General features: G+C 46.0%; 62 protein-coding genes, 3 tRNA genes and 2 pseudogenes (1 of these 67 cut by a window edge). 42 read left to right on the top strand and 25 right to left on the bottom strand.

Annotation, left to right across the window (positions count from 1 at the left end; all coding sequences use genetic code 11):
- Window positions 1-122: 122 nt before the first annotated feature.
- Window positions 123-515: pseudogene (locus ACP2WE_RS22160) on the bottom strand (helix-turn-helix domain-containing protein); the annotation flags it as partial.
- Between the two features lie 270 nt (window positions 516-785).
- On the opposite strand from ACP2WE_RS22160, the gene ACP2WE_RS22165 reads away from it, so the two are divergent.
- Window positions 786-1,016, top strand: a complete 231-nt coding sequence (locus tag ACP2WE_RS22165) for a hypothetical protein (RefSeq protein WP_425217708.1) — start codon at window positions 786-788, stop codon at window positions 1,014-1,016.
- Window positions 1,017-1,054: 38 nt separating this feature from the next.
- A complete protein-coding gene (locus ACP2WE_RS22170) occupies window positions 1,055-1,312 on the top strand; it encodes a cell filamentation protein Fic (protein ID WP_425217709.1) in 258 nt (85 codons plus the stop codon).
- Here the strand turns inward: ACP2WE_RS22170 and ACP2WE_RS22175 are convergent.
- The 3 genes from ACP2WE_RS22175 to ACP2WE_RS22185 all read right to left on the bottom strand — a co-directional run bounded on the left by ACP2WE_RS22175 (window position 1,296) and on the right by ACP2WE_RS22185 (window position 2,292).
- Window positions 1,296-1,463, bottom strand: a complete 168-nt coding sequence (locus ACP2WE_RS22175; protein ID WP_425217710.1) for a hypothetical protein — start codon at window positions 1,461-1,463, stop codon at window positions 1,296-1,298. The two genes, ACP2WE_RS22170 and ACP2WE_RS22175, sit on opposite strands and share 17 nt — an antisense overlap.
- 107 nt (window positions 1,464-1,570) lie before the next feature.
- Window positions 1,571-1,780, bottom strand: coding sequence for a hypothetical protein (locus ACP2WE_RS22180; RefSeq protein WP_425217711.1), 210 nt, complete (start codon window positions 1,778-1,780; stop codon window positions 1,571-1,573).
- Window positions 1,781-1,839: 59 nt separating this feature from the next.
- Complete coding sequence (locus tag ACP2WE_RS22185; RefSeq protein ID WP_425217712.1) at window positions 1,840-2,292, bottom strand: J domain-containing protein; 453 nt, start codon at window positions 2,290-2,292, stop codon at window positions 1,840-1,842.
- A 363-nt stretch (window positions 2,293-2,655) separates the two neighbouring features.
- Between ACP2WE_RS22185 and ACP2WE_RS22190 the strand changes: the two genes are divergently transcribed.
- On the top strand, window positions 2,656-2,799 hold the full coding sequence (locus ACP2WE_RS22190; protein ID WP_425217713.1) for a hypothetical protein: 144 nt from the start codon (window positions 2,656-2,658) through the stop codon (window positions 2,797-2,799).
- Window positions 2,800-2,821: 22 nt separating this feature from the next.
- Here ACP2WE_RS22190 and ACP2WE_RS22195 read toward each other — a convergent pair whose 3' ends face one another.
- Complete coding sequence (locus ACP2WE_RS22195; protein WP_425217714.1) at window positions 2,822-3,277, bottom strand: DUF29 domain-containing protein; 456 nt, start codon at window positions 3,275-3,277, stop codon at window positions 2,822-2,824.
- Between the two features lie 145 nt (window positions 3,278-3,422).
- Between ACP2WE_RS22195 and ACP2WE_RS22200 the strand changes: the two genes are divergently transcribed.
- The 3 genes from ACP2WE_RS22200 (at window position 3,423) to ACP2WE_RS22210 (ending at window position 7,557) form a co-directional block, all read left to right on the top strand.
- Entirely contained in the window at window positions 3,423-5,291 is a 1,869-nt protein-coding gene (locus tag ACP2WE_RS22200; RefSeq protein ID WP_425217715.1) for an NAD(P)H-quinone oxidoreductase subunit F, read from the top strand.
- 59 nt (window positions 5,292-5,350) lie between these two features.
- Window positions 5,351-6,880 carry an NADH-quinone oxidoreductase subunit M gene (locus ACP2WE_RS22205; protein WP_425217716.1) on the top strand — a complete coding sequence of 510 codons (1,530 nt, stop codon included), beginning with the start codon at window positions 5,351-5,353 and terminating at the stop codon, window positions 6,878-6,880.
- Window positions 6,881-6,942: 62 nt separating this feature from the next.
- Window positions 6,943-7,557: a cadmium resistance transporter gene (locus ACP2WE_RS22210; RefSeq protein ID WP_442778038.1), complete on the top strand. Its 615-nt coding sequence runs from the start codon at window positions 6,943-6,945 to the stop codon at window positions 7,555-7,557.
- Window positions 7,558-7,593: 36 nt separating this feature from the next.
- Here the strand turns inward: ACP2WE_RS22210 and ACP2WE_RS22215 are convergent, their stop codons facing one another.
- Both ACP2WE_RS22215 and ACP2WE_RS22220 read right to left on the bottom strand, forming a co-directional pair.
- Window positions 7,594-8,403 carry a TrmH family RNA methyltransferase gene (locus ACP2WE_RS22215; RefSeq protein ID WP_425217718.1) on the bottom strand — a complete coding sequence of 270 codons (810 nt, stop codon included), beginning with the start codon at window positions 8,401-8,403 and terminating at the stop codon, window positions 7,594-7,596.
- 61 nt (window positions 8,404-8,464) lie between these two features.
- Window positions 8,465-8,546 (bottom strand) — tRNA-Leu (locus ACP2WE_RS22220).
- Between the two features lie 288 nt (window positions 8,547-8,834).
- Here ACP2WE_RS22220 and ACP2WE_RS22225 point away from each other — a divergent pair.
- Together ACP2WE_RS22225 and ACP2WE_RS22230 are read left to right on the top strand one after the other, a co-directional pair.
- Complete coding sequence (locus ACP2WE_RS22225) at window positions 8,835-10,244, top strand: sugar transferase (protein ID WP_425217766.1); 1,410 nt, start codon at window positions 8,835-8,837, stop codon at window positions 10,242-10,244.
- A 134-nt stretch (window positions 10,245-10,378) separates the two neighbouring features.
- A tRNA-Met gene (locus tag ACP2WE_RS22230) sits at window positions 10,379-10,452 on the top strand.
- 143 nt (window positions 10,453-10,595) lie between these two features.
- On the opposite strand, the gene surE is transcribed toward ACP2WE_RS22230, so the two are convergent.
- Window positions 10,596-11,315 (bottom strand): 5'/3'-nucleotidase SurE, encoded by a 720-nt coding sequence (surE, locus tag ACP2WE_RS22235; protein WP_425217719.1) that lies wholly within the window; start codon window positions 11,313-11,315, stop codon window positions 10,596-10,598.
- Window positions 11,315-11,530, bottom strand: coding sequence for an NAD(P)H-quinone oxidoreductase subunit O (gene ndhO / locus ACP2WE_RS22240; RefSeq protein ID WP_330484934.1), 216 nt, complete (start codon window positions 11,528-11,530; stop codon window positions 11,315-11,317). Before ndhO ends, surE begins: the two co-directional genes overlap by 1 nt.
- 146 nt (window positions 11,531-11,676) lie before the next feature.
- Between ndhO and ACP2WE_RS22245 the strand changes: the two genes are divergently transcribed.
- The 5 genes from ACP2WE_RS22245 to malQ all read left to right on the top strand — a co-directional run bounded on the left by ACP2WE_RS22245 (window position 11,677) and on the right by malQ (window position 15,875).
- Window positions 11,677-11,925 (top strand): Ycf34 family protein, encoded by a 249-nt coding sequence (locus ACP2WE_RS22245; protein ID WP_425217720.1) that lies wholly within the window; start codon window positions 11,677-11,679, stop codon window positions 11,923-11,925.
- A gap of 12 nt (window positions 11,926-11,937) precedes the next feature.
- Entirely contained in the window at window positions 11,938-12,822 is an 885-nt protein-coding gene (locus tag ACP2WE_RS22250; RefSeq protein ID WP_425217721.1) for an NAD(P)-dependent oxidoreductase, read from the top strand.
- A 51-nt stretch (window positions 12,823-12,873) separates the two neighbouring features.
- Window positions 12,874-13,494: a trimeric intracellular cation channel family protein gene (locus ACP2WE_RS22255; RefSeq protein WP_425217722.1), complete on the top strand. Its 621-nt coding sequence runs from the start codon at window positions 12,874-12,876 to the stop codon at window positions 13,492-13,494.
- A gap of 181 nt (window positions 13,495-13,675) precedes the next feature.
- Complete coding sequence (locus tag ACP2WE_RS22260) at window positions 13,676-14,287, top strand: type IV pilin-like G/H family protein (protein ID WP_425217723.1); 612 nt, start codon at window positions 13,676-13,678, stop codon at window positions 14,285-14,287.
- 88 nt (window positions 14,288-14,375) lie between these two features.
- Window positions 14,376-15,875: a 4-alpha-glucanotransferase gene (gene malQ / locus ACP2WE_RS22265; protein WP_425217724.1), complete on the top strand. Its 1,500-nt coding sequence runs from the start codon at window positions 14,376-14,378 to the stop codon at window positions 15,873-15,875.
- 114 nt (window positions 15,876-15,989) lie between these two features.
- On the opposite strand, the gene ACP2WE_RS22270 is transcribed toward malQ, so the two are convergent.
- Together ACP2WE_RS22270 and ACP2WE_RS22275 are read right to left on the bottom strand one after the other, a co-directional pair.
- Entirely contained in the window at window positions 15,990-16,487 is a 498-nt protein-coding gene (locus tag ACP2WE_RS22270; protein WP_425217725.1) for a Dps family protein, read from the bottom strand.
- 269 nt (window positions 16,488-16,756) lie between these two features.
- Complete coding sequence (locus ACP2WE_RS22275; RefSeq protein WP_425217726.1) at window positions 16,757-17,020, bottom strand: ParB N-terminal domain-containing protein; 264 nt, start codon at window positions 17,018-17,020, stop codon at window positions 16,757-16,759.
- A gap of 163 nt (window positions 17,021-17,183) precedes the next feature.
- Between ACP2WE_RS22275 and ACP2WE_RS22280 the strand changes: the two genes are divergently transcribed.
- Window positions 17,184-17,480, top strand: coding sequence for a hypothetical protein (locus tag ACP2WE_RS22280; RefSeq protein ID WP_425217727.1), 297 nt, complete (start codon window positions 17,184-17,186; stop codon window positions 17,478-17,480).
- Window positions 17,481-17,595: 115 nt separating this feature from the next.
- On the opposite strand, the gene ACP2WE_RS22285 is transcribed toward ACP2WE_RS22280, so the two are convergent.
- The gene (locus tag ACP2WE_RS22285) at window positions 17,596-18,312 is read right to left on the bottom strand and encodes a hypothetical protein (RefSeq protein ID WP_425217728.1); all 717 of its coding nucleotides are present in this window, start codon (window positions 18,310-18,312) and stop codon (window positions 17,596-17,598) included.
- A 118-nt stretch (window positions 18,313-18,430) separates the two neighbouring features.
- Complete coding sequence (locus ACP2WE_RS22290; RefSeq protein WP_425217767.1) at window positions 18,431-19,279, bottom strand: thiazole synthase; 849 nt, start codon at window positions 19,277-19,279, stop codon at window positions 18,431-18,433.
- A gap of 122 nt (window positions 19,280-19,401) precedes the next feature.
- Between ACP2WE_RS22290 and ACP2WE_RS22295 the strand changes: the two genes are divergently transcribed.
- On the top strand, window positions 19,402-20,343 hold the full coding sequence (locus ACP2WE_RS22295) for a F0F1 ATP synthase subunit gamma (protein ID WP_425217729.1): 942 nt from the start codon (window positions 19,402-19,404) through the stop codon (window positions 20,341-20,343).
- A gap of 68 nt (window positions 20,344-20,411) precedes the next feature.
- Here the strand turns inward: ACP2WE_RS22295 and ACP2WE_RS22300 are convergent, their stop codons facing one another.
- Window positions 20,412-20,885: a TspO/MBR family protein gene (locus tag ACP2WE_RS22300; protein ID WP_425217730.1), complete on the bottom strand. Its 474-nt coding sequence runs from the start codon at window positions 20,883-20,885 to the stop codon at window positions 20,412-20,414.
- A gap of 5 nt (window positions 20,886-20,890) precedes the next feature.
- Complete coding sequence (gene purM, locus ACP2WE_RS22305) at window positions 20,891-21,925, bottom strand: phosphoribosylformylglycinamidine cyclo-ligase (RefSeq protein WP_425217731.1); 1,035 nt, start codon at window positions 21,923-21,925, stop codon at window positions 20,891-20,893.
- Between the two features lie 208 nt (window positions 21,926-22,133).
- Here purM and ACP2WE_RS22310 point away from each other — a divergent pair, with 208 nt between their 5' ends.
- From ACP2WE_RS22310 to ACP2WE_RS22320, 3 genes are all read left to right on the top strand, one after another.
- A complete protein-coding gene (locus tag ACP2WE_RS22310; protein ID WP_425217768.1) occupies window positions 22,134-22,322 on the top strand; it encodes a DUF6888 family protein in 189 nt (62 codons plus the stop codon).
- Window positions 22,309-22,512: a DUF6887 family protein gene (locus tag ACP2WE_RS22315; RefSeq protein WP_425217732.1), complete on the top strand. Its 204-nt coding sequence runs from the start codon at window positions 22,309-22,311 to the stop codon at window positions 22,510-22,512. The genes ACP2WE_RS22310 and ACP2WE_RS22315 overlap by 14 nt, the downstream gene beginning before the upstream one ends.
- Window positions 22,513-22,724: 212 nt before the next feature.
- Window positions 22,725-23,276 (top strand): hypothetical protein, encoded by a 552-nt coding sequence (locus tag ACP2WE_RS22320; RefSeq protein WP_425217733.1) that lies wholly within the window; start codon window positions 22,725-22,727, stop codon window positions 23,274-23,276.
- 374 nt (window positions 23,277-23,650) lie between these two features.
- Here the strand turns inward: ACP2WE_RS22320 and proC are convergent, their stop codons facing one another.
- The 3 genes from proC to ACP2WE_RS22335 form a co-directional block, all read right to left on the bottom strand.
- Window positions 23,651-24,445: a pyrroline-5-carboxylate reductase gene (proC, locus tag ACP2WE_RS22325; protein WP_425217734.1), complete on the bottom strand. Its 795-nt coding sequence runs from the start codon at window positions 24,443-24,445 to the stop codon at window positions 23,651-23,653.
- A 358-nt stretch (window positions 24,446-24,803) separates the two neighbouring features.
- The gene (locus ACP2WE_RS22330; RefSeq protein WP_330485547.1) at window positions 24,804-25,379 is read right to left on the bottom strand and encodes a cell division protein SepF; all 576 of its coding nucleotides are present in this window, start codon (window positions 25,377-25,379) and stop codon (window positions 24,804-24,806) included.
- A 758-nt stretch (window positions 25,380-26,137) separates the two neighbouring features.
- On the bottom strand, window positions 26,138-26,848 hold the full coding sequence (locus tag ACP2WE_RS22335) for a YggS family pyridoxal phosphate-dependent enzyme (protein ID WP_425217735.1): 711 nt from the start codon (window positions 26,846-26,848) through the stop codon (window positions 26,138-26,140).
- Window positions 26,849-26,997: 149 nt separating this feature from the next.
- Between ACP2WE_RS22335 and pheT the strand changes: the two genes are divergently transcribed.
- Window positions 26,998-29,448, top strand: coding sequence for a phenylalanine--tRNA ligase subunit beta (pheT, locus tag ACP2WE_RS22340; RefSeq protein ID WP_425217736.1), 2,451 nt, complete (start codon window positions 26,998-27,000; stop codon window positions 29,446-29,448).
- A gap of 50 nt (window positions 29,449-29,498) precedes the next feature.
- On the opposite strand, the gene ACP2WE_RS22345 is transcribed toward pheT, so the two are convergent.
- On the bottom strand, window positions 29,499-29,933 hold the full coding sequence (locus tag ACP2WE_RS22345) for a hypothetical protein (RefSeq protein ID WP_425217737.1): 435 nt from the start codon (window positions 29,931-29,933) through the stop codon (window positions 29,499-29,501).
- Between the two features lie 222 nt (window positions 29,934-30,155).
- Here ACP2WE_RS22345 and ACP2WE_RS22350 point away from each other — a divergent pair.
- Window positions 30,156-30,227 (top strand) — tRNA-Val (locus tag ACP2WE_RS22350).
- Window positions 30,228-30,316: 89 nt separating this feature from the next.
- Here ACP2WE_RS22350 and ACP2WE_RS22355 read toward each other — a convergent pair.
- The 3 genes from ACP2WE_RS22355 to ACP2WE_RS22365 form a co-directional block, all read right to left on the bottom strand.
- Complete coding sequence (locus ACP2WE_RS22355) at window positions 30,317-30,925, bottom strand: Uma2 family endonuclease (RefSeq protein ID WP_425217738.1); 609 nt, start codon at window positions 30,923-30,925, stop codon at window positions 30,317-30,319.
- A gap of 90 nt (window positions 30,926-31,015) precedes the next feature.
- Window positions 31,016-32,275: an RNA polymerase sigma factor gene (locus tag ACP2WE_RS22360; protein ID WP_425217739.1), complete on the bottom strand. Its 1,260-nt coding sequence runs from the start codon at window positions 32,273-32,275 to the stop codon at window positions 31,016-31,018.
- Window positions 32,276-32,331: 56 nt separating this feature from the next.
- The gene (locus ACP2WE_RS22365) at window positions 32,332-32,523 is read right to left on the bottom strand and encodes a hypothetical protein (RefSeq protein WP_425217740.1); all 192 of its coding nucleotides are present in this window, start codon (window positions 32,521-32,523) and stop codon (window positions 32,332-32,334) included.
- Here ACP2WE_RS22365 and ACP2WE_RS22370 point away from each other — a divergent pair.
- From ACP2WE_RS22370 to ACP2WE_RS22390, 5 genes are all read left to right on the top strand, one after another.
- Window positions 32,513-32,872 carry a YciI family protein gene (locus ACP2WE_RS22370; RefSeq protein WP_425217741.1) on the top strand — a complete coding sequence of 120 codons (360 nt, stop codon included), beginning with the start codon at window positions 32,513-32,515 and terminating at the stop codon, window positions 32,870-32,872. The two genes, ACP2WE_RS22365 and ACP2WE_RS22370, sit on opposite strands and share 11 nt — an antisense overlap.
- A gap of 132 nt (window positions 32,873-33,004) precedes the next feature.
- Window positions 33,005-33,418 (top strand): YciI family protein, encoded by a 414-nt coding sequence (locus tag ACP2WE_RS22375; RefSeq protein ID WP_425217742.1) that lies wholly within the window; start codon window positions 33,005-33,007, stop codon window positions 33,416-33,418.
- Between the two features lie 53 nt (window positions 33,419-33,471).
- On the top strand, window positions 33,472-33,882 hold the full coding sequence (locus tag ACP2WE_RS22380; protein ID WP_425217743.1) for a VOC family protein: 411 nt from the start codon (window positions 33,472-33,474) through the stop codon (window positions 33,880-33,882).
- Between the two features lie 136 nt (window positions 33,883-34,018).
- The gene (locus ACP2WE_RS22385; RefSeq protein ID WP_425217744.1) at window positions 34,019-34,492 is read left to right on the top strand and encodes a VOC family protein; all 474 of its coding nucleotides are present in this window, start codon (window positions 34,019-34,021) and stop codon (window positions 34,490-34,492) included.
- Between the two features lie 107 nt (window positions 34,493-34,599).
- A complete protein-coding gene (locus tag ACP2WE_RS22390; protein WP_425217745.1) occupies window positions 34,600-35,037 on the top strand; it encodes a VOC family protein in 438 nt (145 codons plus the stop codon).
- A gap of 90 nt (window positions 35,038-35,127) precedes the next feature.
- Here ACP2WE_RS22390 and ACP2WE_RS22395 read toward each other — a convergent pair whose 3' ends face one another.
- A complete protein-coding gene (locus tag ACP2WE_RS22395) occupies window positions 35,128-35,961 on the bottom strand; it encodes a hypothetical protein (RefSeq protein ID WP_425217746.1) in 834 nt (277 codons plus the stop codon).
- A gap of 191 nt (window positions 35,962-36,152) precedes the next feature.
- On the opposite strand from ACP2WE_RS22395, the pseudogene ACP2WE_RS22400 reads away from it, so the two are divergent.
- Both ACP2WE_RS22400 and ACP2WE_RS22405 read left to right on the top strand, forming a co-directional pair.
- A pseudogene (locus tag ACP2WE_RS22400) lies at window positions 36,153-36,437 on the top strand (hypothetical protein); the annotation flags it as partial.
- A gap of 91 nt (window positions 36,438-36,528) precedes the next feature.
- On the top strand, window positions 36,529-37,743 hold the full coding sequence (locus tag ACP2WE_RS22405; RefSeq protein ID WP_425217747.1) for a WD40 repeat domain-containing protein: 1,215 nt from the start codon (window positions 36,529-36,531) through the stop codon (window positions 37,741-37,743).
- 62 nt (window positions 37,744-37,805) lie between these two features.
- Here ACP2WE_RS22405 and mdh read toward each other — a convergent pair whose 3' ends face one another.
- Entirely contained in the window at window positions 37,806-38,777 is a 972-nt protein-coding gene (gene mdh, locus ACP2WE_RS22410) for a malate dehydrogenase (protein ID WP_425217748.1), read from the bottom strand.
- 14 nt (window positions 38,778-38,791) lie between these two features.
- Window positions 38,792-39,694 (bottom strand): tetratricopeptide repeat protein, encoded by a 903-nt coding sequence (locus ACP2WE_RS22415; RefSeq protein WP_425217749.1) that lies wholly within the window; start codon window positions 39,692-39,694, stop codon window positions 38,792-38,794.
- Window positions 39,695-39,950: 256 nt separating this feature from the next.
- On the opposite strand from ACP2WE_RS22415, the gene ACP2WE_RS22420 reads away from it, so the two are divergent.
- From ACP2WE_RS22420 to ACP2WE_RS22490, 15 genes are all read left to right on the top strand, one after another.
- A complete protein-coding gene (locus ACP2WE_RS22420) occupies window positions 39,951-40,136 on the top strand; it encodes a hypothetical protein (protein ID WP_330484352.1) in 186 nt (61 codons plus the stop codon).
- A 12-nt stretch (window positions 40,137-40,148) separates the two neighbouring features.
- Window positions 40,149-40,538, top strand: coding sequence for a phasin family protein (locus tag ACP2WE_RS22425; RefSeq protein ID WP_425217750.1), 390 nt, complete (start codon window positions 40,149-40,151; stop codon window positions 40,536-40,538).
- A gap of 317 nt (window positions 40,539-40,855) precedes the next feature.
- Window positions 40,856-42,133: an AAA family ATPase gene (locus tag ACP2WE_RS22430; RefSeq protein ID WP_425217751.1), complete on the top strand. Its 1,278-nt coding sequence runs from the start codon at window positions 40,856-40,858 to the stop codon at window positions 42,131-42,133.
- A complete protein-coding gene (locus ACP2WE_RS22435) occupies window positions 42,130-42,771 on the top strand; it encodes a retron system putative HNH endonuclease (RefSeq protein WP_425217752.1) in 642 nt (213 codons plus the stop codon). Before ACP2WE_RS22430 ends, ACP2WE_RS22435 begins: the two co-directional genes overlap by 4 nt.
- Before the next feature lie 121 nt (window positions 42,772-42,892).
- Window positions 42,893-43,831, top strand: coding sequence for a bestrophin family protein (locus ACP2WE_RS22440; RefSeq protein ID WP_425217753.1), 939 nt, complete (start codon window positions 42,893-42,895; stop codon window positions 43,829-43,831).
- Window positions 43,832-43,985: 154 nt separating this feature from the next.
- A complete protein-coding gene (locus ACP2WE_RS22445) occupies window positions 43,986-45,980 on the top strand; it encodes a protein kinase domain-containing protein (RefSeq protein WP_425217754.1) in 1,995 nt (664 codons plus the stop codon).
- A 458-nt stretch (window positions 45,981-46,438) separates the two neighbouring features.
- Window positions 46,439-47,590, top strand: coding sequence for a hypothetical protein (locus ACP2WE_RS22450; RefSeq protein WP_425217755.1), 1,152 nt, complete (start codon window positions 46,439-46,441; stop codon window positions 47,588-47,590).
- A gap of 270 nt (window positions 47,591-47,860) precedes the next feature.
- Entirely contained in the window at window positions 47,861-48,754 is an 894-nt protein-coding gene (locus ACP2WE_RS22455; protein ID WP_425217756.1) for an ABC transporter permease, read from the top strand.
- Window positions 48,747-49,544 carry an ABC transporter permease gene (locus ACP2WE_RS22460; RefSeq protein WP_425217757.1) on the top strand — a complete coding sequence of 266 codons (798 nt, stop codon included), beginning with the start codon at window positions 48,747-48,749 and terminating at the stop codon, window positions 49,542-49,544. Before ACP2WE_RS22455 ends, ACP2WE_RS22460 begins: the two co-directional genes overlap by 8 nt.
- Window positions 49,545-49,688: 144 nt before the next feature.
- Window positions 49,689-50,141 (top strand): ATP-binding protein, encoded by a 453-nt coding sequence (locus ACP2WE_RS22465; RefSeq protein ID WP_425217758.1) that lies wholly within the window; start codon window positions 49,689-49,691, stop codon window positions 50,139-50,141.
- Window positions 50,138-50,488, top strand: coding sequence for an STAS domain-containing protein (locus ACP2WE_RS22470; protein ID WP_330483611.1), 351 nt, complete (start codon window positions 50,138-50,140; stop codon window positions 50,486-50,488). Before ACP2WE_RS22465 ends, ACP2WE_RS22470 begins: the two co-directional genes overlap by 4 nt.
- Window positions 50,489-50,636: 148 nt before the next feature.
- Complete coding sequence (locus ACP2WE_RS22475) at window positions 50,637-52,022, top strand: helix-hairpin-helix domain-containing protein (protein WP_425217759.1); 1,386 nt, start codon at window positions 50,637-50,639, stop codon at window positions 52,020-52,022.
- A gap of 485 nt (window positions 52,023-52,507) precedes the next feature.
- Complete coding sequence (gene tal, locus ACP2WE_RS22480) at window positions 52,508-53,641, top strand: transaldolase (RefSeq protein WP_425217760.1); 1,134 nt, start codon at window positions 52,508-52,510, stop codon at window positions 53,639-53,641.
- Between the two features lie 88 nt (window positions 53,642-53,729).
- Window positions 53,730-54,905: a transaldolase gene (locus ACP2WE_RS22485; protein WP_425217761.1), complete on the top strand. Its 1,176-nt coding sequence runs from the start codon at window positions 53,730-53,732 to the stop codon at window positions 54,903-54,905.
- A 183-nt stretch (window positions 54,906-55,088) separates the two neighbouring features.
- A protein-coding gene (locus ACP2WE_RS22490) for a late competence development ComFB family protein (protein WP_425217762.1) crosses the window boundary here: on the top strand, window positions 55,089-55,231 show its start. Its footprint extends 907 nt past the window's final position; only the first 143 of its 1,050 coding nucleotides appear in the window; the start codon lies at window positions 55,089-55,091; its stop codon lies beyond the right edge, outside the window.

Raw genomic sequence — 55,231 nt, forward strand, 5'->3', positions numbered from 1 at the left:
TTTTAATAGGACAAGGTCATCGACAAGGTTTTTTTAAATGACTCTAATTGGTTTGGGTTTTGCTTGCTATTTTGGGGACGGGCGACTTTGAGTTTAGCTTTGAGTCGGTATCGGGTCATTTNATACACGGTATGATAGCTTGCTTCTACTCCTAATTTCTCTGCTAACCATTGCTTTACTGCTCCATAACTTCTGAACCCTTCTGCTTCCTGCAATCGTTTGGCTAATGCTGTTTCTGCCCATTTGGGTATTACTCTGACATGGGGATTGGGGATTGGTTTTCTTTCTAGCATCCCCTCGAGTCCTTTCTTCCGATAGACTGTTAGCCATTTTTGTACGGTGCATCGGTTTCTTCCCAGGGCTCTAGCGATCTCTGTAACTGTTGGGTGCTGCTGTTGCTTTAACCAGTACAACACCTGCAAACGCTCTTTGTTATTAGGTTGTTTTTCTTGGCGCAGGAGTTCTGCTAGTTCTTGTTCTGTTTCTTTGATGACGATCGCTGTTTTCCCTGCCATCTTACTTCTGCCTTTATACTTTTTTCTCTAGTTTAGTCTATCTGTTATCCTACGCCTTTAAATTGGTATTACAAATGGGCGATCCCATTTACAGGCAAAAGTAACAGCGTTTGCTTCTCTAAACAATCCCGCGATCGAAAGGCGATCGCTCTAGGTTTAGGCTTAGCGCTTATCAAACTCAAGCCACCAGTCTTATTATCGATATTCCTATGTTTCCGATAATAAGACTGCTAAAATTATGCAGTATCAACGAAATCGATAATAACAACTGTGTCAGCTAGAGCAGGACGATATATAGAGCAGCTAGGTGGATACAAAGCTTTTATCCCTAGCCCCCTCCCTCCCGATCCTCCCGTAATCATGAATAACGTCCCCTGCTATATATTTCCTACTACTTTAAGAGACATCGTGCTGAGTATTACGATCGCCTCCAAGCAGTTAGGGACAAAGGTGCGTGGGAAAGCTGGCTTATATTTTTCCTGCAAGGGGTGTGTGAGGTAGCTCAGGAAGCCGCTGACAATGCTCGCAGAATTGTTAATATGAAAGAGGAGCACCGACAATTAGTGCTACAGAGGATGGGGCGGCGATCGGGTAGTGCGATTGCTTTACTTGAACAACTGTACTACCGACCGATTGTAACTGTCGAAAATGTACAAGAGATCGCACAACTTTCCTATGCAAATGCGAATACACTGATCAAAGACCTCTGCAATTTGGAGCTGTTGAGAGAAACCACAGGGCAAAAGCGCAATCGCGTGTTTGCCTATGCCCCATATTTAGCTATTTTCGAGGATTGATCGCGATCGACCGACAAACTGTTAGACCGCCTCTCTTATCGCTGGCTTGGGTTAGCTGCATGGAAATGGTCGAGTTTTTGTCATAGTCGATATCAGAAATGCTAAGATTCTCTTGGATTAATGGTTTTTCGATTGCATTTATCGGTCTCATAATCCGTAGGTCCCGTGTTCAAATCACGGTGCTGCTATAGGTTCCAGAAACTTTCAATATCGACGGTGACCGAAATGGTGACCGTTTTTTGGTTTTGTCGTGATTGCTTAGCGCCTTTCTGGTGGTTTGTCCCAATAACTACGAATGGCATCTACGTTAAAAAAGTACTTGGCTTTTCGCGCTCCAACCTTGCGACGATCTTGGTAATGAACCCCTTGTTTGAGTTCGCTGAGGTAGCCTAGCAGAGCTTTTCCGCTAGAAAGTCCTAAAGCTTCGGCGGCAGCGATGGTGGGTAAATATTTTGTAGTGGTATTCATTGGTTCGCTCTCCCCCTGTCAGGTTCGGTTGTAAATAGCTAAATTGTTTTTTATTGCGGTTACTTGCGAATCGATTTATAGATTTCAAGTGCTTGATTGATTTGCTGTTGGCGTTCTTTAGTACCACCGCGATCGGGGTGAGCTTCTTTTGATAAGCGAACGTAAGAGGCTTTCACTTCATCGATCGAAGCATCTGGGTTGACCTCTAAAACCTGCCACCAATCAAGACTCGAAGGCAAAGCCTGATAGCCCATAAATGCCTGTTGCAGGCTACCCACTCCCCAACGCTGCATGCCGCGCATCGCGTCGATATCTTTGACGATCGCCCAAGTGTTATCCACTACTTTGTCCCACCTGTCGCAAGCTAGAACCAAATCTCGGTTGTCGAACCGAAAGTAAACGGCTACGCTCGGATCTTCTGACTCGCAGGCAGTACGGTTGGCTTGCCGTTTGGAGGGGAATATGGGAACTTTGCAACGATAATAGGCTTGTCGAAATTTCCGCTTCGGCACTTTGCCATATTCGATCCAAACTCCCGAAGGTGTGATGATATAGCATTTTTCACTTCGGAACAAGCAAGAGATATAGGGTCAAAGCTTTCTATAGCAGGCTTTCAACTCTACTCTTCTCATTTGAACACCTCTATACCACTGGTCCGAATTGCATCGCGTTCTTGCTCCAACTTGACTAGAAGATCGTGCAGATCCTCAGCCATGCCAGAATAATCGAACCTGCCTTGCCGTATCTTGTCTAGATTTTCGGCATCGATGCTTCGATCCGCCCCTAGAACATCGGGGCGATCTGGAACTTGACGCCAAAGATCTCTAGGCGTTGCATTTCATCCTTGAATTGGCGGAGTTATTACACAAAATCCTATGCTGCGTGTTCAGCATCTACTCGAACATGAAAAATATCGCTCAGCCCAAATGCAAGATATGTTCAGCCGCTTTGTCACGTTGTTTATGAATGCCCCAAACTTGTGGGATTTCAAATTTAGCGAGTCATTTAGCAAGGTCTGATAATGCCGATTTAAGGTAGTTTTTAAACAGGTAAAAACTCGTCATTCATAATCTCTGTGAATAAGTCATAGGGGCATTCTGCTGGGAATGTGGCGATCGGTAAGCCAGTCTCGGCTTTTGCTTGTTTTAACGCTTCGGCATAGCACTCAGTCAAGATACTGGTTAGATAAGGCTTGAGGCTAGGAGATTCTTGTAAAGATTTCTTGATGCGTCGGCGATGTTCGATCGCGCTGCTTTCCCAACTTCCACTTCTGCATTCGGGTTGGTATTGCCATTTGAGTAAATGCAAAAGAATCACGATTAGATTGCTTTCTAGGCTTCTGCGTTCGCTCTTCCCCATATCTCGAAGCTCTTCAACCAAATTTTCCCAATCTATGTGCTTATAGTCTTGATTCTGTAATTTCTCTAGGGTTGACTCGATCCATTGCAGATAGTCAGCGTCGTACAGCGTTAGATGATGGGGTTTTGCAAGAGTCATAACCGTACTCCATGTGCGATAGGTATAGCTTACCAAAGGTATTCGGTAAGGTGAGATCGCCTGCTCAAAATTGCGTCCTATGTTTTGTTGTAAGCTGATGTTTGATTACATAAAATCTTTAAAATCTATAACGAAAACTCTATAAATGTTTGTAGAAACTGTTTGGCTGGTTCCTTTTTATGGGTTGCTGGGTGCAGTTTTAACTTTACCTTGGGCAGTAGGTATAGTAACTCGCACAGGTCCTCGTCCTGCCGCCTATATTAATTTATTAATGACGATACTCTCCGTCGTGCATAGCATTTTTGTATTGCATGCAGTCTGGGGACTACCACCACAACAGTCGTCGTTTACTTGGTTTCAGGCATACGATCTGAGCCTCAGCTTTTCCTTAGACCTGTCGCCTGTGAGTGCAGGGGCCGCAGTTTTAGTCGGTGCGATCAGCTTGATTGCCCAAGTCTATGCGATCGGCTATATGGAAACAGACTGGGCGATCGCTAGGTTTTTTGCCCTGATGGGCTTTTTTGAAGGAGCGATGAGTGGTATTGCTTTTAGCGATTCGCTCTTTTTTAGCTATGCCTTGTTAGAACTGCTGACCCTCTCAACCTATTTGCTGGTGGGGTTTTGGTATGCCCAACCCCTCGTGGTCACCGCTGCCCGCGACGCATTTTGGACAAAACGGGTGGGCGATTTGTTTTTGCTCATGGGTGTGGTTGCACTGTCTAGCCTAACGGGTAGCCTGAATTTTTCCGATCTAAAAGTATGGGCAGAGTCTCAACCAACCATTGATTATTTTGCCAACCATCCCCAATTTGCGGCTTTATTAGGTCTGGCGTTGATTGCGGGACCAACAGGCAAATGCGCTCAAGTACCCCTGCACCTATGGCTAGATGAAGCCATGGAAGGTCCCAATCCAGCTTCGATTTTACGGAATTCAGTGGTGGTGGCTTCGGGTGCTTATGTGCTGATCAAACTCCAGCCTTTGCTAGGACTATCACCCTTTGCCTCCTCGACTTTGGTAATGATTGGGGCAATCACGGCTGTGGGGGCATCTGTGGTAGCGATCGCCCAGATCGATCTAAAACGCGCCTTATCCCATTCCACTAGCGCCCACTTGGGCTTGGTATTTATTGCGGTAGGGATGCAGCAAACCGATATTGCCCTTTGCTTTTTGTTTACCCACGCGATCGCCAAGTCTCTTATATTTATGAGTAGCGGTTCGGTGATGATGACGGTAATTACCCAAGATTTGACAGAAATGGGTGGTCTTTGGTCGCGGATGCCTGCAACCACAATTGCGTTTTTGGTTGGTTCTTTTAGCCTTGTTGCAATATTCCCGCTTGGCAATTTCTGGACGATGCTGCAATGGGTCGAGGCTTTTTGGGATTCCCAACCTGTGCTGGTGTTGGTGTTGCTTTTGGTGAATGGCATCACAGCCTATGGGTTAACCCGTATTTTCGGTTTAGTATTTCTCGGCCCACCGAAACCTAAAACTCGTCGCGCCCCAGAAGTTCCCTGGCCCGTGGCTTTTCCCATGGTAGCTCTAACGATCTTAGCTTTGCTCGTACCTTGGTTGCTGTTGTCTTGGAACCTAGCGATCGACTGGGCATCCGTAGACATGCCTGCCGTCGCGCTTGTGGTTGGTTCGGGCATTGTGGGATGTTTTAGTGCCGCCAGAAGTTACATCAATCAATACGAAATGGGTAGTACCGTTTCTTTACCCCCCAAACTAGTTACCCAATTTCAAAGACCGATCGCTAACTTTTTTGCGAATGACCTCTACGTTCAAGACCTCTATAGAGTCAGTGCAGTTTTTGTGGTGGCAAAAAGCTCTAAAGCCTTGGGCTGGATCGATCGCTATTTGGTCGATGGGGCAGTCAACTTTTTAGGGCTGGCTTCCATCTTTAGTGGAGAGAGTCTCAGATATACAATCACAGGGCGATCGCAGCAATATATTTTCACAATTTTGCTCGGCATCATGCTTGTGGTTGCGGCGGCTTTCTTAAGCTTTCGCTAACTACTTCTCACCCCTCCTCTTTTTCATTCCACTTCATAGGTTCAAGTTCGAGATAAATCATGTTAAGTACGCTGATTTGGATGCCGATCGCTGGCGCAGTCTTAATGGTGCTTTTGGGAAATTTACTCCCCCCTAAGCAATTTCGTTCCGTTGCTTTGATCGTTGGTCTTCTAACTTTAAGTTGGGCAGCTTTGCTGTTGCTTAAATTCGATCCGAGCAATCCTGGGATGCAGCTCAAGGAATCTTTGGCTTGGTTGGATGCGATCGGCTTGACCTATCAGTTAGGCGTAGATGGACTATCTTTACCTCTGGTACTGCTGAATAGCTTTCTGGTATGTATTGCTATTTTTAGCAGTGGTGATGTCAAGCGACCGATGTTTTACTATCCCCTATTGCTTTTGCTGAGTGGGGTGGTGTCGGGGGCTTTCTTATCCCAAAATCTCCTGCTCTTCTTCTTGTTTTATGAAGTGGAATTGATTCCCCTATATTTATTGATTGCGATTTGGGGCGGCGAACGTCGTGCCTATGCTGCCATGAAGTTTCTGATTTACACGGCAATTTCAGGAATTCTGCTCTTACTGGCTTTCTTTGGTGCTTCTAGTTTGGCAACCGCAGGCTTGAGTTCGGGCATTAGCTTTGATTTTGAGGTGTTGCGATCGCAAACGCTTCCAGTCAATATGCAAGGAATTCTATTAATTCTGTTGTTGTTGGGCTTTGGCATTAAAATTCCCCTCGTTCCCTTTCATACATGGTTACCCGACGCCCACGTTGAGGCTTCCACGCCGATCTCCACGCTGTTAGCAGGGGTGCTGTTAAAGTTGGGAACCTATGGACTATTGCGATTTGGGTTAGGTCTTTTTCCTGATGCATGGAAAGTCTTGGCTCCTTGGTTGGCAACTTGGGCGGTAGTGAGCGTGCTCTATGGTTGTCTGACTGCAATCACGCAACGGGATATGAAAAAGATGGTTGCCTATAGTTCGGTCGGTCATATGGGCTATATTTTGCTGGGTATGGCAGCAGCAACCCCCCTATCTTTGTTGGGTGCAACCTTCCAGATGGTCAGTCACGGCTTAATTTCGGCTTTGCTGTTTTTACTGGTCGGTGTGGTTTATGCCAAGGCTGGAACGCGCAATCTCGATGCCCTGAATGGACTGCTCAACCCCGAACGAGGTTTGCCTGTGGCAGGTACGTTGATGATCTTGGCAGCGATGGCAAGTGCGGGGATTCCAGGGATGGTGGGCTTTATTGCTGAGTTTCTAATTTTTAGAGGTAGTTTCCCCGTGTTTCCCGTGCAGACACTCCTTTGCATGATCGGGACGGGGCTAACCGCAGTATATTTCTTGATTTTGATCGACCAAGCATTTTTTGGTCGTCTATCTGTAAATAAGAATTACAAAGAAGGTGACACGCCGATCGAATCTGGCGAAGCATCTACGGGACAAATGATCAATTTGCCACCTTCTCTATGGCAAGATCGCGCTCCTGCGGTTGTGCTGGCATTAATTATTGTGATTTTAGGCTTGCAGCCCAATTGGGTATCGCACTGGATCGAACAGGCAACGGGTGCGATCGCCTTGGTTCCAGGTTGATATAAAACGCGCCTAGCGCCCTCGTATCTATTCCTCAATAGTTGGAGATGTACAGCATGGGTATTGGATGGCTGGCTAAATTAATCGTGGCAGCAGTTTCTGCCTTTGTGGCGACAAATATTGATGACATCATCATCCTCACGATCTTTTATAGCCAAGTCAGCCCAACCTTTCGTTCTAAGCACATTTTTATTGGTCAATATCTTGGCTTTAGTGCGCTGATTTTGCTGAGTCTACCTGGTTTTTTGGGAGGTTTGGTCATACCGAGAACTTGGATCGGGCTTTTGGGTTTTGTTCCCATTGCGATCGGAATTCACACCCTCATCAGTCACCAAGATGACGAAAATCATGCCCAGAACACATCTCCTGAATTTCGCTCTAGGTCTTTCCTCTCGAGTTTTTTTGCTCCCCAGATCTACCATGTCGCAGCAGTAACATTCGCGAATGGAGGAGATAACATCAGTATCTATATTCCCTTATTTGCGAGTTCTGATTTGGTGGGTTTAGGAGTGATTTTATCTGTTTTTTTCCTACTTGTGGGGCTGTGGTGCTATGCTGCCCATCTACTGACTCGTTATCAACCCTTTGCCCGTGTTTTGACCCGTTATGGTAAAGCATTTGTTCCCTATGTCTTGATTGGATTGGGCATTTATATCTTGATTGAAAGTAGAACCTAATACCAAGTTCAATTGAAAGTGCAACAGATCTTCTATTTATAAGAACCGCCTTTGGCGAAAGGCTTCGTAGAGCAATAAAGATCCGCAAATTGCCACATTCAGAGATTCCACATGGTTATTTAAGGGAATTGTGACGGCATCATCGGCTAAGTCGATCAATTCCCTAGATAGGCCTTTGCCTTCATTTCCCAACAAAATCAAACTTGGTTGCGTAAAGTCATAATCCCAATAGGCAGTCGAAGCATGGGGAAGCGTTGCGATCGCTTTCATCCCTTGTTTCTGCAATTTTTGCACTTCTGTGGGCAAATCTCTGACAGACTGCATCGGACAGCGAAACCATTGTCCTGCGGTAGCGCGAATAATCTTGGGGTGGGTTAAGTCTACGCTGTCTTGACTTACCAACAGCCCATCGATGCCGACGGCAACTGCCGATCGGATCGTCGCGCCTAAATTTCCAGGATCTTGGATTGTCTCTAGGACAACACCCAAGGTTTGAATTCTCGGAGATGTGGCGTTGACTTGAATCGGTGCTACCGCGATCGCCCCATCAGGGTTTACGGTGGTGGCGATCGCTGCCAAGACCTCTTCACTCACTAGTTCTAGTCTCAAGCCTTGGCGCTCTGTCTGCAATTCAGCTTGGCTCTGGATTTGTGCGTAAAGCTGTGGATTGAGTGCCGCCCATGACTCTGTATGACAAACAATCGATAAAGGGTAAGACGTGGCGATCGCCTCGGTTAAGGCATGGGTTCCTTCGATTAAAAATAATTGCTGCTGCTTGCGCTCTTTGGAACTCGCCCCAAGTTGGCGTAATTGCTTGACAAGAGGATTACGAGTACTAGCGATCATCTCTCTTGCTTTGAGCTTCAAACTTAGCTTCAAACTTAAGTGGGTGGCAGGTTTAAGAGAATGCGGAACGGGAGACTTGAACTCCCAAACCTTTCAGTACATGTACCTGAAACATGCGCGTCTACCAATTCCGCCAGTTCCGCATCACAATCAGCATCGAGTTATCGCGATCCTGTTGCAAATAATAAGTTTGCTCTAATCGGTGTCTTGTGTCAATCATTTTTTGAGTTCTATACATCTCCCCTTGGCAAATGGAGCATGGGTGAGGCGATCTTTAAAATTTGCCATGACCCTTTCGCTGCAAATTTTGGGCAAGATAAATAGTATGCAAAAGCTAACAGTTAAATGCTCATAGCTTTTTGCTTATGGCTTCTCGCTCAAATACCCCAAACAGGTGCGTTAATGTGATTAGCGATCGCAAACAAGTTCAAATGACTGATATCAGAGCCTGCAAACAACTCCAACTAGGCAATCAACTCAAGTTAGGTTGGTTAACTACCCTCGTACTCATCCTAGGGGACATTGTGGGGTTGGCGATCGCATGGCGTATTGCGGAAAAGGTCAACCGTGCATTTTCCCCTTTGCCACCACAACTAGACTGGGGGAAATGGTTTGGGCTATCAGGTTTATTCTGGGCATTTGCGGCTGGAACGGTTTTAGCTTTCGCCTACCATAATTTTTATTCCACCGATTCACAATGGCGAAATTATGTCAAACAGGCACAGGTAATTAGTGGGATTTACCTGTCATCGCTGGTGCTTGTCTATTTTTACGATCCAAAATTGAGTGCGCCGCGATCGCTATTTTTCCCTGCTTGGCTAGCTAGTATTCTCTGCGTACTGGGGCTGAGGCTAGTTCTAACCTTGCTGCTCGAACAGTTTTGCACTGCCCGCACCCAGACCCCTGTATTTATCATTGCACCTGCCGATCGGATTCCCGTTTTGGCTGAGTTGATTACCGCCAGAACGGGCTATCGAGTCGTAGGCTCGGTGGTTTCCTCCTTAGCGAATACAGCTTCAGCCATGCAGTTGATTTCGCTGTCAGAGGCAAGAGAGGTGATTGCTGAAAATTTGCCTGAGACCCAATTAGCCTCCAATTTGTATTGGCAACTGCGAAATGCTGGGATCGGGTTGCGGCTTTTGCCCTCTAGCCTGATGATGCTGCACCGACGGGGCTCGCCAGAGATTTTTGCAGGCATGCCGATGATTCGGCTAGAAGCACAGTTTTTTAGTGTTTGGGAATATAGCTTTAAGCGGATGCTCGACTTTGTAGGGGCAGCGATCGGACTGCTCGTGCTTGCGCCTGTGTTTATTGTTGTAGCGATCGCGATCAAACTCACTTCTAAAGGCAGCGTGTTTTATTGCCAAGAACGGGTGGGCTTGCATGGGCAAGTATTCCGCATGTGGAAGTTTCGCAGTATGTATAAGGATGCTGAACGTTTTCAAGCAGAACTAGAACGCTTAAACGAGAGCAAAGATGGCGTCATGTTTAAAATTAAGCAGGATCCGCGCATCATCCCGATCGGCCACTTTTTGCGACGGACGAGTATGGATGAGCTACCGCAGTTGTTTAACGTACTGATCGGGCAAATGAGTTTAGTTGGGCCCCGCCCATTACCGATTAGGGACGTGGCAAAGTTTGACAGTTGGCATCATACAAGACATTTGGTCGTACCTGGAATCACAGGGTTATGGCAAATTTCGGGGCGATCGGATTTAGCGACAATTGATGACGCAGCTCGCCTAGATTTGTTTTATATCGATCATTGGTCGCTCAACTTAGATTTAAGCATTTTGGTCGAAACTGTCAGAATCGTCCTATTTGGTAAAGGTGCTTACTAAATTTTGCATTCAAAATTAAATCCCTAAAACCTATACTCTTAAAGTCTTTCAGGATTAGATTTGCTTGCGCTTCTAGCAAATTAAGGAAATTAGCACGCATCTATCCATATAGTCTGCTATACTGATTTACATAACGCGGGGTAGAGCAGCCTGGTAGCTCGTCGGGCTCATAACCCGAAGGTCGTTGGTTCAAATCCATCCCCCGCCATTTCTAGCTTTAATTAGCTCATTAAAAATAAAAGAAAATAAAAGAAGGCAAAACTAGTTTTTGCCTTCTTTTATTTTATGGTAGTAACTAGGTTAACGCCTAGGACGATCGCTCTTATGCGGAATCGCAAGATCGGGAAATTCTTACAAATCAATTTGGGTAATGGCGATATTGCCTGAAAAGCAGACATCAACATCTGTGCCCTCAGAGCGATCGCGTTTTTGATAATTACCTGCATACATGAGGTACTCGCCCTCGATCTTAAAACTCACAGGTAAAGGCAGCGTAGAGCGATCGCAAAATATCATGGCTGGATCGGGGGCATCGGCATCTAAGTGGGGCAAGTTAACATTCCAAAAGCTCCCCGCAGGGATCGCCTGCCCAGACAATTTGGTTAAGACTTGAGCCGTCAGATCGGCAGCGCGTTCCCAGTCAACCTGTTTGCCCTTGGCGCGATAGTGAGAAATTGCAATCCCTGGAATGCGGTGCAGTGCCGCTTCGCGCACCGCTGCCACTGTGCCTGAAATATAGACATCTGCACCCAAATTGCCACCATCGTTAATGCCCGACAGGACAAGTTTAATTTCAGGATGTCGATCTCCCAAACATAAATGCCCCAACGCGACGCGGACGCAATCGGCAGGTGTACCCGCGATCGCATAGACATCCTCAGCGCGTTTGCTGACATGAATAGGGCTATGGGTTGTAACCTGATGCCCGCAACCTGAATGATGGTCGCGCGGAGCGACAATGATGTCCCCAGTACCAAAGGCTTTAGTGCCAAAGGCTTTAGCCACAGCTTTCTGTAGCGCCCAGATTCCAGGGGCATCAATGCCATCATCATTGGTCAAAATCAACGCCATTAAGCTTGCTCTTGTAGCTGATCTTTATGCAACCAAATCGGGGGTGTGGACACCTGCCCAAACTTTACCTGTACGTAATCACCGCGAAATTCGGTAACTTCACCATTGGTCTCAAAAATGTAGCTAGACCAACGCGTATCGTTTGCTTGAGCTTCGACACTATTCTCTAGCTTTTCACGAATTGCTTTCACCAACGAACCCTTTTTTAATGCCATATTTCTGTCAATGTTGAGAATCTATAACTTCTACTAGGTATTGTATCCGCTTTCTTGGTTTGGCTTGTTAGGATGTAGAAAAGTTGTCGGTTGTCCGTTGCCAGTTGTCAGCTTTTTGGGAACCACTCAATTCCTTGTTAACGACCATGTGTATTTGCATTAACTGCCATTACGTCGATCGCTGCGTGACCTACCATGCCGTAGAAGAACAGCATCAACAAGCACATCTAACCGCAGCACCTGATTTTGAGGCAACCTCGCCCACAATCAATGTCAACATTCGCACCCATAATGATGAAATTCAGATGGAGTGGGATGTGGTTGGTTGTGAGAGCTTTACGCCCGAAATGGGTAAATGGGTGAAATTGCGACCAGGCGAACTAGTCCCGACATAGGTAAGTCTCAACATGACCGATCGGAAAATTGCCTTTTTAGGGTTAGGTGTGATGGGAAGTGCCATGGCGGCCAACTTGGTAAAGCGTGGCTTTGCCGTCAAGGGTTGGAATCGCACGAAAGATCGTCCCAGCATTGCAGCCTTTCTAGACGCTGGCGGAATTATTGCGCCATCACTTCAGGTAGCCGTGCAGGATGCCGATGTTATTTGGCTATGTCTAGGCGATGTGCCTGATGTCAAAGCGGTAATTTTAGGACATGGGGGCGTTGCCGAATGTGCAAAACCTGGGGCTTTGATTGTCGATAGCAGCACCATTGGGTCAGATGCTGCCAAGCAAATTGGGCGAGCATTAAGCGATCGTTCCTTACGATTTCTCGATGCGCCCGTCTCTGGCGGGGATGTGGGGGCAAAAAATGCCACGCTCACATTCATGGTAGGTGGCGATCCGCAGGATTTTGCAGAATGTCAGCCTTTATTTACAGCGATGGGCAAAACCATGCGTCTATGCGGTGCGGTAGGTAGCGGACAGGGGGTAAAACTCTGCAATCAAACCTTGGCTTCGATCTATATGGTGGCTCTCTGTGAGGCGATGCAACTAGCCGAGCAAATGGAAATCGATCCCAATCTAGTCATAGAAGTATGCGGCAGTGGGGCAGCGGCATCTTGGGCATTAACCAATCTAGGTTCCAAGGTTTCTCAATCCGACTTTGAGCCAGGATTTACGATTAAGAATATGCTTAAAGATCTCAGACTGGTGACAGAAATTCGTGCCGCTCGTGACAAGGATTTACCAGGAGTAGAACTCGCCAGACAATTATTCCAACAGGTAAGCGAACTAGATGGAGGGAGCGACCAGGGTACGCAGGCAATGATTCGAGCTTACAAAGAAAATCCTTGAAAAATCTTTGAGCAATAAATTATCCCTACACATATCGCTTGAAGAGGTTAAATGCCAGAGAACAACAAGTTTCTATTAGCAGTGGATTTAGTCGGTACGTTTGTCTTTGCCCTTGAGGGTGCAACGGTAGCAATTGGAGTACAGTTAGATTTTTTTGGCGTGATGGTGGTGTCTTTTGTGACAGCATCTGGAGGCGGAATTATTCGCGACCTGTTAATTGGCTCAGTTCCTCCAGCATCAATTCGAGATCGGCGATATTTAATCACAGCTATTTTAGGCGGGGTCGTCGTCTTTTTTTTGCACCAGTTTGTTGTGCAGATTCCTTCTTCGATCATTGTCGTACTTGATGCGGCTGGGTTAGGGTTGTTTGCCATTGCAGGTGCATCAAAAGCTCTTGATTATGGCATAGACCCACTAATGTCAGTTTTAATGGGAACGATCGCAGGGGTAGGCGGAGGTACTGTGCGTGACATTTTGCTATCCCGTATTCCATCCATACTCCGAGTTGACATTTATGCAGTTGCAGCCTTAGTAGGAGCGGCCGTCACGATCTTTGGTGTCAGTCGAGGAATGCCTCGCAATCTAATGATGGCATTGGGGATAACGGTATGTTTTTTGCTTCGAGTCGTCAGTGTTTGGCAACAATGGAATCTGCCAAAGGCGATCTCTTGAAAATACAAGTCAATGACAAACGGTGTTGAGGCATTCTAGGTATCACTGCCAGATTGCGATCGCGATCGCATCCCCCTCAACTATCCCTGCGAAAATATAGCTTTAGCGATCGTCGATACGGAGTATTCAGTCACCTAGACATTATCAAACCCCTAGTTTTTATAGTTGGAGGAAAATCGTTATGAGAGACAAGCAAACGCAAATTAAGGATGAAGGATCTCAAAGGATGGAACTTCGCAACCCACTTGTAGAAGACCCTTCAGATCCAGAGATTGAAGCACTTCGCAAGCGTAAAGGAAGAAATAGGATACTAGGATGGACGGTTTCTCTATCCATTATGGGTGTGCTGATTGCTATGGCTTTACCATCGTTTTTACTCAAATTCGTTGGTATTGGCTGTGAGCTACCTCCACTACTTACTGGTATTGATGCTTTAAACCAAGGTCAATACAACTTTTATATGAACCATCGAACTTTTGCTACTTCTATTTTCGATCCTCGATTTACCCATGGGATTGAGCCTGAAACGGATGATTATAAATACTCCATCCATGCTACAAAGAATGCAGCATTTAGTTATGGCATTCCCAAAAAGTCTTCACTGCGAAGCCAAGTAGGAGCAGTCTTTGTTGTGCCTGTTTCTAAAAATCATCCAGAGGTAGTAAAGAGCATCTCGCCCACAGCCTCAATTTTCTGTGCCGCCGATCTTCCAGGAGTTACGAAACTACCCGAACCCTTTTTACAGGATGGCACTCCTACTTGTCCTAAGGGTACGCAGGTCGTAAAAAATTAAAACTTTTGCCCATTAGGCATATCTCTAATGTAGAGTAAAACTTGGTTTTGATTTTCCAACTCACCTCAAGATTTTAACGGTTGCCTATATGCCATTTCAGCGTTCCAGTGGAGTTTTGCTGCATCCTACTTCCTTGCCAAGTCAGTTTGGCATAGGTGATTTGGGGCAGTCAGCCTATCAGTTTATTGATTTCCTTGCCAAAAGCGGACAAAAACTGTGGCAAGTGCTTCCACTAGGACCCACAGGGTATGGCAACTCTCCCTACATGAGCTATAGCGCGATCGCGGGCAATCACTTACTGATTAGTCCAGAACTCTTGGTAGAACAAAACTTACTGACTGAGGCAGATTTTGAAGATGTGCCAGAGTTTGCAGCGGATATCGTCGAATTCGATCGAGCAATTCTCTACAAAATGCAATTGCTGCAAATTGCCTACGATCGCTTCCAAGATCGACTCAAGCACCAACATAATCATGAGTATGGTCAGTTTTGTTTGGAGGAAGCAAAGTGGCTAGACGATTATGCGCTATTTATGGCATTGGTGGAAGAGAATCCATCGGTGACTTGGAATAATTGGGACAAAGCGATCGCCCATCGTCAGCCAGAAGTAATCAGAGAACAAACAGAAGTCTTACGCGATCGGATTGCATTCCATAAGTTTTTGCAGTTCCAGTTCTTTCAGCAATGGCTGGCACTTAAAAAATATGCCAACGACCAGAATATTCAAATTATTGGCGATATTCCTATCTATGTTTCTCACCATAGTGCGGATGTCTGGGCAAATCCTGAAAACTTTGCTCTAGACCCAGACACCTTTGAGGTAGACATGATGGCAGGAGTACCACCAGACTACTTTAGCGAAACGGGACAATTGTGGGGAAATCCTGTCTATAACTGGGAATATCTGCAAGAAACTGAGTTTGCTTGGTGGATCGAAAGATTTAAGTTTTTACATCGCTATGTAGACCTGATTCGCATCGATCACTTCCGAGGGTTTGAAGCATTTTGGCAAGTCCCCTCAGGCGAGTTAACTGCCATAAATGGAGAATGGCAAAAAGCTCCCGGGGTAGAACTGTTTGAGCGGCTAAAAGAGGTGCTAGGAAGCTTGCCAATTATGGCGGAAGATCTGGGCATTATGACCACTGAAGTGGAGGAACTAAGGGATAGATTTGAGTTCCCTGGAATGCGGGTTTTACTTTTCTCCTTTGGCGGTGGTCCCGACAACTTCCATTTACCCCACCATTATCCCAAGAATAGCGTCGTGTATACGGGTACGCATGATAACGATACGGCAGTGGGCTGGTGGCGACGGGCTAGCAAATACGAACGAGAACTATTCCACAAATATATCGTTGGCTATGCAGCGGGTGAAGAAATTAATTGGGTGCTGATTCGCCTCGCCATGGCATCGGTTTCTAATCAGGCGATTATTCCTTTGCAAGATATTTTGGGTTTAGATAATAGCGCCCGTATGAATATCCCTGGGACATCGTCTGGTAACTGGGATTGGCGCTTTAACGACTTGGAAATACTGTCAGAGCAACTGAGCGATCGCTTGTTAGAAGTTACGCGCCTATACAGCCGATAGCATCATCGTCCTCAGGATTTTAATTTGGCGATCGCATCCCCTGTCTATTGGTTTTATCCTTGGATGCGATCGCGCTTTAACTGCTCTCAATCAAGCCTCAACTTGCGGAGGTGTCTATTCCTCTAACATACTTCGCAACATCCAAGCATTCTTTTCGTGAAGCTGCATCCGTTGCGTTAGCAGATCGGCTGTAGGCTCATCATTCACCTTGTCCACAGTGGGGAAAAGCGAACGCGCCGTGCGTACCACGGCTTCTTGTCCCTCCACCAAAAAACGTAACATTTCTTCGGCTTTAGGAACACCCTCTGTTTCTGGAATGGAAGTGAGTTTGGCATATTCCGAATAAGTACCAGGAGCAGGGAAACCTAGTGCCCGAATGCGCTCGGCAATTAGATCGACTGCCAGAGCTAGTTCGGTATACTGAGTCTCAAACATGAGATGTAAGGTATTGAACATCGGTCCTGTCACATTCCAATGGAAGTTATGGGTTTTGAGATAGAGAGAATAGGTGTCAGCCAGAAGGTGTGAGAGTCCTGTGGCGATCTCTTTACGATCTTTGGCATCAATGCCCAGATTGATTTCTGGAGCTGCCTTGTCTTTAGATTTACCCATGAGTAATTTCTCCTGAATTTCTCGAATGTATGTTTTTAGATGTAGCGGTCAGTTATCAGTTATCAGTTGTCAGTTGTCAGTTTTGGTATATTCAGTATATTGCCAACGCCAAATGCCTGTCTCAATTTCTACATAATTCCCGATTCGCTATGGGGGTTGGATTGATAGCTTTGCTCTGTATCAATGTATAAAGGCTCGATGTACAAAGGATCGATGTACAAAGATTTTCTAGGAACTGGGGAAAGGATCCGTTATGGGTTCAGCTCCACTTAAGCCAAGTGCATCTGTAGCACTGATTTGGGTGCGCGGCGAACTCTACATAAGATTGTCTCATGACCAAGCCGATCGCAGGCTTCATAACGGTGACAGCCAGAGAAACCATAGTATTCTCCTTCTACTTCCAGCACATCAATGGGCTCCTGTTGACCGATCTCAGCGATCGATTGCATGAGGGCTTGCACTTTGACTGGATCGTTTTGGCGCGGCAATGGACGACGAATTTTTTGGATCGGAACTGCTTGAATCTTTGCCATATCTCAGCGCTCGAATTTCATTAGCTAAATCATAATCGTTATGAGTATGGATTGTCAATTCTGCCAAACATAGTTCTGTCTTTGGATACAGAGTATTACAGCGATCGCTGCGGCAAACTATAAAAGCTAAACTTTACTTTGACAGAAAGCATTTCTTGGAAATGTGGGGAGATTAAATCCATTGACTTCAGCAGCGATCGCCATGTTTCAACCACCTTCTTCATCAAGCCGATTTTCCCAAGCCCTTGTGACCCAACCTGCTCAGGTGTGCTACCGCCATCTTAAATTGGAAGACCTAGATAAACCTGTAGCTGGTCTAGACTATGAGGGGCATACCTACAGTTTTTTTAAAGCCTTCTCAGATTGGGCGGAGACAGAAAAAGTTGCCAGTCGAATGTCCGATCGCTACGTGATTACGACAACCAAAAAAGGTTGGGTAATTTGGGTGTTTGAATATTAGAAATCAGATATAGCAATCCTTGTTTGATTGGTACCAGTCGCTTACATAAAGTTACCGAAAAAAAAAGGGAATATAATACTCCCCATTGAAAAATCAGATTAAATCGCCCGAATTTTTAGCGAGATCGGTGAAAAGTCCCTGTGCGAGTGTTGCCGTTGCGACCTGTAACTGTTGCGTTACCTGAAAACATGCCGCCACCTTCGCGAGTACCTGTGATGTTTGTGGTACGAGTTTTGCCATTGGGGAAAGTAACTACACGATTACCCGTACAGTTGCCATCTGTGCACGACCCCGTGCGGTTATAGGTCGTCTGTTTGCCATTGACTCCAGTAATTGTCCCAGTATTGCTACAAGTACCACCTGTGCATGAACCTGTGCGGTTATAGGTCGTCTGTTTGCCGTTAGCCCCAGTAATTGTCCCAGTATTGCTACAAGTACCACCTGTGCACGAACCTGTGCGGTTATAGGTCGTCTGACCATTGACTCCAGTAACCGTCCCTGTATTGTTTACAGTGTTACCTGTGCGAGTACGCTGTCCGTCAATTTGGTAAGTATTGGTTTGACCATTCTGGTTTGTTCGCGTTACCGAGCCATCATAGCCACCATTTCCGTCGAATGTATATGTATCCGTAGACGATCTAGTGCGCCCATTGGGATAAGTAACTGTGCGATTGCCCGTTACTGTATTGCCATCGCGTGTGACACTAGTTGTTGCGTTTCTATTCTGTCCTGTGACTGTAAGCTCACCTGCCACTACTGCAGATGTAGACAGCATACTAACGCCTAAGCAAATGCCTAGAGCCATGAGTGGTTTATGGATAAAACGTTGCATCTTGTATAACCTCTAAATGAGTTTGCAATAAGTTTATCCCCCTTGCGTTTTTAGACGACCCAAGAACGAAAAAGGTTCAAATCTCTCTAAAAACACTAAATTATAAGCGTTTTAAAAGCTAATTAACTGTCCCCGTCAGAGGCGAACTAGCACTGGCTGAGGCTTTGATCGGAATGCGCCCAGCTAGGTAGGCAAACCTGCCTGCGGTAGTTGCCATGCCCATTGCCGTTGCCATCGCGATCGGGTTTTGTGCCTGCGCGATCGCGGTGTTGATCAACAAAGCATCTGCGCCTAATTCCATCGCGGCTGCGGCTTCGCTCGGTACGCCGATACCTGCATCCACCACCACGGGTACTTTGGCTTGGTCGATGATAATGGCGATATTGGCAGCATTCTTAATTCCTTGACCGGAACCAATGGGCGAACCTAGGGGCATCACTGTCACACAGCCTATTTCTTCGAGGGCTTTTGCCAACATGGGGTCAGCATTGATGTAGGGCAACACGGCAAAGCCTTCCTTAACTAGCTGCTCGGCAGCTCGATACGTACCAATGGGATCGGGAAGCAGGTACTTGAGATCGGGAATGACTTCTAATTTGACAAAATTATTATCTTCTTGCCCCAAAATCTTCGCCATTTCTCGTCCTAAACGCGCCACCCGCACCGCTTCATCAGCGGTTTGACAACCTGCGGTGTTAGGTAACAGCCAAATTTTTTGCCAATCTAGGGCTTCGGCAAGACCTTCATGGCCTGGGGCATTGGTTTGAACGCGTCTTACGGCTACGGTGACAATTTCGCTGCCACTCGCGGCGATCGCCTGTCGCATCACCTCAAAATTGCTATATTTACCCGTTCCGGTCATCAGGCGAGAGCGAAACGTCCGCCCAGCAATTTCTAGAGGGCGATCGCCAAAACTGCGATCGGGGTTAGAACTGCCATTTGTGAGGTCGAGAGACTGTACGATCATGGATTCAGACAAAAGGATTACTGCTTAGACTCAGGATATTACGAGAGTTTGCGATTTAGAAGCGCAATTTTTTATTAAGATGGTTCTAATACCTCCTGCAATGTTTGTAGCAAACTGAATTCATGGCAAACCTTAAATTTATTCGCGATCGCATCTCTAGCGTTAAAAACACACGCAAAATTACTGAAGCCATGCGCCTCGTTGCCGCCGCCAAAGTACGGCGCGCCCAACAGCAGGTCTTAGCAACACGTCCCTTTGCCGATCGTTTGGCTCAAGTTCTCTACCGCCTTCAAAGCCGTATCAAGTTTGAAGATGCCAATTTGCCTCTGTTAGAAGAGCGCCCTGTTAAGACAGTGGGTATTTTGGTGATATCTGGCGATCGCGGTCTCTGTGGTGGCTACAACACAAACGTGATCCGTCGCGCCGAAAACCGTGCCAAAGAGCTAAAAGCCCAAGGCATTGATTACCAATACATCTTGGTTGGACGTAAAGCTGTCCAGTACTTCACCCGTCGCAGTCAGCCCATCGCTGCCAAATTTGCCAACCTAGAGCAAATCCCCACTGCTGCTGAGGCAAACATGATCGTGGACGAAGCCATCTCTGCTTTCTTAGCGGGCAAGATCGATCGCGTAGAACTGATCTACACGCGCTTCCTTTCGCTGATTAGCTCTAAACCAGTAGTTCAGACCCTCTTGCCGATCGAACCTCAAGGGCTCGAACCTACGGACGATGAAATTTTCCGATTGATCACCAGAGGCGGTCAGTTTCAAGTCGAAAGAGAAAAGGTTGAGACCACCGTGCGCGAATCTCCTAGAGATTTGATTTTCGAGCAAGAGCCCGTGCAAATCTTGAATGCCCTCTTGCCTCTTTACCTAGATAACCAGTTGCTCCGCGCCATGCAAGAAGCTGCTGCCAGCGAACTAGCCTCACGGATGACTGCAATGAATAATGCCAGCGACAATGCTGTAGATTTAATCAGCAGTTTGACCTTGCAGTACAACAAAGCTCGTCAAGCCAGCATTACTCAAGAGATCCTAGAAGTTGTTGGCGGATCTTCCGTCTAACGCGAATCGAATTCAAAAAAATGTAGGGGCAATTCATGAATTGCCCCTACATTTTTTTTGGGATTTCCTTATTTGGTTTGTGGGTTTAGATAGACCATCACCCAAGTTGTGTAAGTTCCTATGGGACTCCAAAGCACGTAAGGCAATAAAAGCAAAGCCGCCCAGATCGAAACAGGGAACACCGCGATCGCTAGCAAAATGCCAATGACTGCCCCTGTGCCCCCGATCGCAGTCCCCAGTTTGAGGCTGCGAAACTTGATCAGTGCAGGGGTATAGGACATTGTGACCGCTTCTAAAGCCAAATAGCCACCCATAAACAGCCAAGTATTCAGGCTATTCGGTTCCTTTTCCCAAACCAGATAGGCAGAACTAGCGGCACAGATAAAAATCGTCGTCCAGATGAAAGGGATTGCCCATTCAAATGTCAGCCATTTGGGGCGGCGCAGACTGAGAAACCATTGAAACTCTCGGCGAGTAATCAGCGAATTGCTCAAAAATCCGCCTAAAAAGGTAATGACCCCGATCGCAATCCATGAAGGCATTTTGTTTAATCAAGCAACAATTGTCGATCGCCTGCAACCACTTCACCAATGAGATCGGCAGGTAGATCTTGGCTCTGGAACCACTGTAAAACCGCTTCAACCTTTTTCGGCTCGACGACTACAGCCATCCCAATGCCCATGTTAAAGGTGTTAAACATTTCCAGTTTCTCGACCTTACCCTGCTCGGCTAGCCAGTGGAAAATTGGTGGAATTGTCCAGCTTTTTGTGGAAACCCTCACCGATTGCCCTTGACCTAAACAGCGCGGTAGATTTTCAGGTAAGCCGCCACCCGTAATATGCGCGAGTCCGTGAATACCCAGATCGGAGCGCAAAGCTGCCAAAACTGGTTTGACATAAATTTGCGTCGATGCAAGCAAGATTTCTCCAAGCGTGCGATCGTTAGGTGTTGCCGTGGAAAAATCAGGAATGTGATTCCACGCAAATCCACCATCTGCCACAATCTTACGCACTAAGCTGAACCCATTGCTGTGAACGCCCGAACTGGCTAGCCCAATCACAACATCGCCAATCTGTACTTGCGAGCCGTTCAGTAAATTCGCTTTTTCGGCGATTCCGACACAAAACCCTGCGAGATCGTATTCGCCCTTGCTATAAAACCCCGGCATCTCGGCCGTTTCGCCGCCGAGTAAAGCGCAGCCGGCAATTTGACAACCTTGAGCGATACCCTTCACAACTTCGACCAGTTGGGCAGGCTCTAATTTGCTCGTAGCCAGATAATCTAAAAAGAATAATGGCTCTGCCCCAGAGGTGAGCACGTCGTTGACACACATGGCAACCAGATCGATGCCCACCGTATCGTGGCGATCGCAAGCATGGGCAATTTTTAACTTTGTGCCCACACCATCTGTCCCTGAAACGAGTACGGGTTGGCGATATCCTGTCGGAAGTTCAAATAAACCGCCAAATCCACCTAACTCTCCCAGTACACCGGGACGATTGGTTTTAGCGACATGACCGCGAATTTGCTCGACAAAAGTCCGCCCCGCCTCGATATCTACGCCTGCTTCACGATAATCCATGTATAGCTTTGAGCTTCTAGCGACTCGCTATCTGCTGTTAAATCAAAAGTTTGCGCTTTTATCTTAACTTTCTTGCAGTACTTTCTTGTAGTAGTTCGCGATCGCTGAGCTTACAAAAAGGATAGTTTTTCTGATTTTTGCTAATATCTTATTCAAGACACAGAATTATCGGTTAGGTATATTTGAGGTCTTTAATTGCGTGAATGAAATACCTACTGCCGATCAGCTAAGCAGTTTGTATCGTATCTGCTACCAGCTAACTTACACGATGCTTCAGCCTATACATCTAATTTGCGTTGATGCTCGAACTCACAACGTATATGTATTAGCTGGATATGATGAGGAGCTTGAGTTTCAAATCTTACCGAATGGAGCGTTTGCAGATGAGCCAAGTTAACTATAATGCCATGTCTAAGATTGAGCTGAAACAGTATTTTCTCAAGCATCGAGGCGATCGCGCTGCTTTTCAGGCTTACTTAGATAGAATCAACCAACTTCCGCTCAGAATTATTGCCAATCCTATCGATCCTGATTTCGATCAAAAAGTTCAAGCGGCCATTCGCCAAAAACTAGAATTAAAGAGATGAGATAAAATCGGCAACTAATCCGCTAATTTACAAATGATGGTTCTATCGACTGTGTCATACAAAACCTGACAGTATATGATAAAATCACGAAATCCATTGACAGAATGGTTGAGTTCTGTCTATGTTGGGAGATCGGCGTGTTCCGCTAAGTGATCAGCGATATCAGTGAGTTTGAGATTGCCTGTCGGTATGATTCAGTTGTTCAGTATCAAATGGTAGACCTTGTTACTCTTATCAGCGAAGCTTCTAGAGAAGCTATTAAGCTTCTCACGGGGAAATTGCTTACAGAAAGTCAGATTCAAAGCGTTAGTAAACATGTGGTCGGCAAATATTTTGCTGACCTATTTCCCACGTCAGAAAATGAGGCAGAAGGGGAGGAACGTATAGCCTCTGCAAGAATGCACATAACAGAAGCTAGTAATATAATTTCAAGCTTGCAAGGTGACCTTGAAAGGCAAGCTGACCAACTTGAATTTTTAGCAAAGGAGATCGATCAGAAAAAACAAATAGCTGAAAGATATGCCATTCTGGCTCAAACGAATCAAAATGAGTTCTCTGCGTTTAAGACAGAGATGGAGGAAACTCTTAGGAAGGAACTGAATGCACAAAATGAAAAGGGTAAAATTATAAGGCGAACTGTATCATTCGCATCCTGGCTAATCGCCTTGGTGTTGGGTGCTTATTTAGGTGCATGGTTTCAAATTCAGCTAGAGCCAAAAGTTCAACCTCTCAACAAACAGCCTACGCCGCAGATTTCTAGGTAAACTAAGGACTGCTTATCTGTAACAACTTTACCTATAGCTCATTCTCAATACAGAGAAGGCAGTTGCTTATATTCGTAAACTTCGTGACTACTATCTCATTCCAGAACACGACGATGGCAAGCACAAAGCGCGGCTTTTTTATAGATCCTTGGGATGACGACTGATACTGCTGAGGAATTGCGCCAGATTTTGATTGAAGTCATTCAATCTCACGTAGCTCGATTGGGAAGACAAGATGTAGTTCACGCATAATATCTGGTAAAACATAATTGTCTATACAGTTTTTCACTGTTCTCAAGACCCAAAGAAATGGCGTAGCCGAGTGCTATAGGGATTAGTCAGAATAAACGTTCTACGCGATTGTAGGCAAAACCTTAGCTACCAAGCTCTTGTGCCCTTTGGGTTGCAGCGATCACCGCATCGATCAGTCCCGATCGCACGCCAGATCTTTCTAATTGGGCGATCCCCGCGATCGTAGTTCCACCGGGGCTGGTGACTCGATCTTTTAACTGGGCTGGATGTAAACCCGTTTGATGCAATAACTGCGCTGTTCCCAAAACAGTTTGAATTGCTAATTTTGTCGCGATCGCTCTGGGCAAACCTGCGGCAACACCACCATCTGACAAAGCTTCCACCACCAAAGCTACATAGGCAGGGCCAGAACCAGATAGACCCGTAACCGCATTTAACAAAGACTCTGGCAGCTCAACCACTTCACCCACGCTGGCAAAAATCCTACGCGCTGTATCGATATGAGCTTGCGTAACTGACTTTCCCGGCGCGATCGCGGTAACACCTGCCCCAACCTGTGCGGGGGTATTGGGCATTGCCCGAATGACTGCCTTATCAACAAAAATAGACTCTAATGTCTCTAGAGTCACACCAGCAAGAATAGAAATTACTAAAGATACGGGCGTACTAGCCAAGCCAACAGTCGCTGCTGTGAGGGCTTGGGGTTTCACTGCCAAGAGAATGACATCGGCTTCACAAGCGATCGCATTGTTTGCACTTACCTGTACACCGTACTTACTCGCAAGATAATTGCGGCGATCGAGTTGAGGATCGGTAACGTACACCTGTTCGGGGGCATAGATAGCTTGAGCAAGCAGACAGGAGAGAATCGCCTCCCCCATAACGCCACCACCGACAATGCCTAACTGAATTGCCAACGATACCTCTAACTTGCTTTTCTAAGAAATTCTAATAACAGAAACGAATACCAATCTTGTTTGAATTGGCACAAAATAGAACTTGAGCTTCGCGCTCCACACCTTTTAAGGTAAAGGGAAATGTGTTCCAGTTTTTTGAAAATTTTAACATAGCAACTTTACAGCAACCTTGAATCATCTGTAGAGCAGCCACTACTGGAAAGGATAGGTGGTGGCTATCAAGCAATTACAAACGCATCTTGATTGCTGTATTGAAGTATATCTAAGTCTCATTGACTGAAATGCGCTAGCTGCAAAACAGTGGAACGTTTGGGTTTGTTTTCACTGGCTAAAGCTAGAGAAAACGACTAAATCAACCCTATTGGGCAAAGCGACTGACAGGCATATCAGCAGACCATGCGGGTGCTGGTGTTGTGGGTCTTGCTGCTACACGCACCTGAGGCATAGGAGGCTCAGACATAACTGTAGCTTGGCTCATGACCTGTACGCAGGAAGGTGCAAACAAGAAGATGCTATCGCCGATTCTTTCTTGGTGACCATCTAGGGCATAGGTACCACCTGCAACGAAATCGACCGCACGTTGAGCTTGATCGGGATCCATCATTGTGAGGTTGAGAACGACGGACTTACGTTCGCGCAGTGCTTGAATTGCTTGAGGCATTTCTTCAAAGCTGCGAGGCTCCATCACAACAACTTGTGAGATGCCATTACTAGCTCCGGGCATACCAATTACATTGCTCATGCCTTCAGAGGTTGGTCTTAACACCGAAGAACGAGTACGACGGGGTTGGGTGTCTTCTTCTTCTGGTGTCACATTATTTTCCTCTTGGTAAAGCTCTTGATACTCTCTACCAGAGGCTTCATCGTATTCATATTCATACTCATGAGGTTCCGAGAGACCGACAAAATCCTTGAGCTTAGTGAAGATTCCCATTTTATAACTCCTGATTGAACTCCTCGTTGGCTGGTAAAAACGAACAAAACCTAAACTGTGTGAGTGCTAGACAAATCGAGAAGTTTTTCATTGCCGTAACAGCTTTGTCTAGGGGCTTAGATCGCTAAAAATGCCACTTGGCTTTGTGATAAAGCGTACTGTGAAACTTTTATCCGCAGACTGTAACCGAAATCTAAAAAAAAAGCTAGTTCAATATGTAAAGTTTTGTGTACTGAACCGATCGCTAAAATTTCTTAGGCTTAGTTCAAATAATTCAACGTCGCTATACCCAATCGAGTAAGACACGATGAAGAACTTATTTGTGTAGTTAGAAAAGCATTAAATCACAAAAAATGCAACTTAATTCCTAACTTTGGGAAATACCGTTTGGTCTGTCCAGATCGACGATCCAGAAAATTCTATTACATTATCTTTTTAAGGAATAGGCAATTAAAATATTTCAATCAGAGTGAATGTATTGACAGATACAATTTGCTTTTGATTTATTGGTGGGGCGTATCAAAAACAGATGTTTTATACTTCAAGATCGATGAGAATCGATAAGTTATTCCTTAATAATTGTCTGAAATTGTCTGATTTCTTAATCTTTGACTATCTGTTTAAACAGAATTAAAGATAGCCATAAAATTTCCACTAAAAAATTACTCGCTAAAATAGTAAATTTTCAAAACACTGCGAGTAGCTTAGCGGGTACTTTAGCAGGTTCATTGCCGATCGCCAAGTAAATTCCAATTCTTTTAAGAAAATATGCGGCTACCCACCCGCACGAGGGTCGCGCCTGCCTTGACCGCGATCGCGTAATCTCCCGACATCCCCATCGATAGTTCTGTAATGTTTGACCAACCAAGCGATCGCAACTTTTCTGCTAGCTTTGCCGTATCTTGAAAGACCTGATATGCCTGTGTTTCGTCTAACCCTAGGGGCAAAATCGTCATCAGCCCCACGAGATTTAAGTTTTGGCATTGCTGCAAGGCAGGTAGATCTGTCAACAGTTGTTCGACCTCCCAGCCAAATTTGTCGGGATCATTTGCCAGCTTGACTTGTAGGCATAATTTTGGCGATCTTCCCAGTTCTGGAATGAAGCGATCGCACTGCTGGGCTAGGCTGAGGCGATCGATCGAGTGAATCCAATCACATATAGATATTGCCTGTTTGACTTTATTACTCTGAAGATGTCCGATCATGTGCCAAGTGATATCTGGCAGATCTTGCAGTTCCTGTTGTTTCTGGCTAATTTCTTGGATGCGCGACTCACCAAAATCTCGAATGCCTGCGGCATAGGCAGCCCGCATCGCAGCTACAGACGTATATTTACTGACAGCAACAAGCTTAACGCTGGGAGGCAAGGTTTCCCGCAGTGTGTTGAGTCGCGAAGCAATGCGATCGCTTAATTCCGCATCTATGATTTTTTCAGTTGCTGGGTTTTCGATATTGGGCTGGTCAGTCATTGCTTGGTTATCGGTTTTAGGTTGTCAGCGAGCAGTTATTCCGAAAAAGCTAACAGCTAACAGCGAATTACCCATTCTTAGCTGAAAGCTGTCTCTCAATTGTGGCAAAATTAAACCGAATGGCAACTCAGCATAGTTTTAAGTTTTAAATGCGTATCTCTCTAAATTGGCTTCGGGAACTCGTAGATTTCGATCTGTCCCCACAGGAACTGGCAGAAAAGCTAGATATGGCTGGCTTTGAAGTAGAGTCAATAGAAGACAGACGCACTTGGGCAGATGGGGTGGTTGTGGGCAAAATTATCACCACCGATCGCCATCCTAACGCCGATAAGTTGCAAGTATGTACGGTTGATATTGGGGCAGTAGAGAAACTCACCATTGTCTGTGGTGCTGCCAATGCTCGACAAGACCTATATGTCCCCGTTGCTACCATCGGCACCTATTTACCTATTGTCGATCTAAAGCTGCGCCCCACCAAACTGCGGGGTGTGAGATCGGAGGGCATGATTTGCTCCCTAGCCGAACTAGGACTAGCCAAAGAATCAAGCGGCATTTATGAATTTGAAGAAGGCATACCCCTAGGTACAGACGTTCGTCCACTGTTGGGGCTGGATGATGCCATCTTGGACGTCTCATCCACAGCAAATCGGGCTGACGCGCTCAGTATGGTCGGCATTGCCCGTGAAGTGGCAGCGCTACTGGGTAAAGATGTTTGCTTACCTCTCGCCACGATCGAGCATCAGCCTAAAAAGTCAGAATGGGTGGCGATCGCTGATGCCAAAGCCTGTCCTGCCTACATCGGCACGTTAATTCAAGGCGTGAAGGTTGCCCCCTCGCCTGAGTGGTTGCAACGGCATTTAGAAGCAGCGGGAATGCGGTCGATTAACAATATTGTCGATATCACCAACTTCATTCTCTTAGAGTGGGGACAGCCGCTCCATGCCTTTGATGCCGATACGTTAGCCGAAGGGATGAACATTGGCGTGAGATTTGCCAAGCCTAAAGAAAGCCTAACCACCCTCGATGGTCAAGAGCGTGCTTTGCACAGTCAAAACTTGGTGATTACGTCAGGGGATATTCCTGTCGCAATCGCAGGTGTGATGGGCAGTGAGACCAATGAGGTTTCAGACACTACCACCAATATCGTTTTAGAAGCAGCCCTATTCGATCAAGCCACAATTCGGCGATCGGCAAGAGCCCAAGCCCTACGCACAGAGGCTTCTGCCCGTTACGAACGTGGTGTCAATGTCGCTGCCCTAGAAACTGCCAGCGACAAAGCCATCCAAACGATCGTCCAACTTGCTGGCGGTAAAGTGGTCGAGCAAAGTACGGTCGATTACCGCGCCCCGATGACACGCACGATTGAGCTGCGCCTCGAAAGAATTTTGCAAGTACTGGGTGAAATTGAACTAGAGAACGGCACGATTACCTATTTAACCGAGGAAGATGTCGAAAAAACCCTGCGATCGCTTTCCTTTGAACTAGAGCGGATCAAACCTGCGGAAGCATCTGCAGAAGCATCCTCAGATGAGTCCGAGTCCTCTGAAGAAAGCACCACGCGTTGGCTGGTGAAAGTTCCTTCCTATCGCTATGCGGACATCGAGCGAGAAATTGACCTGATCGAAGAAGTTGCGCGGATCTATGGCTATGACAAGTTTTGCGAAACCCTGCCCGCTCGCACAGAGCTAGGCTATCTATCTACCGATCAGATTTTGCTGCGTCAAGTGCGCTCAGCCCTGAGGGGTGCGGGTCTAACGGAAGTGATTCATATGTCGCTCTGTAGTCCGACCAGTTCCGATCAGATTAAAATCACCAATCCTGTAGCGACGGAATATAGTGCCCTGCGTCTAGATTTGCTTACAGGTTTGATCGATGCCTGCGTCTATAATCTCAGCCAAGGGAACGGTATTTTAAATGCCTTTGAAGTGGGGCGCGTCTTTGGAAAGGATGAAGAAGGCAGTGGCGAAACCGATCACCTTGCTGGAATTTTTGGTGGCGACCCCACTGTAGGTACTTGGCAGCACAACACCCAGCCCTATGATTGGTATGCAGCCAAAGGATTGCTAGAAACGGTATTTCACTACTTAGATGTAAATGTCGAGTTTCAACCCGATCAAAAAGACGATCGCTTACACCCTGGTCGTACCGCTTCGCTGTGGGTTTCGGGCGAACGATTGGGCACTTTCGGGCAATTACATCCTCAACTGAGAGCGGAGCGAGAGTTACCCGAACAGATTTATGCCTTTGAACTAGATCTCTATGCCTTACTAGAAGCGATCGCTCGGAAATCTATCCCTGTGTTTAAGCCTTACTCCACCTATCCCAGTAGCGATCGCGACATTGCCTTTTTTGCGCCGCTTAAGACTACAGTTGCAGAGATTCAGCGATCGATTACGAGTGCGGGTGGAGAGTTGTTATCGTCTGTCACGTTATTCGATCAATACACAGGTGAAGGCGTACCAGAAGGTCAGCGCAGCTTAGCATTTCGCTTGGTCTATCGTGCCAGCGATCGCACCCTGACCGATGCTGATATCAATCCCGTCCATCAAAAAGTACGCGATACCTTAGAAGAAAAATTTAGAGTGAGCCTGAGAAGTTAGACAATTTCTCACACTCTACTGTTGGCTGAGCGGAGTCGAAGCCAACGGAATTATTGTCCAGAACACTGAGCATTTTTCTTGGCTGTTTCGCGGACATTTTTATAGAGCGATGCGATCGTAGGCTTGAGGGCTTCGGCGTCTAGGTTTCTTGTCATTAATTTTGCCAAACTTAGTGCTGACTCGATCGTCTGAACCTGCTTGGGATCTAAGAAACTCATTTCTGGCACATTGACATCTTGAAGTCCCTTTGCAGTTTGCACGATCGCCTTGGCAACTTCACTAGGAGTCACTATGGTTCCAGCCAAGTCGATCGCCTGCGCTGCCACTTGCTGGGCTTTACAGTCTATTTGGCGATCGCCTTGGATTGGCGTTTCAGTGGCTGGAGCAGTTGGTTTTGGCTCGGATTTATCAGCAAAGCTTGGGGCGATCGGGGCTGCGAGTAAGAGAATTGCCCCTAACGCGAAATATTTTGTAAAATGTAGCATTGGGTTTCACAGGGTTGCGAGCATCTTTAGTGTAGCTTTGAAAATTAGCGGAGTTTTAAAATGGTCTAAATCGATCTTTAATTATTTGTGGGCGTAGTCAGGGATTCTAGCCCTTGCAGACAAGATGCCTACGCTGCAAATTCATGACAATTTATTTAGGATTGCTATACATTCTCATATTGATGCAAATCTGCTAAGATTGTTCCTCACCAAATTAATCTGGGGCGATTAGCACAGTGGTAGCGCACTTCCTTCACACGGAAGGGGTCACTGGTTCGAATCCAGTATCGCCCATATATAAGAACATTATCTAAGTTCGCTCATAACGTAGGGTATAAATTGCCTCAGCCAAAACGCGGCGGGAATCGCATCCGTAGGAATCGCTATCCTTGCAAAACCTGCGCCGCAGTTAACTCTAAACTACCGAGCAGAGGCGAATTAATTGCCATATCACCCGTAAACACAAACTCATCGTAAAAACCTTCCACCCAATGCAACAGTGTCACCTTCTGCGCGATCGCATCCACAATCCAATACTCTAAAATTCCTCGCGCCGCATATTCAGAACGCTTATAGCGATAGTCTCGACTTTCTTGAGTTGGACTCACCACCTCTACCACCAACTCAGGTGGTGGCATATCCATTAAAACCAGCGATCGCGTCGCCCCCTGCATCGCCATAGCCAAATCTTCAGAAAACACAACCAAATCGGGGATACGGACACCCACCCTTTGGCTATGCACTGCAACCTCAGTCTTCATACTCAAGCGATAAGACGGGATGCCTGATTGTAAAAAGTACGCAAACAAAAATGAGGCAATTCGCCGATTGATTTCACTCTCAAGGGGCATCCGAATTAATTCTCCATTCTCCAACTCATAAAAACTGTTATCTAAGCCATCATCAAACTCAAGAAACTCCTCAAAAGTCATCTTTTTAGAGCTTTCTTGCTGGATCTCTGGAGAGGTTGTTTTGGCGATCGCTACAGTCATCGACTTTTCTCCTTGGCGCTATCTATGTATTATCTCTTAATTGTTGGCTGAGCTATGGTTGGCTGAGCGGCGGTCGATCGCGATCGCCTATTAGCCTAGCTTTTTCAATACTTCACACAATCGACGTTCGAGAAAGCGTCGTTCGCTGTCATTGGTGACCAATCCTAGGGCAAGGGTATAGCTCAGAGCGGCTTCCTTTGAGGCTCCCATGCGGCGATACAGATCGGCACGTGCCGCATGAAATAGATGGTAGTTTTCGAGTTCGGAAGCGATCGCTTCCATCAGTACGAGTGCCGCTTGCGGCCCCTCCACCATTGCGATCGCCACTGCACGATTGAGCGACACGATTGGCGAAAGTTGTAAGCGATCGAGCAAATCGTAAAGTCCTACGATCTGCTTCCAATCGGTTTCCTCTGCTCGTGTTGCCTGACAGTGCAGGGCAGCGATCGCGGCTTGCACTGCGTAGGAGTTAGTGCCACCAACACGCAACGACTCCTCCACAAGCGGTAATGCCTCGGCAATCTGCTTGTGGTTCCAGCGGCTGCGATCCTGTTCTTCCAGCAAGATGAGATTGCCTGCCCGATCGTGACGGGCATCGCGCCGCGAATCGTGCAACAACATGAGCGCCAAAAGAGCCGTTACTTCTGCGGGTGGTTGCGGTTCCATTAACATTCTCACAAGTCGTCCAAGCCTAATCGCCTCGGCACAGAGATCGGCTCTTACAATGGTCTCGCCACGGGTAGCCGCATATCCTTCGTTGAAAATGAGATAGATAGTCGTCAATACAGCATCCACTCGCGCGGACAGATCGTAGGTGCTAAGTACTGTGTAAGGAATCCCTGCATCGCGAATTTTACGCTTGGCTCGTACGAGGCGCTGTGCCATTGTTGCTGAGGTTACGAGAAATGCCCGCGCGATCGCATCGGTTTCGAGACCGCCGAGCATTCGTAAGGTTAGCGCCACCTGTGCTTCGATCGCCAGTGCAGGGTGGCAACAAGTAAAAATCAACCTCAGGCGTTCGTCGGGGATTTCGCTGGGGTCGTCTGGCTCTTCCAGAGTCTGAGCTAGTTCGGATGCAGTATAGGATTCAAGCTTTTCTGTAAGCTTCGTTCTGCGTCGGAGGCGATCGATCGCTTTATGTCGAGCCGTCTGAATAATCCACGCGCGGGGTAATTCTGGAATGCCAGCGGAATGCCATCGATCCACCGCAGAGGTAAAGGCTTCCTGTGCCGACTCTTCGGCAAGGTCAAAATCCCTAACGAGGCGGATCAGGGTGGCGACGATCCTGCCCCAATCCGCGCGATACACAGTGTCGATTGCGCGATCGACATCTAATTTTGAGGTAGGCATAACCTAATCATAAAAAACATCTGGTAAGGTGTCGATTTGAGCGATCGCCGTTCGACTTAACTATACAAACAAGCTACAAACGAACAAGTTTCGGGTAAATAAAGACGGTAAGCCAAGATCTTAAACCCGATCGCAAAAAATTTTCTGGCAGTTGTCGATTTGAGCGATCGCCGTTCGACTAATAAATAGAGGGACGCATAGAGAAAAGTTAACCGAGGCAAAAACGGAGGCAGATCGATGAAATACATGATGCTGATTTACATGGAGGAAAATGCTTTGAGCGAAACCGAACGGGCGCAATGTTATGTGAAGTCCGCCCAACTCGCCCAAGAACTCCATGCTAATGGTCAGTTTATATCCACCGCACCGTTATACCCAGTCACAACAGCGACCAGCATTCGCGTTCGTGAGGGCAAATCGTTGGTTACCGATGGCCCATTCGCAGAAACGCGCGAACAACTGGGTGGGTTCTTTCTCATTGATGCCGAGGATCTTGACGAAGCGATCGCGATCGCGGCGAGGATTCCTGGGGCTAGTGTCGGCACGGTCGAAATTAGACCCGTGGTTGAAGTTGCTGGCTTGCCAGAGAAAAGGTGAAGAGGTTTCATGTAAAGATATGTTTGATATTTGTACAAATATCAAACATATTCTAGAATAATGACGTTTGCAAGAGAGAGCAATGCGTCCCAATCATACCCATAAACAAATAGTTCTTTAGGAGATACTTCCATGCGATTTATGATGTTGATGATTCCAAAAGGCTACGAGAATGCAACCCCTGGAACGATGCCCGAGCCAAAGGCTGTTGAAGCGATGATGCAATACAACAAAGCGCTACAAGAAGCTGGAGTACTTTTATCCCTTGAAGGGCTTCATCCACCATCGATGGGAGCCCGCATTACGTTTTCAGGTGGTAAGCCAGCAGCTACCTATGCCCCTTTTGCGGGTGTGCAGGAAGTCCTTGGTGGCTATTGGATGATTCAGGTGAAGTCTAGAGAAGAAGCGATCGCTTGGGCTTTACGCTGCCCAGCTTCAGAGAACGAAATCCTTGAAATTCGCCAGATTCAAGAATTTGAGGATTTTCCCCCTGATGTGCAGGAAGTCGCATCTGAATTTATGGAAATGCAAACTCAGGCGGCATAAGGTTCAGGAAATCAATCGCACAGAAATCATTTACCAACAAATAGGAGAATACAATGCAACTTAATCCTTATCTCTTTTTCAATGGCAACTGCCAAGAAGCTTTTGAGTTTTACGAAGAATGTCTCGGTGGCAAAATCGCCATGAAGTTCCTCAATGAGAATGCTCCACCAGAAGGACAAATGACTGAAATGCCTGGCGAGAAAATCATGCATATCCGTCTCGAAGTCGGTGACTGGGTTTTGATGGGGGGTGACTGTCCTCCCCAGATGTTTGAAGAAAGTAAAGGCTTCTGCGTGAATCTCGCCATTGACAATCCCGCAGAGGCGGAACGCATTTTTCACCTTTTGGCAGAAAATGGAACCGTGCAGATGCCCATCCAACAGACTTTCTGGGCTTTCCGATTTGGTACGGTCACCGATCGCTTCGGCATCCCTTGGATGGTGAACTGTGAGAAAGAATCCTAGACTTTGATTCTGCAAGCAAGGGAAAGATCTGCGATCGCTTTCATTGGGAATTTTCCCTCTGTAATCGTGGAAAACCTGCAAAGCGATCGCGCAAACGGCAAGGCAATTTAATCCATAGGCAAAGGAGTAAAATATCGTGCAAAAAATCACCCCACATTTATGGTTTGATGGGAAAGCTGAGGAGGCAGTGGACTTTTATACCTCCATTTTTAGGAATTCAACGATTGTAAACGTCGTAAGGTATGGAGAAGCTGCTCCTGGAGAAAAGGGAACGGTCATGGTTGTAGCATTTCAAATCGACGGTCAAACCTTCGTAGCCTTAAATGGCGGTCCGCAATTCACCTTCTCTCCAGCCATATCGTTTGCAGTGAATTGTGAGAATCAGGAAGAGGTAGACGCGTTGTGGGAGAAGCTCTCTGAGGGTGGAGAAAAACATAACTGTGGCTGGCTTCAGGATAAATATGGCGTATCGTGGCAGATCATTCCTTCAGCCTTCATTGAGATGATGCATGACAAAGATGTGGCGAAAACGCAACAAGTTATGCAAGCCATGATGCAAATGCAAAAACTTGATATTAAAACCCTAAGGGAAGCCTTCGATCGGGAATAACGAGAGCAGATCGATCTTGTGCTTTTCAATTCACCTGCCTTCGCAAACGGATAATCTGCCCTAGCCCTTCACTCTCATACCCATTCACACTTTTTAAGGAGTCCAAAATGTCCCGCGTTAGTACCTACCTCAATTTCCCTCGATCAACCGAAGCCGCCTTCTTATTTTACAAATCGATCTTTGGTGGGGATTTTGCGTCACCAATCGCACGATTCAAAGATATCCCCGCGCATCCCGACCAACCGCCACTGGCAGAAGCCGACCAAAATCTCGTCATGCATGTTGCCTTACCGATCTTGGGTGGTCATGTCTTGATGGGAACCGATGCCCCCGAATCCATGGGATTTACCATGACGCAGGGCAATAATATGTTTATCAACCTCGAACCAGACACTCGTACGGAAACCGATCGCCTATTCAAAGCACTCTCAGAAGGTGGCAAAGTCGAAATGCCTCTGCAAGAAATGTTTTGGGGTGACTATTTTGGCAGCCTAGTTGACCAGTTTGGCATTTGCTGGATGTTCAACTGTGACAGCAAAAATTAATCGATACAGAACAAGGACTAACGCCTTGTTCTGTATCGATCCTAAATGAATTGTAACGATCCGTAGCACAGCCTGCAAAAGCTTATCCAATTACAACCTAGGTGGTACTGGATCGGTTATGGGATAAGGTGGCTGCTTCATGTTGTGTAGTGTTACAGGATCTGACGAACGAATTCCCATCAAACGATATTTTTTGGTATAGGTGGGAGCAATTTCTGGGGCTTCTACCCATTCATTCGTTGCCACAAACTCTTGCGAGGAAGTGCCACTTAAACCAGTACCGACAGGCGTACTGCTGCGATTTGCACCAGCAGTGGATTTAGATACTTCATCTCTTGATGGAGCAGCGGCTGAAGGTGGTTCTTGGGATCTCGGCATGGTCTCTAGGGCGATCGCTTTGCGTTTGATTGGCACAAATGTCACCTCAATTAAACCTAGATCGGGATTATTGACACCACCATCTCGATCCAAACCAGGATTCCCTTCTTCTAGAACGATGAATTGCTTGGCGATCGCGAGGGGTCTTTCTAGGGTAACCGTGCGATCGCAGATCAATCCATCAATAATTGGAACCCCGTCGATCTTGACACTGACCGCACTGGTATAGGCAGGTGAGGAAATTTCAATTTTGTAAGTTTCTCGAATGGCAACATTGATATAGCCTCTAGGATCGGCGCGGCGAATGTTTCCATTTTGATTGATCGCGATCGAGACAGGTGCGTTTTGGGGCATATTGTATTTTCTTGGCACTGAGAGTGAGGTCGGCAGTGGCGTGGGTTCAGTAGCATTATTCTTGAGCTTCTCATCTTTTAAACGGCTGGAAATAGCTGATGAGTCGCTCCAGTGAGGATAACCAGCGATGGTAATACCGCCAATCAATGCAACAGCAATTGCAACAACGCGTAGGGTCAATGGGGTAAACATGAGAAGCCTCAGATTTCAATTACTTTAAATTTACCCTAATTAACCCAGGGATCTTGCATGGTTACAATTTTGGTAACAAGATCTGAAACGAAGAATAGGTAAAAGCTCTGAGATAACCCAAGATTCTAAAGCGCAGAATAATTTGTATACTGAGAAAAACATGTCTCTCCACCCATTTTGAGGGCAGGTCTATGATTTCGCAACCGATCGCTTCTCCAGAAATTGACTATCCTGACAGTGACGGCAATCCGATGTCTGACAATACAGAGCAATATCGCTGGATTGTAATTATCGAAGAAAATCTAGAGATTATCTTTGCGGACGATCCGAATGTATTCATCGCAGGGGATCTGGCTTGGTATCCTGTTCGCTATGCCCTAAAACGTACTGCGCCAGATGTGATGGTAGTTTTTGGCAGACCAAGGGGTAGACGTGGTTCTTACAAGCAATGGTTGGAGGATGATATTGCGCCACAACAAAAGCACCAACAAGAACGTCAACGTGCCGAGCGATTAGCTAGTCGCCTTCGAGCCTTAGGTATCGATCCAGATGATGAGGTCTAATTTTTTGACGACTCAGAATTCCAATCCTTCTCACCCCCATTCTCGCGTTCAGCCTAGAAACTTTGATGTCGTTCTAGGGGGACATGCCCCCATGCCATTAGGGAGTGTGGTTTTAGGCGGCATTGCAGGCGTAAAGAGTCGGCTTGCCAGCGTGTCTGTGCCCCAAAGGATTGCTGCCCTGAGAGAAGCGATCGCCTATGGAAGTGCAGGTATCGATTTAGTCTTAGAAGCTTTAGAAGATGAATCTGGTAAAGTGCAACGGGCGGCGCGTTTGCTGCTTTGGCGAATTCCAGAGTCAAGAGTACAAGAGGCTTTAGCGGGTTACAGTCACTATCAGCTCTTTGATTGCCTTCAGACGCTGAATGGACATGGGCAACCAGTGACGGCTCTGGTGATTTCACCCGACGGGCAGACGCTTTTTAGCACGGGGGGAGATAAAACGATCAAAGTATGGGACTTAATCGCTGGTAAAGAGAAAGCAACGCTTAAAGCTCATACACAGTTAGTCAGTTCTCTTACGCTTAGCCCAGATGGAAAGACCTTGGTGAGTGGAAGTCGCGATAAAACGATTAAAGCATGGGATTTATCTACTGGGAAAGTCACGAAAACGATGGCGGGGCATATTGGCTATGTTAATTCCGTCGCGATCGCGCCTGATGGCAACACCCTCGTGAGTGGAAGCCAAGACACCAGTATTAAAATTTGGAACCTCGCTCAAGGGAAAGAACTGCGGACATTGCGCGGTCACACCAACCTAGTCGATGCCGTAGCGATGAGTCCCGACGGCAAACTACTGGCGAGTTGTAGTTGGGACACCACAATCAGGGTGTGGGATCTAGAAACAGGCACGCAAATCTGGGAATTTATCGGACATTCGGCACGAGTGCTATCCTTTGCGATTAGTCCCGATGGCAAGACCCTCGTTAGCGGCAGTCTAGACACCCGCATCAAAGTCTGGGATTTGGTTACGGGGAAAGCCGTTCGCACCCTAGAAGGACATTGGGGTTGGGTAAAGGCTCTCTTAATTAGCAAGGATGGTAAGACCCTCGTTAGTGCTAGCTACAAAGCCATCAAGATCTGGAATTTGGAATCAGGCGAAGAAATTCAAACGCTCAATGGGCATCTGGACTTGATCAATACGATCGCTCTCAGTACTGATGGTCAAACCCTCGTGAGTGGTGGCGAAGACAATGCGATCGGCATTTGGGGAGTGCCTTAACTTGAGATTCCGAGCGCCATCGTAGGGGCAATTCATGAATTGCCCCTACGATGGATAGGATTTTACTTCAAGAAACCCATCGGTCGAAGTTGGTCGATATTTTCTTGCACAGATTTTGCGGAATTATGGAGGGCGGCTAATTCATCAGCGGCGAGATTGAGCTCCACCACAGCGTCCACACCTTGATGCCCTAACTGTACGGGTACGCCCATAAACAGGTCTTTTAAGCCATACTCACCCTGCAAATAGGCGGCAACAGGAATAATACGGCGGCGATTGAGCAAAATCGACTCCACCATGACATAGGCAGCCGAGGCAGGGGCAAAGTAGGCACTTCCAGTTTGCATCAACTTAACGATTTCGGCACCACCATTCCTCGTGCGTTCTACCAGCCGCGCGATCGCGTCGGCATCCATTAACTCAGTAATTGGCACGCCGCTGACCGTCGAGTAACGGGGCAGTGGAACCATCAGATCGCCATGTCCGCCCATCACCATTGCGGTAATATCGGCGATCGAAATGCCCAACTCTAGGGCGATAAACGCTTGAAACCGAGAAGCATCCAGTACGCCTGCCATGCCGACCACGCGATGACTGGGCAAACCGCTGACTTGCCAAGCTAGGTAGGTCATCACATCTAAGGGGTTAGACACGACGATTAGAACGGCATTGGGTGAATGTGCGATCGCTTTGGGAACGACATCCGCCACAATCGAGGCATTAATGCGCAGCAAATCTTCGCGGGTCATCCCAGGTTTGCGCGGCACACCAGCAGTAATTACCACCACATCGGAGTTTGCCGTATCTTCGTACTTGTCAGTCCCGATAATGCTGCGATCGTGTTGCTCGATCGCTCTCGCTTGGGTGAGGTCGAGCGCCATCCCTTGCGACTTCCCTTGCACCACATCGAGTAAGACCACATCCGCCAGATTTTTTTCGGCAAGACGCTGCGCCAGCGTACCACCTACATTCCCCGCCCCAATCACCGTTACACGAGTCAGAGAATCATCTTGAATGCGAGTGGGTTTAAACATAGGTTTAGAACGGCTTACCGTCGGCGTGGAACTGGACGAACGACTGCGGCACTTTCATCGATCAATTTCTTGACAGGAGGTGCTTCTAAAATTGGCTTCGTATCGGCGATCAACTTCTCACCCCAGAGGTTTTCGAGCAGATACTCAGGCTTACCATATCGAGGGTCGATTTTCATGGCTTCCACCCCTAGTTCAATACCTTTGGCGCGATCGCCTTTAGCATAGGTGGCTGCTGCTAGGGCAAGTGTTGGTTCGGCGGCTTGAAATTCTACTTCTTTTGCCTGTTTGAGTGAATTTTGCCAAAACTCTATAGCAGTATCTCGATTGCCTCTCTCATATTCTACCAAGCCGATATTGTTGGTGGCAGCCCAAAACTTTTTGTCTAGAGAAAGGACGCGGTTGAACTGGTCGATCGCCTCGCCATATTTTTTGGTCAAGAAATAGGCATTCCCCAAGTCAAAAATCGCGGAGGGCGAATTTGGGGATAAGGCTAAACCTTTTTGCAAGGTACGAACTGCTGCAGGGAAATCTTTATTGCGGAGATAGGCCGAGCCTAGCGTAAATAAAATAGTCGGCTCATCTGGTTTGAGCTCGTAGGCGGCTGACAGAGAAGCGATCGCTTCAGGATATTTTTCCTTACGCAGGTAGATGCTGCCTAAAATGCCTTGCGTTTGAAATGCTTTGGGGGCAAGTTGTACTGCCAGTCTAGCCCTAGGTAAAGCCAAGTCATATTGTTCAAATTGAGCCAGTTGTGCCGCTTCTCTCGCTAACACAAGGGCTTGCTCCTCCAAATTACCAAAGTTGATTCTGACAGTATGAGGAATCAAAGCTTGAGCGGTTACAGATGCTGTCCCTAAACCAATAACAGCACTACTAGCAGCAGCCAAAATAGCAATCAGACCAGAACGATAGCGCACGGGAGTAACTCTTATGAAACAGTAGTATTTTTTATCATAGCCCGACTTAGAGTATCACATGAGGCAAGTCTGAGAATTTAAAGCCCCAAGATTTACAGTTTAAATATGCGTTTAAACATTGTTCCTACATTAAAGTCCTGCCTTAAAAAAGGGGATTAACCAAGGGGGATTTAGGTGCATGGGTTAAAATTGCAAATAGCCGACGAATTAAAGGCTTTGAACTCTTGTTAAAATTTTTATTGCGTTACTAGACACCATGACTCCTGAAACGATTAAGGGCAAAATCACAGCGATCGCGACGATGCGAGCCTCGCTCGTCCAACTCTCACAACAAAAGAATCTGGGTAACTTAAGCATTGACGTCGCCCAAGCCTTAGAAGAAATTGACGATTTATTACAAGAATTTAAAAAGACGTTCCCTGATTGTTCCATTAATCTTTAGGAGACTTTATACATGAATCCCTTTGGTGGCATTGTTCAAAAGGCATTTTACTTGGGCATGGGTTTGGCTTCTTTAGCCAGCGAAAAAGCAGGCTCGACCCTCGCAGAAATTCGGACGCAGGCGACCAAGCTGGCTGAGGACTTGGTGGAACGTGGCGAAATGACCACAGAAGAGGCGCGGAAATTTGTGGACGATCTTGTGCGTCAGGCACAGCAGCCCATTGGCGAAGGCAAGAGTGACGCCAAAGACGATGGTAAGTCAGGATCGCAGCAAGCCCCTCGCACCATAGAAATTTTCAACGATGATGAGACCTTTGCTGGGGCAAACCCCACCGATGTCGATCAGCTAAAACAAAAGGTGCAAGCCTTACAGGAAGAGTTAAAGCGCATGCAAAAGTCTTAGACCGAAATTTTTGTGATGGCGATCGCACTTAGGCGCAGAAAACATCACCGAAAGCTGGTACGCAGGTCACAGGCTCTAACCCTTGAAAAGTACACAATAAGTCTACTAGCGACGTATCTACAAACTCTGCCCACAAGTTCACACCTGTGGGCTTTTTCTTTGCAAAAAATCTTGCGATTTTCATCGCGCTCAGAATTTTCGATAAAAATCTCGATTAAGCAAACGATCCGATCGCTGTTTTTGGCACTCACACGGACGACCCTACCTGCATTACTAATATAATTTTTAGAAGGGTATCGATTTACTGAGCAAAAATCATGAATATCAAAAACTTGAGGATGCAATCATTTCGCGGCATCAGCGATCTAACTCTAGATTTCGATCCTCATCTCAACGTTCTAATTGGCGACAACGGCTCAGGTAAATCTAGTGTTCTCGATTGCTTAGGGGATTTACTTAATCACATTTCAGAGCTAGTAAATTCACTGTATTACGATCTGGCCAACATCATTGATTTTGAAAAGCCACGACCTAAGAATATTTTTTTGGATGATGATATCGCCATTGGCAACACAGAACTTGCAGTCCAATTGGAAGTAGTTATTAATTCTTGTACATTTCGTTGCCTTATACAAAAAGAAAGTAGAGAGGAACCTTCTAAGGCTTCAATCAAAAGACTAGATCTTGGATCTTCTACTTGGCTACAAAGTTTTTTTTATTCTAAGAGTATACCAATACTGATTTATTACTCAGTTAAGCGTGACATTCTTTTTGAGGATTCTCAAGATTCTCAACAGACCAAGAGTAATAACATTCTTGATGCTTATAATCGTGCTTTTGCAGGTGGGCGGGTTTTTTTTAAAGAATTTTTTGAATGGTTTAAACTACTCGAAGAATTAGAAAATGAACTGATTAGAGATGATCCTACGCACCGAGATAGACAATTAGAATCTGTACGTCAAGCAATATATACTTTCCTGCCAGAATTTAACGATCTAAGAATTCGTCGCCGTCCCGAACTACGTATGACAGTAACTAAGAATGGATCTGAACTTACAATCAATCAGTTGTCAGATGGTGAAAAAAACTTATTAGCAATGGTGGGAGATCTGGCGAGGAGGTTGGCGATCGCTAATCCTGAAATGGAAAAACCTTTGCAAGGTAGTGGTGTTGTCTTAATTGATGAGATTGAGCTTCATCTCCATCCTAAATGGCAGCGTATGATTATCCCCGGACTCATTAGAACTTTCCCAAACTGTCAATTTGTTGTTACAACCCATTCTCCACAAGTACTAGGCGAAGTTAAGAATGGCAAGATCTTTCGACTTACAAATACCGAGTCAGGAGTTACGGCTGACATAGTAAGAACATATGGCAGAGATAGCAACCGCATCCTCGAAGATGAAATGGGAGTTCCTAAACGCAGTCAAGAGATCAAAGATGGGTTACTCGATTTATTCAGATTGATTGATGATGGCAATTTACCGAAAGCGAGAGAGTTACAAGCATTTCTAAAAGAGGAGATCGGATTCGATGAGCCAGAATTTGCTAGAGCAGATGTATTAATCCATCGCAAGGAAGTTTTGGGTCGATGAGGTATATCAGAAAAGGGCAAGAGCCTCCGAGCTTTTCTGACTGGAAAGCACAAGAAAATGATGATTGGAAACCGACCTTTAACACTTTGCGAGGTAAAATCAAATCTGCTGTACATGACGCTTTGCTATCAGAGCAGGGCTATACTTGCTGTTACTGCGGCATGAGCATCACCAAAAATATTAGCCATATCGAACACCTCAAACCCCAGAGTAAGTACAAGGATCTAGCATTAGACTTCAAAAATCTTTTAGCATCATGCGGCATCTCTGAGACGTTTAGCGCAGAATATGAGAATGTCCATCATTGTTTGGAGCATTGTGGCATAAAAAAGGATAATGAACTGCTTGCCGTGTCGCCATTGCAACCAGATTGTGCTGAATTCTTCCGCTATACTGGCTCTGGGGAAATCCGTCCCACAGAAGATTCCGATCGCAAGCAAGCTGCGTTGGATTCGCTCGAAACTTTAAATCTTAACGAGAGCAGGCTCAAGGCTATGAGAGAGGAAGCAATTGATGGAGCTTTACAAGGTATTGAAGAATTAACGAGTGCAGAGCTAGATCTTCTGATCGAATCTTACGAGCAGCCCAATCAACAGGCTTTTAGTTTTGCGATCGCATACATCCTGAAACAATTTTAGCCCTAGCTTCAATGTAGCGTTTCTCCGTGCCAAGTCCTCAAAATGCACATCGCCTTATAAATGGGTATTGGCTTATGATTTGCGGTAGGGTATTTGCGTTGATATCTACATAGGTATTTGCATGATCACAATGGAATGGTTTAGGGTGGCTTTGAGCTTAAAAGGCTCCGTAGCTCCGATTGTATTGCCACGAGTTCTCTTGTTTGGTAGTTTTGGCTTTCTCGTTTCGCTCTGGCATTACTTTTATCCCATGCAGTCAACCTTTGTGTTGGGAGAGTTAGCAGGGAATGTCGTTTATAACTTGGTGCTGGGCTTACTGCTCGTATTCCGTACCAATAGCGCCCACGAACGATATTGGGAAGGTCGTAAGGCATTGGGAGCTTTGGTATTTAACATTCGCAACCTAGCCAGAGATATTCAGTTGGGAGTTCCTAGTTTAGATGCAACCGATCGCGAAGCTAAGCAACAAGCCTTAAAACATTTAGCTGCCTTTGCGATCGCAACCAAACTCCATCTGCGGCAAGAACCAATCGATCGCCAGTTGGAATCTCTGATTTCGGAATCCCAAGCCGAGAAGCTCAAGACCAGCAAAAATTGCCCGTTAGAAATCAGTCTCTGGATTGGTGAATACCTGCAAAATCAGTTTCAACACGATTGCATCGATAGCATTCGTCTCACAAACTTCGGTCAGTTGCTGAATAATATGGTGGAAGGCTTGACCAGTTGCGAACGGATTCTCAGAACGCCGATGCCTCTTGCCTACGCTATTTATTTAAGGCGTTTGATTGTAATTTATTGTATTGGCATCCCTTTCTACCTCGTGAATCGGCAGGAGTGGTGGACATGCCTGAGCGTTGCCATCATTAGTTTTATTTTGACAGGAGTCGAGCAGATCGGGAACGAAATTGAGAATCCCTTTGGTCACGACCCCAACGATCTACCTGTAGATGACATTTGCAATACGATTCTTAGTAATGTCGAAACCGCGATCGCCTACAGTCCCAAAACATTATCGACTCTTACCCTTCCAGACATGGAATTAGCCCCAGTCGATCCATGAAGACTGGAGAGTATAGCAATTAGCGATCGGCTGTTAGCTTTTTTAAAAGCCTTACAATATTAGGAGGAACAATCTCCTATCCCTACCGTCCGTGACTTTAGTAACTTTCGCAAAGTTTGCCCTAGAAAATAAGCCAAGGTAGGTATAGGATTGTATGCAACCAGATTCAGCACAAGGCATTCGTTCATCTAGGCAGTCTGCTATGCAATCCCCGATTCCTCAAGGTTCTGTCTTACGCGATCGCTACGTTGTCAAATCAGTGATCGGACAAGGTGGTATGGGACGAACCTATATTGCACAAGACCTCGAGCGCTTTAACGAAGCCTGCGTGCTTAAAGAGTTTATTCCACCCAGCCAGTCCCCTGACGTCGCCGCAAAGGCTAAAGAATTATTTCAACGGGAAGCCAGCATCCTTTACCAGATCAGGCATCCACAGGTGCCTCAGTTTCGCGCCACCTTTGAGGTTGCAGGTCGTTTGCTGTTGGTACAAGATTATGTCGATGGTGACACCTTTAGAGCTTTGCTGTCCCAGCGGATCAAACAAGGAAATACCTTTTCAGAAATTGAAATCATTACGCTTTTACGTCAAGTTCTGCCAATTCTGAGCTATCTGCACGGTCATGGCATCATCCACCGTGATATATCGCCTGAAAACTTGATGTTGCGATCGCAAGATCAACTGCCCGTTTTGATTGACTTTGGTGTGGTGCAGGCTGCGACGAACCAACTCAACTCCCAAATTGGCTTACCCGCTTCAACCGTGGCAGGTAAATTAGGCTATGCCCCACCCGAACAAATGCAATCGGGGAATGCCTACGCCAGCAGCGATCTCTATGCCTTGGCAGTAACTGCGGTTGTCTTATTAACGGGCAAAGAACCCGCCGATATCTTTGATGGCGACAGTTTGACATGGCAGTGGCAGTGCTATGCCTCCCTGAGTCCTGCATTTGCCCAAGTACTCAACCGAATGCTGAGCTACAAACCCGCCAATCGTTACAGAAGCGCCGATGAGGTCTTGCAAGCGTTACAAATGGCTCAAGCATCTTTGTCCCAAGTTAGAACCTACGCTGTAGCTCGAAACCAGCAAGAGATGGTCGATCCTAGTTTACGAAACACCGCCCAGAATCTCTCGCAAAATACCGTATATGCAGGCGACCTAGGCGGAGTCAATCCTAAGTCATCTAAGGGGAAAAGTGGCGGTGGACTTAATTTAGTTTGGGGCTTTTTGATTGTTGTCTTTGCCGGTTTAGGCTCTTGGGCAATTACCTCGATTTATTTTGAGCGCGGCAGAAATGCAATGGTCTCGCCCACACCTACACCTAGTTCGCTGGATACGCCCAAAGCAACCACCTCACCCACAGTTTCGCCCACACCAACCGTAGCCAATGTAAACAAAAATCTGGAATTCACGCAAGGCGTGCTGGAGGGCTCTAGCCGCGCCGCAGTCAGTGACAAAATTACAGCAGGTCAAACGGTGACCTTTCGCTTTAATGGGGAAAGAGATCAAACCTTAGTTGCATCACTGGGTGGCTTAGGCTTGCAAATGACAATCAAAAACTCAGATTTAAAGCCCTTAGACAGCAAAGCCACCAATAACGAAACGGGCTACTGGCAAGGTAAATTACCCTACAGTGGGGTTTACTTCATTACGATTAGAACGGTGACGGGCGTACCCGATAGTAATTACAGTCTCGAGTTGCAATTAGAAGGGTTAAAGCCAACACTAAAACCCACGCCGACCAATACGCTTTCTCCTTCGCCCACACCAACGGCAACGCCAACAGAGCAGCCCACTGCTAGTCCCACTACAGAACCACCTAAAGGCGATGCCAACGATGGTAGTCGGCGGGTAATCTCTAAGAGAATTGAACTCCCCCCTGGCAGTGTTGGTACAGCGGTTGACGATCAAGTTGCACCCGATGAAGTCATCCGTTATTCAGTGGGTGTTTTAGATAGACAGACGCTCACCGTTGTCGTAGATGGCAGGGTGAGAGTAGAAGTATTTGCACCGAATGGTGGTTTAGTTTGGAATAGTAGCAGTGGCAATGTTCAAGAAATCCCAAATACCACTGCTGGCAACTACAAGATTGTGGTAACCACTGAGCGTAAAAATCCAGCACCCTTTAGGCTGAATGTCAGTGCAAAGTAATTTGAATTTGTCAATTTTGCCAAGTTAAAAAAGCAAATTTACAAGCCCTATCCATAGCATTCTCAAAAAACCTGCGTCACAGATCTTTTGAAAACCGCGCTTCGCGTGGAACTCAAATCTCGATCTGTTGCAAAATTAATTGAAATTGGTATAACGCTAGATTGGGGACTTGAGCAGGTACGAAATCAATGTCCATATTTCAAAGCCAATAAATGTGGCAAGAAAGACAAAAATCGCAATATTGACAATGCCCTTAAGTTTTTCAATCACAAAATTTAAGTCCTTATTTCTAACTGTCGTTTTAAAAATCAATTCCGAACGTAACAATTTAAGATTACTCGGTTAGAGTTGTACTTCTTCTGCCAGTTTTCAAATTTAAGTTTTTAGAAGTCGATCTGTAGTTTTTGAACCGCTTACGCTACACTGATGTGCATTTATGGTAGTGGGGCTAGACTAACGTGAAAGGGGTTCAACAGATTTGCTTTTTCGGTTCGGGATTTTTAACGACTTGGGCATTACTTTCTGGTGTTGCACATGCTCGTTATGTCGTGTTTGTACCAAGTAATAGTCCAACGACTTTACAGTCTGTACGTAGCATTGCGCCATCGGCTTTCTCAACTGTCGTTCAAGGACAGTCAGCAGTTCAAGCAGGCATTTTTAATAACGAAAGTGGTGCAGATAGCTTGGTGCGCTCCTTGCAACAAGCAGGATTACCCGCTCAAAAATTTTTTAGATCGGGCGGAGGCAAAGAACCTGTGGTTCAAACGCCATTCCCTGAAACTCAATCAACACAGACGGTCGTACCTCAGGCGACTCAAGTTACACCTGTGCCCGATCCAGTGCAGTACACTACACCAAGTCAGTACACCACGATACCTGATACACAACAGATTTCTCAGCAGTATTACCCTCAACCGCAGGTAACACAGCAGACTTCTACCCAATATGTGCCACAGGTAGCACCACAAACGATCACTCAACTGGTACCACAAACCGTTACCCAATATGTGCCACAAACGCAGTATGTACAACAAACCCAACTAGTGCCACAAACGGTTACACAACTGGTACCACAAACGCAGTATGTGCCACAGACCCAGGTAGTACCGCAAACCGTTACCCAGTACGTACCGCAGACGCAGATTGTGCAACAAGCCCAGTATGTGCCACAGACTCAAGTAACAACACAGACGATTCCACAGACTCAGTACGTACAACAAGCCCAGTATGTACCACAAACACAGGTAGTAGCACAGACGATTCCACAGACGCAAATGGTGCAATCTTCCTGTCCTCAGGTTGATTGTTCAGCCACAATGGGCAACATGACACAGATCGCTTACAGTAATCCTTCTAATATAGGGGGAGATACCACGAGCAGTTTGAGCCAAGCAAATCCAGCCAATCGTTACGTAACAGCAGTTCCTGCCGCTGGTAACGGCGCTAGCCAGTTAGCGAAAGTACGTCAATATATTCCCAGTGCCTATCTTGCCAACTCAGGGCGAGGCAGCTATGTCTATGCAGGAGGCTATGCCAGTCGCGACAATGCTGAGTCTTTGTCTCACTTTTTACGATCGCGTGGAATCGATGCCAGAGTTATATACTTCTAATCAGGAATCGGTTATCAGTTATTGGTTATCGGTGCATAGGTTATATCTGTAATCTAAACTGACCAAAAACTAGGACTAATTACTAGTAGTCCGTCAACGATTAGTTGATAGGTATACGGAATCCAGAAAGTTTTGTGGGTGTGTTTTTTGAGGGTTTTCACCCCTCAAAAAATTCTTGACAGAACACTAGGGCTAATTGCTAATAGCAAAGAACCTCTTAACTGATAACTGACCGCTGAAAACTAAAAACTTTAACAAATTGAGAAGTCTATGGCAGTAGCGAGCAACCAAGACCCTGCCCTGCGTCAAAAACGCCCACCTAAATGGCTTGAGCCACTCGGCTTACTATTTCCGGGGGCGTTCTGGCTTATAGGGTTTCTTTTGATTCCCACGTTCTTGATTTTTGTCAAAAGTCTTGTGCCTTTAGGCAAACAGGGTTTTGGTATCGAAAATTATCAACGTGTATTTGAGAATATTGGTGGCAATTTTATCTACCTAACCGTGGTAGCGCGATCGCTTGGCTATGCTGGAATCACGACATTCTTTTGTTTGCTGATTGGCTTCCCGGTTGCGTACTGGCTTGCCGTGATTGCCCCCAAACGATGGCAAAGCTTGCTGCTGGTGATGTTTGTTTTGCCCCTATGGACATCCTCTCTCCTACGTTCTTACGCTTGGATTACGATTTTACGCCCCACGGGTCTGCTCAATAGCTTTTTGGGTTTACTGGGCATTCATGGCATTAATCTCCTCAACAAGGCAGAAGGGGTGATTATTGGCATGGTTTATACCTTTTTGCCCTACATGGTTTTGGTTCTTTATACTTCATTAGAAAAATTAGATCTGCGTTTATTAGAAGCAGCAGCGGATCTAGGCGCGAGTTCAGTGCAGACCTTTTTTAAGGTGACTGTGCCCCAAGTGGCACCCGGAATTGTTGCAGGTTCGTCCCTCGTTTTGATTTCCAGCTTTAGTGACTATATCAACCCCCACCTCTTAGGTGGCCCTGCGAGTAGCATGATCTCTTCTCTGATTGAATTGCAGTTTCTGGGAGCAAGCCGTGATTGGGGCTTTGGGTCGGCGATCAGTATGGTGCTAATTTTAGCTGTGAGTATTGTGATTGCCCTAGTACTCAAGTATGGCGATAGGAGTGTTGTCAGCGATGGCTAGCGTTATAAACCCCTCAAAATTAAAAAGTTGGCAGACTTGGTATACAGGACTAGCATTTGTCTACATGTACCTACCAATTACAGTGCTGGCAGTCTTTAGTTTCAACGCCTCTTCTTCCACATCGCGTTGGACGGGATTTACCTTAAATTGGTACACCAAGTTTTTTAACAACCCCACCCTGTTGTCTGCTCTAGGGAGTAGCCTAACGGTAGCATTTACGGCAGTCAGCGTTTCAGCCGTACTTGGCACGCTCACCGCCGTAGGCCTATCGCGCTATTACTTTCCTGGTAAAAGCCTCTATCGGGGGATTACTTTTCTGCCTTTGGTCATTCCCGATATTGCGATCGCAGTAGCGACGCTGGTGTTTTTTGGCGCAGTGCAACTGCCACTGAGTCTAGGCACTATTATCATGGCTCACATTGTCTTTTGTATGGCCTACGTGACTGTGGTCGTTTCCAGTCGTTTGGCTGGACTAGATCCCCGTATCGAAGAAGCTGCTTTAGATCTAGGTGCTACCCCGATTCAAGCTTTTATAAAAGTGCTATTGCCGCAATTGCTACCAGGGATTTTATCTGGATGTTTGCTGGCATTTATTCTCAGTATGGATGATTTTGTGATTGCTTACTTTACGGCTGGTGTAGGTGCAACCACCTTACCAATTGCCATCTTTACTTCCCTTAGAACAGGCGTAACGCCTGAGTTGAACGCCCTTAGTGTTTTACTAATTGTGGCATCAGCAACCATGGCGCTTATTGCCGAATATGTGAGGAATTGGGGAAAAGATAAATAATGTAAGCACGTAGGTCTGCACTTATGTATCCTAAGTATTGTAAACTTCCTTTGTATGTAGCATGGCTACTCTTAGGTTAGGTACGCCTAATCCGCAAGAGAACCTATGTTATATTACTCTTGGCAAAGCTAACTAAGACTCCGCATGAGCGACAAGTCACTGAAGCTGCGAATATCGATCCCTCCAGTAGAAGGGATTGAAGATATTCCCATAGCAGCAATTGAGGTACTAGCTACTAAAATGGGGTTTGAGCCGAATAATGTCCAAGACATTGTTCAAGCTCTGACTGAGGCCTGCGTGAATGCCATTCTTTACAGTACCTCTGAAATGGATGTAGAGATTGCGGTCTTTGCTACATACAATAGCCTAGTTTTGGAGGTTCGCGATCGCGGTCCCGGCTTTAATCCAGATGGCGTTCCTACCCCAGATTTTGACCTCATGACTGAGATAGGGGTCGAAAACGGTGGCTTTGGCTTACATATGATCAAAGCACTGGTTGACAAGGTTGAGATTGAATCCTCAGACCAAGGAACCGTCATTCGTATGAGTAAATTTTTAACTAGTCCTGACGCACATTCTCTGACACCACAATCATGACTCATTCCTCTTTTTTACAAGATGAACTAAAAATATCGGAGCACATTGATGGAGAGCAAGTCATTCTTAAGCTGAATGGCGCTCTGAGCGTAACTACTGTTCCCTATTTTAGGCAAGCAGTTCAGCCCTATTTAGAGCGAAATCTTACTGCCATTGTGCTTGACTTTGAAGGTGTTACTAAAATCGTCAGCCGAGGCGTAGGTGCCGCCATTGACATGGCAGTCCAAGCCAAAAAGCAAGGTGGAAAATTGCGTTTAGAAAATGTTGGCAAATATGGGCGATCGCTCTATATTCAAGGCGTACATCTTGTTGCTGAAGTGCCTGAGCTAGAAGGCTTTGAGCCATAGAGTTTAAGCCATAGACTCGGCTTTATAGATTTTGTGAGATCGATCTTCCAGGTTTCGCAATTGATTATAATTGATAATTAGCATTTGGCTTTTAGCTAAAGGCTAGTTTGTTTTTTCTTGATAATCATTCGCTTGGCTGGTAGGTAATGTGGTAAAGATTGTCAGTCGTAAGCCTCTAGGAAGCCAAGCTGTCTTTGACATTGGGCTAAAACAAGATCACAACTTTATTCTTAACAATGGTTGTGTTGCTTCAAACTGCTTTAACAAATCTCATAGCGTTGCCTACGGCTATGTAACTTATCAGACTGCCTATCTTAAGGCCAACTATCCTGTCGAGTACATGGCAGCCTTGCTGTCATCGGTCAGTGGCGACCAAGATAAAGTTCAAAGATATATTGCAAGCTGCCATAGCATGGGGATTGAGGTTTTGCCCCCAGATGTGAATAGTTCGGGTGTGGATTTTACCCCCCGCGATCGGCAGATTTTATTTGGCTTAGCTGCAATTAAAAATTTAGGTACTGGCGCGATCGAAGTCGTTCTTGCCGCCCGAGATAAAGGTGGGGCATTTAAATCCCTATCTGACCTCTGTAGCCGCATTGACTCCCGCGCTCTCAATAAAAAAGCCTTAGAAGCACTGATTCAAACGGGTGCGTTGGATACGATTCAGCCCAACCGCCACCAATTGATTAGCGATCTAGAAGTTACGTTAGAGTGGGCTTCTCGAAATGCCAAGGATCGAGCCTCTGGTCAAGGTAGTTTATTCGATCTATTGGGGAGTAGCAGTGCAGACTCTGGTTTCGAGCGAGAACCCCATGGGCCAATGGTCGAGGATTTTCCGCCGCAAGAAAAGTTGCGTTTAGAAAAAGAACTTTTAGGGTTTTACCTGTCCGATCACCCACTCAAAGGGGTAAGTAAGTCTGCCAAACTGATGGCTCCGATCAATTTAGGCGATCTGCAAGAGAGTGCAGAGAATCGCACGGTTACAGCGATCGCCTTAATTCTGGAAATCAAAGAAATTATTACGAAAAAAGGCGATCCCATGGCGATCGTGCAACTAGAAGATCTCACGGGCAGTGCCGAAGCCGTAATTTTCCCGAAAGTTTATGCCAAGGTACGATCGCACGTTCAGCTCGATCGCCGTTTGATGGTGTGGGGCAAAGTCGATCGCAAAGACGAACGGGCGCAGTTGATTATTGAGGATATTCAAGCGATCGAAGCCGTGCGAATGGTGCGGGTAGAACTAAGCCACGAACAGGCAATGGATATTCAAGCTTTAAATCGGTTGCGCCAAGTGTTGAGCGAACAGGTGGGGGCGCAAAATGTGCAACAGCCTGTCAAACAAAATGGCTATAGGAATAGCGATCGCCAGAGTGAAACTCAAACTGGAAAAGTCCCCGTGATCGCATCAGTAGAGTACTATTCCAAGCTAGTACGATTTGGTAATCAGTTTTGGGTTAAAGACGATATTTCTACAGTCGAGGCTCTCACCAAAGCAGGGTTTAAAGCCATCCCTGATGCTCTAATTACGCAATAGTTCATCCGCATGGGATGAGTCCAGCCTTCAATGCCCCTTTTCAGCTAAACCCTTGAATTTGCGTCTCAAGACACTACTGCTTGATGGGGATATCAATCGAAAATTTTTAACCCAGTTAGACAAGCACAGCGAAATTCCGTTACAACTGACTTCGATGAATATTTCGTGAGCTGCCAAATTTCTCTATCTGATACCATTTTCAAAAAGATGCGTTGCATCATTTTTTGAAAAGACCGCGCTCTGCGCGGAACACAAAATCCGATCTGTCGCAAATTCAAGAAAAATTGGTATGAGATCTTGCAATATTCTAAAAAAAGCTGTGTAAAGAAGGGCAATTTGGATTGCTAAGCGGCGTTGGAGCCAATAAAGCAATATCTAGGCTAAATGCTTTGACGATCTGTAATTACTGTAAAACTTAATCTGTTTATGAGTAGCTCGACTTATGATTGTGTCAAATGTGCGACATTGGACGAAAGTAAGCGATTATGACAACCAATCACTTAATTGAACTACATAAATATGGGCAGAGTGTTTGGATGGACAACCTCAGCCGTAACATTATTCAGTCAGGACAACTGGCGGATATGGTAATGACTCAGGGAATTCGTGGTATTACGTCTAATCCTGCAATTTTTGAGAATGCGATCGCAGGCAATGCGATTTACGATCGCGCGATCGAAGCTGGAATCAAAGCCCGTAAATCTGTGCTTGAGATTTATGAATCCCTTGTATTTGAAGATATTCAGAACGCTGCCGATATCTTGAGAGGAGTTTTTGATAGTTCGGCAGGGAAAGATGGTTACGTCTCCATAGAAGTCTCACCCTACTTAGCAAACGATACAGAAGGAACGATTGCCGAAGCAATGCGTTTTTGGTCTGTACTCAATCGTCCCAATATCATGATCGAGATCCCTGGTACAGATGCAGGATTTAGGGCTGTAGAGCGGGTAGTTAGTGAAGGTATCCCTGTGAATGTCACCCTATTATTTTCCATTGCCGATTATGAGAAAACTGCATGGGCTTATATCCGAGGACTAGAAACTCGCGCAGCCAAAGGTGAAAGTATCAATATTGCTTCGGTTGCCAGTTTCTTTTTGAGTCGCATTGACAGCAAAATTGACGATCGCTTGGATGCTCGTATTAAGGGAGCGATCAGTGATGCCGAAAGAAAGAACTTAGCATCCTTTAAAGGCAAAGTGGCGATCGCCAATGCCAAGCTTGCCTACCAAAAATACAAAGAAATTTTGACTAGCGATCGCTGGCAAGCGCTTAAAGCTAAAGGTGCAACAGAGCAACGCTTATTGTGGGCAAGTACCAGTAATAAAAATCCCGATTATAGCGATGTCATGTATGTCGATAATCTGGTGGGGGCAAATACGGTAAATACGATGCCTCCTGAGACGATTTTTGCTTGCCTCGATCGCTGCGATATTGAAGATAGAATTGAAATAGATTTAGAAGTTGCAAAGCAAGTGATTGCGAATGTAACTGCAATCGGAATCGATATCGAACAGATTATGTTAGAACTTCAAATTGAAGGAGTGGATAAGTATGTGAAGCCCTTCACCTCTTTAATCAATTCTTTAGCAAGTAAAATTAGGCAGCTTACTCCTGCTTAGACTTTTTTCTGTCAAGAAAGGGCATATATTCTATCGCTCTAAATCATTCTCTATAATCTTTAAAGCAATCACAAAGGAGCTAAATCTCATGGCTAAAAATTTACTCGAACAACTACGAACCATGACAACCGTTGTGGCTGATACAGGTGATATTAAAGCAATTGAAACATTTACTCCCCAAGATGCTACGACAAACCCCTCCTTGATTACGGCTGCGGCGCAGATGCCTCAATATCAGGAAATTGTCGATTTGACCTTACAGCAAGCAAGAACAGAATTAGGAAAGTCTGTTAAACCTGAAGAGGTTATTTCGCTTGCTTTCGATCGCCTCGCAATTTCTTTTGGACTTCGTATTTTAAAAATTATCCCTGGACGCGTATCTACTGAAGTTGATGCCAGACTTTCCTATGACACGGAAGCTACGATTGCCAAGGGTCGCTACTTAATCTCTCAGTATGAAGCAGCGGGAGTTTCTCGCGATCGCATCTTGATTAAAATCGCCTCCACTTGGGAAGGCATTCGCGCTGCCGAAGTGCTTGAAAAAGAGGGCATCCATTGTAACTTAACCTTACTTTTTGGACTCCACCAAGCGATCGCCTGTGCTGAAGCAAGCGTAAAACTGATCTCTCCTTTTGTGGGTCGCATTCTCGACTGGTATAAAAAAGAAACAGGCAAGGTTTATGCTCCTACCGAAGACCCAGGGGTTCTCTCTGTCAGCCAAATCTATAACTACTACAAGAAGTTTGGCTATAAAACCGAAATTATGGGAGCCAGTTTCCGTAATATCGGCGAAATTGTCGAGTTAGCTGGCTGCGATTTGCTCACTATTTCTCCAGCTTTACTGGCTGAGTTGCAATCTACGGTCGCGGAATTACCTCGGAAGCTAGATCCAGCGATCGCATCTCAATCTGATATCGAACGCATCTCCATGGACAAAACTACCTTCGAGCAAATGCATGCAGCAGATCGGATGGCATCAGAAAAGCTCGACGAAGGAATTAAGGGCTTTTCTAAAGCTTTGGTAGTACTGGAGGAGTTGTTAAAAAATCGTCTTGCCCATATCGAGGGAGAAGAAACGCTCAACCATGCTGCCGAGGATATTTTTCATGTATACGATCTAGATGGAGATGGCTTTATCACCCGCGAAGAATGGGCTGGAACGGATGCGGTTTTCGATGCCTTAGATATTAACCATGATGGCAAAATCACGCCCGAAGAAATGGCAGCAGGGTTAGGTGCAGTCCAACAGGTTGCAATCGTTTGATCGTGGCAAATAAAAGTCGTATATCGCACGATATCGAGGCATTCCAAAAATAGCATTGGGGATTTAAGCCTTGACATAAAATTTATGTGAGTTCTCAATACCTAATGCTATAATTCATCACTTAAAAGTGAACGTAAGTCTTTAGATTTAGTTGACTAAACTACACAGGTTTTGGTACGGGCTATGCACAGCTGTAGGAATGCAATTGAAGAATTAGTCATTGAAGAAACCAAAGCGCAGATAGCACGGCTATCGCCTGAGAGGGTTCAAAAAATCGATCCAAGTGAAGTAGTTGCGCATGCTCTAAATCGCTTGCCACCTATGTA

The sequence above is a fragment of the Tumidithrix helvetica PCC 7403 genome (genome assembly GCF_965232925.1).
Lineage (GTDB): Bacteria > Cyanobacteriota > Cyanobacteriia > Pseudanabaenales > Pseudanabaenaceae > Tumidithrix > Tumidithrix helvetica.

Excerpts from the sequence above, each read along its gene's own strand:
- ACP2WE_RS22395 (WP_425217746.1), bottom strand. The coding sequence starts at position 35,961 with ATGTTTACCCCATTGACCCTACGCGTTGTTGCAATTGCTGTTGCATTG.
- ACP2WE_RS22250 (WP_425217721.1), top strand. The coding sequence starts at position 11,938 with ATGACCGATCGGAAAATTGCCTTTTTAGGGTTAGGTGTGATGGGAAGT.
- ACP2WE_RS22330 (WP_330485547.1), bottom strand. The coding sequence starts at position 25,379 with ATGGGAATCTTCACTAAGCTCAAGGATTTTGTCGGTCTCTCGGAACCT.
- ndhO (WP_330484934.1), bottom strand. The coding sequence starts at position 11,530 with ATGGCATTAAAAAAGGGTTCGTTGGTGAAAGCAATTCGTGAAAAGCTA.
- ACP2WE_RS22225 (WP_425217766.1), top strand. The coding sequence starts at position 8,835 with ATGACTGATATCAGAGCCTGCAAACAACTCCAACTAGGCAATCAACTC.
- mdh (WP_425217748.1), bottom strand. The coding sequence starts at position 38,777 with ATGTTTAAACCCACTCGCATTCAAGATGATTCTCTGACTCGTGTAACG.
- ACP2WE_RS22215 (WP_425217718.1), bottom strand. The coding sequence starts at position 8,403 with ATGATCGCTAGTACTCGTAATCCTCTTGTCAAGCAATTACGCCAACTT.
- ACP2WE_RS22345 (WP_425217737.1), bottom strand. The coding sequence starts at position 29,933 with ATGCTACATTTTACAAAATATTTCGCGTTAGGGGCAATTCTCTTACTC.
- ACP2WE_RS22270 (WP_425217725.1), bottom strand. The coding sequence starts at position 16,487 with ATGGGTAAATCTAAAGACAAGGCAGCTCCAGAAATCAATCTGGGCATT.
- ACP2WE_RS22180 (WP_425217711.1), bottom strand. The coding sequence starts at position 1,780 with ATGAATACCACTACAAAATATTTACCCACCATCGCTGCCGCCGAAGCT.
- pheT (WP_425217736.1), top strand. The coding sequence starts at position 26,998 with ATGCGTATCTCTCTAAATTGGCTTCGGGAACTCGTAGATTTCGATCTG.
- ACP2WE_RS22245 (WP_425217720.1), top strand. The coding sequence starts at position 11,677 with ATGTGTATTTGCATTAACTGCCATTACGTCGATCGCTGCGTGACCTAC.
- ACP2WE_RS22205 (WP_425217716.1), top strand. The coding sequence starts at position 5,351 with ATGTTAAGTACGCTGATTTGGATGCCGATCGCTGGCGCAGTCTTAATG.
- ACP2WE_RS22170 (WP_425217709.1), top strand. The coding sequence starts at position 1,055 with ATGAAAGAGGAGCACCGACAATTAGTGCTACAGAGGATGGGGCGGCGA.
- ACP2WE_RS22485 (WP_425217761.1), top strand. The coding sequence starts at position 53,730 with ATGGCTAAAAATTTACTCGAACAACTACGAACCATGACAACCGTTGTG.
- purM (WP_425217731.1), bottom strand. The coding sequence starts at position 21,925 with ATGGATTATCGTGAAGCAGGCGTAGATATCGAGGCGGGGCGGACTTTT.
- ACP2WE_RS22285 (WP_425217728.1), bottom strand. The coding sequence starts at position 18,312 with ATGCAACGTTTTATCCATAAACCACTCATGGCTCTAGGCATTTGCTTA.
- ACP2WE_RS22455 (WP_425217756.1), top strand. The coding sequence starts at position 47,861 with ATGGCAGTAGCGAGCAACCAAGACCCTGCCCTGCGTCAAAAACGCCCA.
- ACP2WE_RS22190 (WP_425217713.1), top strand. The coding sequence starts at position 2,656 with ATGCTGCGTGTTCAGCATCTACTCGAACATGAAAAATATCGCTCAGCC.
- malQ (WP_425217724.1), top strand. The coding sequence starts at position 14,376 with ATGCCATTTCAGCGTTCCAGTGGAGTTTTGCTGCATCCTACTTCCTTG.
- ACP2WE_RS22390 (WP_425217745.1), top strand. The coding sequence starts at position 34,600 with ATGTCCCGCGTTAGTACCTACCTCAATTTCCCTCGATCAACCGAAGCC.
- ACP2WE_RS22440 (WP_425217753.1), top strand. The coding sequence starts at position 42,893 with ATGATCACAATGGAATGGTTTAGGGTGGCTTTGAGCTTAAAAGGCTCC.
- ACP2WE_RS22200 (WP_425217715.1), top strand. The coding sequence starts at position 3,423 with ATGTTTGTAGAAACTGTTTGGCTGGTTCCTTTTTATGGGTTGCTGGGT.
- surE (WP_425217719.1), bottom strand. The coding sequence starts at position 11,315 with ATGGCGTTGATTTTGACCAATGATGATGGCATTGATGCCCCTGGAATC.
- ACP2WE_RS22460 (WP_425217757.1), top strand. The coding sequence starts at position 48,747 with ATGGCTAGCGTTATAAACCCCTCAAAATTAAAAAGTTGGCAGACTTGG.
- ACP2WE_RS22370 (WP_425217741.1), top strand. The coding sequence starts at position 32,513 with ATGAAATACATGATGCTGATTTACATGGAGGAAAATGCTTTGAGCGAA.
- ACP2WE_RS22365 (WP_425217740.1), bottom strand. The coding sequence starts at position 32,523 with ATGTATTTCATCGATCTGCCTCCGTTTTTGCCTCGGTTAACTTTTCTC.
- ACP2WE_RS22290 (WP_425217767.1), bottom strand. The coding sequence starts at position 19,279 with ATGATCGTACAGTCTCTCGACCTCACAAATGGCAGTTCTAACCCCGAT.
- tal (WP_425217760.1), top strand. The coding sequence starts at position 52,508 with ATGACAACCAATCACTTAATTGAACTACATAAATATGGGCAGAGTGTT.
- ACP2WE_RS22435 (WP_425217752.1), top strand. The coding sequence starts at position 42,130 with ATGAGGTATATCAGAAAAGGGCAAGAGCCTCCGAGCTTTTCTGACTGG.
- ACP2WE_RS22300 (WP_425217730.1), bottom strand. The coding sequence starts at position 20,885 with ATGCCTTCATGGATTGCGATCGGGGTCATTACCTTTTTAGGCGGATTT.
- ACP2WE_RS22465 (WP_425217758.1), top strand. The coding sequence starts at position 49,689 with ATGAGCGACAAGTCACTGAAGCTGCGAATATCGATCCCTCCAGTAGAA.
- ACP2WE_RS22375 (WP_425217742.1), top strand. The coding sequence starts at position 33,005 with ATGCGATTTATGATGTTGATGATTCCAAAAGGCTACGAGAATGCAACC.
- ACP2WE_RS22315 (WP_425217732.1), top strand. The coding sequence starts at position 22,309 with ATGAGCCAAGTTAACTATAATGCCATGTCTAAGATTGAGCTGAAACAG.
- ACP2WE_RS22295 (WP_425217729.1), top strand. The coding sequence starts at position 19,402 with ATGGCAAACCTTAAATTTATTCGCGATCGCATCTCTAGCGTTAAAAAC.
- ACP2WE_RS22335 (WP_425217735.1), bottom strand. The coding sequence starts at position 26,848 with ATGACTGACCAGCCCAATATCGAAAACCCAGCAACTGAAAAAATCATA.
- ACP2WE_RS22380 (WP_425217743.1), top strand. The coding sequence starts at position 33,472 with ATGCAACTTAATCCTTATCTCTTTTTCAATGGCAACTGCCAAGAAGCT.
- ACP2WE_RS22445 (WP_425217754.1), top strand. The coding sequence starts at position 43,986 with ATGCAACCAGATTCAGCACAAGGCATTCGTTCATCTAGGCAGTCTGCT.
- ACP2WE_RS22275 (WP_425217726.1), bottom strand. The coding sequence starts at position 17,020 with ATGGCAAAGATTCAAGCAGTTCCGATCCAAAAAATTCGTCGTCCATTG.
- ACP2WE_RS22430 (WP_425217751.1), top strand. The coding sequence starts at position 40,856 with ATGAATATCAAAAACTTGAGGATGCAATCATTTCGCGGCATCAGCGAT.
- ACP2WE_RS22320 (WP_425217733.1), top strand. The coding sequence starts at position 22,725 with ATGGTAGACCTTGTTACTCTTATCAGCGAAGCTTCTAGAGAAGCTATT.
- ACP2WE_RS22425 (WP_425217750.1), top strand. The coding sequence starts at position 40,149 with ATGAATCCCTTTGGTGGCATTGTTCAAAAGGCATTTTACTTGGGCATG.
- ACP2WE_RS22355 (WP_425217738.1), bottom strand. The coding sequence starts at position 30,925 with ATGACTGTAGCGATCGCCAAAACAACCTCTCCAGAGATCCAGCAAGAA.
- ACP2WE_RS22470 (WP_330483611.1), top strand. The coding sequence starts at position 50,138 with ATGACTCATTCCTCTTTTTTACAAGATGAACTAAAAATATCGGAGCAC.
- ACP2WE_RS22360 (WP_425217739.1), bottom strand. The coding sequence starts at position 32,275 with ATGCCTACCTCAAAATTAGATGTCGATCGCGCAATCGACACTGTGTAT.
- ACP2WE_RS22195 (WP_425217714.1), bottom strand. The coding sequence starts at position 3,277 with ATGACTCTTGCAAAACCCCATCATCTAACGCTGTACGACGCTGACTAT.
- ACP2WE_RS22420 (WP_330484352.1), top strand. The coding sequence starts at position 39,951 with ATGACTCCTGAAACGATTAAGGGCAAAATCACAGCGATCGCGACGATG.
- ACP2WE_RS22175 (WP_425217710.1), bottom strand. The coding sequence starts at position 1,463 with ATGAGACCGATAAATGCAATCGAAAAACCATTAATCCAAGAGAATCTT.
- ACP2WE_RS22255 (WP_425217722.1), top strand. The coding sequence starts at position 12,874 with ATGCCAGAGAACAACAAGTTTCTATTAGCAGTGGATTTAGTCGGTACG.
- ACP2WE_RS22260 (WP_425217723.1), top strand. The coding sequence starts at position 13,676 with ATGAGAGACAAGCAAACGCAAATTAAGGATGAAGGATCTCAAAGGATG.